Source organism: Microbispora sp. H13382, from assembly GCF_014161445.1.
Classification (GTDB): Bacteria; Actinomycetota; Actinomycetes; order Streptosporangiales; family Streptosporangiaceae; genus Microbispora.
On record NZ_JABBXA010000015.1, the window covers coordinates 115,344 to 170,581 of the forward strand.

At 72.4% G+C, this 55,238-nt stretch carries 58 protein-coding genes (2 of these 58 cut by a window edge); 21 read left to right on the forward strand and 37 right to left on the reverse strand.

Translation table 11 applies throughout. From position 1 onward, the window contains the following. On the forward strand, positions 1-987 hold the 3' portion of the coding sequence (locus HHX41_RS26670) for a cellulose binding domain-containing protein (RefSeq protein WP_182908200.1). Its footprint begins 117 nt before the window's first position; only the last 987 of its 1,104 coding nucleotides appear in the window; its start codon lies off the left edge, out of view; its stop codon occupies positions 985-987. 178 nt (positions 988-1,165) lie between these two features. On the opposite strand, the gene HHX41_RS26675 is transcribed toward HHX41_RS26670, so the two are convergent. Next, positions 1,166-2,080 carry an SDR family oxidoreductase gene (locus tag HHX41_RS26675; RefSeq protein WP_182908201.1) on the reverse strand — a complete coding sequence of 305 codons (915 nt, stop codon included), beginning with the start codon at positions 2,078-2,080 and terminating at the stop codon, positions 1,166-1,168. An 87-nt stretch (positions 2,081-2,167) separates the two neighbouring features. On the opposite strand from HHX41_RS26675, the gene HHX41_RS26680 reads away from it, so the two are divergent. Both HHX41_RS26680 and HHX41_RS26685 read left to right on the forward strand, forming a co-directional pair. Beyond that, entirely contained in the window at positions 2,168-2,401 is a 234-nt protein-coding gene (locus HHX41_RS26680) for an EF-hand domain-containing protein (protein ID WP_310742185.1), read from the forward strand. 37 nt (positions 2,402-2,438) lie between these two features. Next, positions 2,439-3,593, forward strand: coding sequence for a helix-turn-helix domain-containing protein (locus HHX41_RS26685; protein ID WP_310742186.1), 1,155 nt, complete (start codon positions 2,439-2,441; stop codon positions 3,591-3,593). 14 nt (positions 3,594-3,607) lie between these two features. On the opposite strand, the gene HHX41_RS26690 is transcribed toward HHX41_RS26685, so the two are convergent. Then, positions 3,608-4,732, reverse strand: a complete 1,125-nt coding sequence (locus HHX41_RS26690; RefSeq protein WP_182908202.1) for an FAD-binding oxidoreductase — start codon at positions 4,730-4,732, stop codon at positions 3,608-3,610. 94 nt (positions 4,733-4,826) lie between these two features. Here HHX41_RS26690 and HHX41_RS26695 point away from each other — a divergent pair, with 94 nt between their 5' ends. Next, on the forward strand, positions 4,827-5,480 hold the full coding sequence (locus tag HHX41_RS26695; protein ID WP_249350647.1) for a helix-turn-helix domain-containing protein: 654 nt from the start codon (positions 4,827-4,829) through the stop codon (positions 5,478-5,480). 3 nt (positions 5,481-5,483) lie between these two features. Here the strand turns inward: HHX41_RS26695 and HHX41_RS26700 are convergent, their stop codons facing one another. Continuing rightward, positions 5,484-6,203 carry a uridine kinase gene (locus tag HHX41_RS26700; RefSeq protein WP_182908203.1) on the reverse strand — a complete coding sequence of 240 codons (720 nt, stop codon included), beginning with the start codon at positions 6,201-6,203 and terminating at the stop codon, positions 5,484-5,486. A 91-nt stretch (positions 6,204-6,294) separates the two neighbouring features. Between HHX41_RS26700 and HHX41_RS26705 the strand changes: the two genes are divergently transcribed. From HHX41_RS26705 to HHX41_RS26730, 6 genes are all read left to right on the forward strand, one after another. Then, entirely contained in the window at positions 6,295-7,461 is a 1,167-nt protein-coding gene (locus HHX41_RS26705; protein WP_182908204.1) for a homogentisate 1,2-dioxygenase, read from the forward strand. Beyond that, positions 7,458-8,549 (forward strand): fumarylacetoacetase, encoded by a 1,092-nt coding sequence (gene fahA, locus HHX41_RS26710; protein ID WP_182908252.1) that lies wholly within the window; start codon positions 7,458-7,460, stop codon positions 8,547-8,549. The genes HHX41_RS26705 and fahA overlap by 4 nt, the downstream gene beginning before the upstream one ends. A gap of 38 nt (positions 8,550-8,587) precedes the next feature. Further along, positions 8,588-9,784, forward strand: coding sequence for an Ig-like domain-containing protein (locus HHX41_RS26715; RefSeq protein ID WP_310742187.1), 1,197 nt, complete (start codon positions 8,588-8,590; stop codon positions 9,782-9,784). Positions 9,785-9,830: 46 nt separating this feature from the next. Next, the gene (locus HHX41_RS26720; protein ID WP_169986457.1) at positions 9,831-10,277 is read left to right on the forward strand and encodes a VOC family protein; all 447 of its coding nucleotides are present in this window, start codon (positions 9,831-9,833) and stop codon (positions 10,275-10,277) included. 92 nt (positions 10,278-10,369) lie between these two features. Continuing rightward, a complete protein-coding gene (locus tag HHX41_RS26725; protein ID WP_169986459.1) occupies positions 10,370-10,801 on the forward strand; it encodes an NfeD family protein in 432 nt (143 codons plus the stop codon). Between the two features lie 2 nt (positions 10,802-10,803). Next, the gene (locus tag HHX41_RS26730; protein WP_182908206.1) at positions 10,804-11,898 is read left to right on the forward strand and encodes an SPFH domain-containing protein; all 1,095 of its coding nucleotides are present in this window, start codon (positions 10,804-10,806) and stop codon (positions 11,896-11,898) included. Between the two features lies 1 nt (position 11,899). On the opposite strand, the gene HHX41_RS39835 is transcribed toward HHX41_RS26730, so the two are convergent. The 10 genes from HHX41_RS39835 to HHX41_RS26780 form a co-directional block, all read right to left on the reverse strand. Next, entirely contained in the window at positions 11,900-12,388 is a 489-nt protein-coding gene (locus HHX41_RS39835) for an FAD-dependent oxidoreductase (RefSeq protein ID WP_220504445.1), read from the reverse strand. 68 nt (positions 12,389-12,456) lie between these two features. Continuing rightward, complete coding sequence (locus HHX41_RS26740; protein WP_182908207.1) at positions 12,457-14,169, reverse strand: YfjP family GTPase; 1,713 nt, start codon at positions 14,167-14,169, stop codon at positions 12,457-12,459. After that, the gene (locus HHX41_RS26745) at positions 14,166-15,893 is read right to left on the reverse strand and encodes an ABC transporter (protein WP_182908208.1); all 1,728 of its coding nucleotides are present in this window, start codon (positions 15,891-15,893) and stop codon (positions 14,166-14,168) included. The genes HHX41_RS26740 and HHX41_RS26745 overlap by 4 nt, the downstream gene beginning before the upstream one ends. Before the next feature lie 43 nt (positions 15,894-15,936). After that, positions 15,937-16,446 carry a hypothetical protein gene (locus tag HHX41_RS26750; protein ID WP_182908209.1) on the reverse strand — a complete coding sequence of 170 codons (510 nt, stop codon included), beginning with the start codon at positions 16,444-16,446 and terminating at the stop codon, positions 15,937-15,939. A 6-nt stretch (positions 16,447-16,452) separates the two neighbouring features. Then, positions 16,453-17,952: a HAMP domain-containing sensor histidine kinase gene (locus HHX41_RS26755; protein WP_310742188.1), complete on the reverse strand. Its 1,500-nt coding sequence runs from the start codon at positions 17,950-17,952 to the stop codon at positions 16,453-16,455. Then, positions 17,936-18,625 carry a response regulator transcription factor gene (locus tag HHX41_RS26760; protein WP_169986468.1) on the reverse strand — a complete coding sequence of 230 codons (690 nt, stop codon included), beginning with the start codon at positions 18,623-18,625 and terminating at the stop codon, positions 17,936-17,938. Before HHX41_RS26760 ends, HHX41_RS26755 begins: the two co-directional genes overlap by 17 nt. Next, positions 18,622-19,188, reverse strand: coding sequence for a hypothetical protein (locus tag HHX41_RS26765; RefSeq protein ID WP_182908211.1), 567 nt, complete (start codon positions 19,186-19,188; stop codon positions 18,622-18,624). Before HHX41_RS26765 ends, HHX41_RS26760 begins: the two co-directional genes overlap by 4 nt. A 28-nt stretch (positions 19,189-19,216) precedes the next feature. Next, positions 19,217-20,497, reverse strand: coding sequence for an ABC transporter permease (locus HHX41_RS26770; RefSeq protein ID WP_182908212.1), 1,281 nt, complete (start codon positions 20,495-20,497; stop codon positions 19,217-19,219). Then, positions 20,494-21,279 (reverse strand): ABC transporter ATP-binding protein, encoded by a 786-nt coding sequence (locus HHX41_RS26775; protein ID WP_220504446.1) that lies wholly within the window; start codon positions 21,277-21,279, stop codon positions 20,494-20,496. Before HHX41_RS26775 ends, HHX41_RS26770 begins: the two co-directional genes overlap by 4 nt. Beyond that, positions 21,276-22,457 (reverse strand): biotin/lipoyl-binding protein, encoded by a 1,182-nt coding sequence (locus HHX41_RS26780; RefSeq protein WP_182908213.1) that lies wholly within the window; start codon positions 22,455-22,457, stop codon positions 21,276-21,278. The genes HHX41_RS26775 and HHX41_RS26780 overlap by 4 nt, the downstream gene beginning before the upstream one ends. 163 nt (positions 22,458-22,620) lie before the next feature. On the opposite strand from HHX41_RS26780, the gene HHX41_RS26785 reads away from it, so the two are divergent. Then, complete coding sequence (locus tag HHX41_RS26785) at positions 22,621-24,405, forward strand: efflux RND transporter periplasmic adaptor subunit (protein WP_182908214.1); 1,785 nt, start codon at positions 22,621-22,623, stop codon at positions 24,403-24,405. 470 nt (positions 24,406-24,875) lie between these two features. Here the strand turns inward: HHX41_RS26785 and HHX41_RS26790 are convergent, their stop codons facing one another. The 6 genes from HHX41_RS26790 to lhgO all read right to left on the reverse strand — a co-directional run bounded on the left by HHX41_RS26790 (position 24,876) and on the right by lhgO (position 29,214). Continuing rightward, on the reverse strand, positions 24,876-25,175 hold the full coding sequence (locus tag HHX41_RS26790) for a helix-turn-helix domain-containing protein (RefSeq protein ID WP_182908215.1): 300 nt from the start codon (positions 25,173-25,175) through the stop codon (positions 24,876-24,878). Continuing rightward, on the reverse strand, positions 25,172-25,405 hold the full coding sequence (locus HHX41_RS26795; RefSeq protein WP_259401334.1) for a type II toxin-antitoxin system RelE/ParE family toxin: 234 nt from the start codon (positions 25,403-25,405) through the stop codon (positions 25,172-25,174). The genes HHX41_RS26790 and HHX41_RS26795 overlap by 4 nt, the downstream gene beginning before the upstream one ends. Positions 25,406-25,558: 153 nt before the next feature. After that, positions 25,559-25,741 carry a hypothetical protein gene (locus HHX41_RS26800; RefSeq protein ID WP_182908216.1) on the reverse strand — a complete coding sequence of 61 codons (183 nt, stop codon included), beginning with the start codon at positions 25,739-25,741 and terminating at the stop codon, positions 25,559-25,561. A 107-nt stretch (positions 25,742-25,848) separates the two neighbouring features. Next, positions 25,849-27,285 (reverse strand): HAMP domain-containing sensor histidine kinase, encoded by a 1,437-nt coding sequence (locus HHX41_RS26805; protein ID WP_310742189.1) that lies wholly within the window; start codon positions 27,283-27,285, stop codon positions 25,849-25,851. A 3-nt stretch (positions 27,286-27,288) separates the two neighbouring features. Next, positions 27,289-28,011, reverse strand: coding sequence for a response regulator transcription factor (locus tag HHX41_RS26810; RefSeq protein WP_169986478.1), 723 nt, complete (start codon positions 28,009-28,011; stop codon positions 27,289-27,291). Positions 28,012-28,029: 18 nt separating this feature from the next. Continuing rightward, positions 28,030-29,214, reverse strand: a complete 1,185-nt coding sequence (gene lhgO, locus HHX41_RS26815; RefSeq protein WP_182908217.1) for an L-2-hydroxyglutarate oxidase — start codon at positions 29,212-29,214, stop codon at positions 28,030-28,032. Positions 29,215-29,302: 88 nt separating this feature from the next. On the opposite strand from lhgO, the gene HHX41_RS26820 reads away from it, so the two are divergent. Together HHX41_RS26820 and HHX41_RS26825 are read left to right on the forward strand one after the other, a co-directional pair. Beyond that, positions 29,303-29,665 carry a hypothetical protein gene (locus HHX41_RS26820; RefSeq protein ID WP_169986482.1) on the forward strand — a complete coding sequence of 121 codons (363 nt, stop codon included), beginning with the start codon at positions 29,303-29,305 and terminating at the stop codon, positions 29,663-29,665. A gap of 63 nt (positions 29,666-29,728) precedes the next feature. After that, positions 29,729-30,163, forward strand: a complete 435-nt coding sequence (locus HHX41_RS26825; protein WP_169986484.1) for a CBS domain-containing protein — start codon at positions 29,729-29,731, stop codon at positions 30,161-30,163. Positions 30,164-30,373: 210 nt separating this feature from the next. Here the strand turns inward: HHX41_RS26825 and HHX41_RS26830 are convergent, their stop codons facing one another. Both HHX41_RS26830 and HHX41_RS26835 read right to left on the reverse strand, forming a co-directional pair. Beyond that, positions 30,374-31,414, reverse strand: a complete 1,041-nt coding sequence (locus HHX41_RS26830) for a hypothetical protein (protein ID WP_259401335.1) — start codon at positions 31,412-31,414, stop codon at positions 30,374-30,376. Positions 31,415-31,507: 93 nt separating this feature from the next. Further along, positions 31,508-32,617 (reverse strand): epoxide hydrolase family protein, encoded by a 1,110-nt coding sequence (locus HHX41_RS26835; RefSeq protein WP_182908218.1) that lies wholly within the window; start codon positions 32,615-32,617, stop codon positions 31,508-31,510. A 63-nt stretch (positions 32,618-32,680) separates the two neighbouring features. Between HHX41_RS26835 and HHX41_RS26840 the strand changes: the two genes are divergently transcribed. Continuing rightward, the gene (locus HHX41_RS26840) at positions 32,681-33,655 is read left to right on the forward strand and encodes a YafY family protein (RefSeq protein WP_182908219.1); all 975 of its coding nucleotides are present in this window, start codon (positions 32,681-32,683) and stop codon (positions 33,653-33,655) included. Here the strand turns inward: HHX41_RS26840 and HHX41_RS26845 are convergent. The 3 genes from HHX41_RS26845 to HHX41_RS26855 form a co-directional block, all read right to left on the reverse strand. After that, positions 33,647-34,399 carry an SDR family NAD(P)-dependent oxidoreductase gene (locus HHX41_RS26845; RefSeq protein WP_182908220.1) on the reverse strand — a complete coding sequence of 251 codons (753 nt, stop codon included), beginning with the start codon at positions 34,397-34,399 and terminating at the stop codon, positions 33,647-33,649. The two genes, HHX41_RS26840 and HHX41_RS26845, sit on opposite strands and share 9 nt — an antisense overlap. 108 nt (positions 34,400-34,507) lie before the next feature. Continuing rightward, on the reverse strand, positions 34,508-35,089 hold the full coding sequence (locus HHX41_RS26850; RefSeq protein WP_169986492.1) for a TetR/AcrR family transcriptional regulator: 582 nt from the start codon (positions 35,087-35,089) through the stop codon (positions 34,508-34,510). Between the two features lie 37 nt (positions 35,090-35,126). Further along, the gene (locus HHX41_RS26855) at positions 35,127-36,299 is read right to left on the reverse strand and encodes an NAD(P)/FAD-dependent oxidoreductase (protein WP_182908221.1); all 1,173 of its coding nucleotides are present in this window, start codon (positions 36,297-36,299) and stop codon (positions 35,127-35,129) included. A 55-nt stretch (positions 36,300-36,354) separates the two neighbouring features. Between HHX41_RS26855 and HHX41_RS26860 the strand changes: the two genes are divergently transcribed. Beyond that, entirely contained in the window at positions 36,355-36,924 is a 570-nt protein-coding gene (locus tag HHX41_RS26860) for a PadR family transcriptional regulator (protein WP_249350649.1), read from the forward strand. Between the two features lie 50 nt (positions 36,925-36,974). Next, positions 36,975-37,943: an aldo/keto reductase gene (locus HHX41_RS26865; RefSeq protein WP_182908222.1), complete on the forward strand. Its 969-nt coding sequence runs from the start codon at positions 36,975-36,977 to the stop codon at positions 37,941-37,943. A 311-nt stretch (positions 37,944-38,254) separates the two neighbouring features. Here HHX41_RS26865 and thpR read toward each other — a convergent pair whose 3' ends face one another. The 8 genes from thpR to HHX41_RS26905 all read right to left on the reverse strand — a co-directional run bounded on the left by thpR (position 38,255) and on the right by HHX41_RS26905 (position 44,206). Beyond that, a complete protein-coding gene (gene thpR, locus HHX41_RS26870) occupies positions 38,255-38,824 on the reverse strand; it encodes an RNA 2',3'-cyclic phosphodiesterase (protein ID WP_182908223.1) in 570 nt (189 codons plus the stop codon). Beyond that, entirely contained in the window at positions 38,787-40,040 is a 1,254-nt protein-coding gene (locus tag HHX41_RS26875; protein WP_182908224.1) for an MFS transporter, read from the reverse strand. The genes thpR and HHX41_RS26875 overlap by 38 nt, the downstream gene beginning before the upstream one ends. A gap of 5 nt (positions 40,041-40,045) precedes the next feature. Further along, positions 40,046-40,489, reverse strand: coding sequence for a MarR family winged helix-turn-helix transcriptional regulator (locus tag HHX41_RS26880; RefSeq protein WP_169986502.1), 444 nt, complete (start codon positions 40,487-40,489; stop codon positions 40,046-40,048). Between the two features lie 161 nt (positions 40,490-40,650). Further along, positions 40,651-41,079 (reverse strand): VOC family protein, encoded by a 429-nt coding sequence (locus tag HHX41_RS26885; RefSeq protein ID WP_169986504.1) that lies wholly within the window; start codon positions 41,077-41,079, stop codon positions 40,651-40,653. 10 nt (positions 41,080-41,089) lie between these two features. Further along, positions 41,090-41,581 (reverse strand): AraC family transcriptional regulator, encoded by a 492-nt coding sequence (locus HHX41_RS26890; protein WP_310742190.1) that lies wholly within the window; start codon positions 41,579-41,581, stop codon positions 41,090-41,092. Between the two features lie 9 nt (positions 41,582-41,590). After that, the gene (locus tag HHX41_RS26895) at positions 41,591-42,106 is read right to left on the reverse strand and encodes a DUF3995 domain-containing protein (RefSeq protein WP_310742191.1); all 516 of its coding nucleotides are present in this window, start codon (positions 42,104-42,106) and stop codon (positions 41,591-41,593) included. Continuing rightward, the gene (locus HHX41_RS26900) at positions 42,093-42,545 is read right to left on the reverse strand and encodes a hypothetical protein (protein WP_182908225.1); all 453 of its coding nucleotides are present in this window, start codon (positions 42,543-42,545) and stop codon (positions 42,093-42,095) included. The genes HHX41_RS26895 and HHX41_RS26900 overlap by 14 nt, the downstream gene beginning before the upstream one ends. Before the next feature lie 155 nt (positions 42,546-42,700). After that, on the reverse strand, positions 42,701-44,206 hold the full coding sequence (locus HHX41_RS26905; protein ID WP_182908226.1) for an NCS2 family permease: 1,506 nt from the start codon (positions 44,204-44,206) through the stop codon (positions 42,701-42,703). Positions 44,207-44,300: 94 nt separating this feature from the next. Here HHX41_RS26905 and HHX41_RS26910 point away from each other — a divergent pair, with 94 nt between their 5' ends. Then, the gene (locus HHX41_RS26910) at positions 44,301-44,561 is read left to right on the forward strand and encodes a DUF2530 domain-containing protein (protein ID WP_310742192.1); all 261 of its coding nucleotides are present in this window, start codon (positions 44,301-44,303) and stop codon (positions 44,559-44,561) included. Between the two features lie 14 nt (positions 44,562-44,575). Here the strand turns inward: HHX41_RS26910 and HHX41_RS41985 are convergent, their stop codons facing one another. Next, positions 44,576-45,550: a TetR/AcrR family transcriptional regulator C-terminal domain-containing protein gene (locus tag HHX41_RS41985; protein ID WP_169986512.1), complete on the reverse strand. Its 975-nt coding sequence runs from the start codon at positions 45,548-45,550 to the stop codon at positions 44,576-44,578. A 156-nt stretch (positions 45,551-45,706) separates the two neighbouring features. Between HHX41_RS41985 and HHX41_RS26920 the strand changes: the two genes are divergently transcribed. Further along, on the forward strand, positions 45,707-46,912 hold the full coding sequence (locus tag HHX41_RS26920) for an FAD-dependent monooxygenase (protein ID WP_182908227.1): 1,206 nt from the start codon (positions 45,707-45,709) through the stop codon (positions 46,910-46,912). Between the two features lie 40 nt (positions 46,913-46,952). Here the strand turns inward: HHX41_RS26920 and HHX41_RS26925 are convergent, their stop codons facing one another. Then, on the reverse strand, positions 46,953-47,354 hold the full coding sequence (locus HHX41_RS26925; RefSeq protein ID WP_259401336.1) for a nuclear transport factor 2 family protein: 402 nt from the start codon (positions 47,352-47,354) through the stop codon (positions 46,953-46,955). Between the two features lie 88 nt (positions 47,355-47,442). On the opposite strand from HHX41_RS26925, the gene HHX41_RS26930 reads away from it, so the two are divergent. Next, positions 47,443-48,237 carry a helix-turn-helix domain-containing protein gene (locus HHX41_RS26930; RefSeq protein ID WP_182908228.1) on the forward strand — a complete coding sequence of 265 codons (795 nt, stop codon included), beginning with the start codon at positions 47,443-47,445 and terminating at the stop codon, positions 48,235-48,237. Here the strand turns inward: HHX41_RS26930 and HHX41_RS26935 are convergent. Beyond that, on the reverse strand, positions 48,234-51,164 hold the full coding sequence (locus tag HHX41_RS26935) for a sacsin N-terminal ATP-binding-like domain-containing protein (RefSeq protein ID WP_182908229.1): 2,931 nt from the start codon (positions 51,162-51,164) through the stop codon (positions 48,234-48,236). The genes HHX41_RS26930 and HHX41_RS26935 overlap by 4 nt on opposite strands. Positions 51,165-51,166: 2 nt before the next feature. Beyond that, on the reverse strand, positions 51,167-51,964 hold the full coding sequence (locus HHX41_RS26940; RefSeq protein ID WP_169986520.1) for a DUF3027 domain-containing protein: 798 nt from the start codon (positions 51,962-51,964) through the stop codon (positions 51,167-51,169). 107 nt (positions 51,965-52,071) lie between these two features. Here HHX41_RS26940 and HHX41_RS26945 point away from each other — a divergent pair, with 107 nt between their 5' ends. Then, positions 52,072-53,331, forward strand: a complete 1,260-nt coding sequence (locus tag HHX41_RS26945) for an MFS transporter (protein WP_310742193.1) — start codon at positions 52,072-52,074, stop codon at positions 53,329-53,331. A gap of 99 nt (positions 53,332-53,430) precedes the next feature. On the opposite strand, the gene HHX41_RS26950 is transcribed toward HHX41_RS26945, so the two are convergent. Beyond that, complete coding sequence (locus HHX41_RS26950; RefSeq protein WP_169986524.1) at positions 53,431-53,829, reverse strand: cold-shock protein; 399 nt, start codon at positions 53,827-53,829, stop codon at positions 53,431-53,433. 197 nt (positions 53,830-54,026) lie between these two features. Between HHX41_RS26950 and HHX41_RS26955 the strand changes: the two genes are divergently transcribed. Further along, on the forward strand, positions 54,027-55,238 hold the 5' portion of the coding sequence (locus tag HHX41_RS26955) for a helicase-associated domain-containing protein (RefSeq protein WP_182908230.1). 1,164 nt of this gene lie beyond the right edge of the window; the window shows 1,212 of its 2,376 coding nt (coding positions 1-1,212); it begins with the start codon at positions 54,027-54,029; its stop codon lies beyond the right edge, outside the window.

A 55,238-nucleotide genomic window follows, 5' to 3' on the forward strand; every position in this document is an offset into this window, starting at 1 on the left:
TCGCCCGGCTGCTGGCGGGCCCTGCTGTGGAACAAGCTGCAGAACGGCGGCTTCACCAACGTCGACATGGTGGGAACGCTGCCCGCCCAGGGGTGCGGGGTGCCGTACGACGGCGACAACGAAGGCCACGGCGGCTTCCTCGTCACGAACGTCGCCGACCAGAACCAGCTCCCGGCCTGGCTCTCGGCGACCCGTCCCGACATCGTGATGATGCACTTCGGCACCAACGACGTGTGGAGCAACAGGCCCACCGCCACGATCCTCGCGGCGTACGGCAAGCTCGTGGACCAGATGCGGGCGAGCAACCCGAACATGAAGATCCTCGTCGCCCAGATCATCCCGATGAACCCGAGCACCTGCTCCGAGTGCGCCCAGCGGGCCGTCGCCCTGAACAGCGCGATTCCGGGCTGGGCCGCCTCGAAGACCACGGCGGCCTCCCCGATCGTGGTCGTCGACCAGTGGACCGGTTTCAGCACGAGCGCGGACACCTACGACGGCGTCCACCCCAACGCGAGTGGCGACCAGAAGATGGCGGACAAGTGGTATCCCGCCCTGTCGGCGCTGCTCGGCGGCGCGCAGCCGTCCCCGAGCCCCGGATCCCCCAGCCCCAGCCCCAGCGTGAGCCCCAGTGTGAGCCCCAGTGCCGGCCCGTCGGCGTCGCCCTCGGCACGGCCCAGTTCCTCCGGCTGCGCCGCGACCTACACGATCACCAACCAGTGGGGCGGCGGCTTCCAGGGTGAGGTCACGGTCAAGAACACGGGCACCGCTGCGATCAGCGGCTGGACCGTGACCTGGACCTTCGCCAACGGGCAGCAGGTCACCCAGGCGTGGGGCGGCAAGGCCACCCAGAGCGGGGCGAACGTGACCGTGAAGAACGAGAGCTGGAACGGCTCCCTCGGTGCCGGCGCGAGCACGACCTTCGGCTTCATCGCCTCCTGGAACACCGCAAACGCCACACTGGTGCCGGGCTGCGTGGCGTCCCTCTGACCTCGGCCGGGCGTGACCTGTGCTCGGCAGCGGGGAGAGGCCACAGACCGCACTGGGTGGCGGGCACGGCGGGCGGCACCGCGGCCGAGGTCCACGTCGAGTGGACCTCGGCACCGCCGCCCTCGGCACCCGTTGATCGGTACAGGCCACCTCGCGAAGCGCCGCGGCGGCTTCCGCGTCAGCGGTAACCGGTGACGTCGGCGGGGAGGCCGGGGTCCTGGACCTCCACCATGTATCGCCAGCAGTCCGGGCGGCTGCCGTCGACGTCGGTGAAGCCGTACACCTGCGCCAGTTGGCCGCTGGACAACGACTGCCCGTTCCAGCGGCTCACCTCCGGGTCGGCGGCCAGGGCCGCCACCGCGCGGCCCACGAAGGCCGGGGTCTCGGAGATCGCGAAGTGCGGCTGCTGGGCCAGCGCGTCGCGCCAGTTGGCCTCCGTCACCCCGTAGTGCCCCAGCATGATCTCCGAACGGAGCCAGCCCGGCGTGAGCGAGACCGCGGTCGCACCGTGCGGCGCCAGCTCTTTCGCCTGGCCGAACGCCATGCGGTTCACGGACGTCTTCGCGAGGTCGTAGAAGAACGAGACGCGGTAGTTGGCGGCGTTGTACTCCGCCGTGCCGTCGGTGATCTCGACCACCAGGCCGCCCGGCTTGCGGATCAGCAGCGGCAGCGCGTAGTGGCTGGTGATGATGTGCGTGTCAATCGCCAGCCGCAGTATGCGCAGGCCGTCGTCGAGTGAGTGCTCCCAGAGCCGGTCCTTCCAGCTGAACAGCAGCTCGCCGCCCCAGATGTCGTTGACCAGCACGTCGAGCGCGCCCTGCTCGGCGTCGATCCGCTCCACGAGGGCCCGCACCTGCTCGCGCTCCAGGTGGTCGACCGGCACGGCGATGCCCCGCCCGCCAGCGGCGGTGACCAGTTCGGCCGTCTCCTCGATCGTCTCCGGCCGGTTCATCTCCGAACGCCGCTCGCGGGTGCTGCGGCCGGTCACGTAGACCGTCGCCCCCGCGGCGCCCAGCTCGACCGCGATGCCGCGGCCCGCACCCCGGGTCGCCCCGGCGACCAGTGCGACCTTCCCCTCAAGGCTGCTCGTCATGACCGTCATGCTGGCAGACGCCACCGACAGAAACGGCTTCCGCCGGTTGGCCGCGATCTCTGGGGGCAGCGCGTGCTTTCAGCTAGTGTGCTGATCGCGATCCCGGAGGAGGACGGCATGAGCGAATATGCGGCGACTTTTCAACTTATCGACGCCGATGGGGACGGGCGAATCTCCGCCGAGGAGCTCGTACGCCTGATGGAGGTGCTCGGCCGGCCGCTCACGCCGGAAGGCGCGCAGAGCGCCATCGACAAGGTCGACGCCGACCGCGACGGCCTGATCGACCTGGAGGAGTTCGGCGCCTGGCTGAGCGGGCGCTGAGCGGACGCTGAAGGGCGACGACGAGTTCTGGGACGCGGTGCCCGCGGGCGTCGCGAGGCTGCTGCGTCCCCGCATGGGCGACGTCGCGGACCGGATGATCGCGGAGATCCAGCGGCGGGTGCCCGAATACGCCCGCCCGACGGACGAGGTCTACATCAAGGTCCTGCGGCTGTCGGTCAACCAGGCGCTGCGGGGGTTCCTCGAACGCATCGAGAACCCGCGGGCGCCGTGGGACCCCGAGGTCTTCCGGACGATCGGCAGGGGTGAGGCCGCCGAGGGGCGCGACCTGGAGCCCTTCCAGACCGCGATGCGGCTGGGCGCGCGGGTGGCGTGGCGGAGGCTCACCGAGCAGTCCGAGCAGCTGGGCCTCGACCCGCGGACGCTGTACGACCTCGGCGAGGCCATCTTCGTCTACCTCGACCAGCTCGCCGACGCCGCAGCGGAGGGCTTTGCCGCGGCGCGGGCGCACGCGGCCGGCGAGATGGAGCGCCGCCGCCGGCGGCTGCTCGACCTGCTGCTGACCCGGCCCGCGGCCCCGCCGGAGGCCGTCGCCGACCTGGCCAGGGCGGCCGGCTGGCGGCTCCCCCGCACGGTCGCGGGAGTGGCCCTGGAGGAACCCGACGACGGTTCTCCCCTGCCGGTGCTGCCGCCGGACGTGCTGGCCGGGCTCGACCGGAACTCCCCGTGTCTCGTGGTGCCGGACCCCGGCGGCCCCGGGCGGGTGCAGGCGCTGGAGAGCGCCCTGCGCGGCTGGCGGGCCGCGATAGGCCCCGCCGTGCCGCTCGCCGCGGCCGCGAACTCGCTCGGCTGGGCGAGGGAGGCCCTCGACCTCGGCACCCGGGGCGTCCTCCCCCGGCAGGGACTGCTGCGCTGTGCCGACCACATGGCGACGCTGGTCGTCTTCAAGGACGAGGACCTCGTGGCCGCGCTGGCGGAGGTGCGTCTCGCGCCCCTCGCCCACCTGCGCCAGACCCAGCAGGACCGCCTGGCCGAGACCCTGCTCGCCTGGCTGCGCCACGGCCGGGGCGTCGCCGAGGTCGCCGCGGCGCTCCACGTCCACCCGCAGACCGTGCGCTACCGGCTGCGCCAGATCGAGCAGCTGTACGGCGACGCGCTCGCCGATCCCGACGTCCGGTTCGAGCTGGAGATCGTCCTGCGCGCCCGGCAGGCCCGTCAGAACCCGCCCGGCTAGCCCTCTCTACGGCTCTACGGCGTGGTGCCGCCGCTGGTGCGCAGACCCCGGGCCGCCGGCCGCTCGTGCAGGCCGAACCGCGCGTCCGGCTCCCGCCGGCCGTCGAGGATCTCCGCGACGTAGCCGGCGAGGGCCGGGGCGTGCTTGAAGCCGTGCCCGGACTCGCCGCCGAGCAGCCAGACGCCGTCCTCGATCTCCGCGACGATCCACTCGGCGTCCCTGGTCAGCGCGTACTGGCAGACCTGGCTGAACACCACCGGCGCTCCCACCAGCGAGGGGAACCGCCTGGCCAGGTAGGAGCGCGCCTGCTCCTCGGTGTGCCGCAGCACCCGCCTGCCGCCGGTCTCCGGGTCGTACGGCTCGCCCTCGGCGTCGCCGGTGATCTTCATGCCCATGCCGTCCAGGTCGCCGTGCCCGTACGCCGCCAGGTCGTAGTCGCAGAAGGCGGGCAGCGGCGGCGTGGTCCAGTCTCTGGGCACGCCGAAGTGGAAGGTGTCCTGCCGCGTCACCTGGACGTGTCCCGCCTCGTGCGGGAACAGCCACGGCAGCCACGCGCCGCACGCCCACACCACCCGGTCCGCCGTCAGCACCTCGCCGTCCGCGACGACCCCTGTTTTCCGCGCGTACGGCACGGCCCGGGCACGGACCTGCCGGACACCGTTGGCGACGGCCAGGCGCGCGGTCACCTGTGTCGCCCGCCGGGCCCGCAGCAGTCCGGCGTTCGGCTCCCACAGCACGAAGGCGAGGTCGTCGACCCGCAGGCCGGGGAACCGCCGTGCCGCCTCGTCAGGATCGAGCAGCTCGCGAGGGATGTCCAGCCGCTCCAGAACCCCGGCGCTGCGCATCTCCCAGCCGTCAGGGTCACGGGCGAACCACATCAGCCCCGACTCGACGTACAGGTCCTCGCCGGTCCTGTCCTCCAGTCGCCGCCAGGCGTCGCGGGCCTGCCAGGCCAGCCGGGGGTACCAGTCGTCCGAGCCGTGCGCACAGCGCAGCAGGCGGGTCTCCCCGGCGCTGGCCTGACGCACGTGCCCGGGCGCGTACTGCTCGACGAGCGTCACCCGCCAGCCCTCGTCGGCCAGCCGCAGCGCCAGCGACGCCCCCCAGATCCCCGCCCCCACGACGATCGCCGATTTCATCCACCACTCCTTGATCGCGGGCCGAACCTCCGACGTAGGCTACGTCGGATGCGGGTTTCGCCTACAGGCGCACCGGGGCGGCGATAATCGGTACATGATGGCGGCCGAATCGGCGCAGACGCTCGAACGTGGCTTACGGCTGTTGCGGCTGCTCGCCGACGCGAACCGGGGCCGCACGCCGACCGAGCTCGCCCACGAGCTGGGCCTGAGCCGGCCGATCGTCTACCGGCTCCTGACGACCCTGCAGGCCGAGGGCTTCGCCCGGCGGGACGCGCAGGGCCGCGTGCATCTCGGTTTCGGGGTGCTCGTGCTGGCCCAGGCCGTGCATCCCCTGCTGCGGGCGGCGGCGCTGCCGGCGTTGCGCGCGCTCGCGGAGCAGGCGGGGGCGACCGCGCACCTGACCGTTGCCGAGGGCGACGAGGGGCTGGCCGTCGCGGTGGTGGAGCCGTCCTGGACCGACCTCCACGTCGCCTACCGCGAGGGCTCGCGTCATCCGCTGACGCGCGGCGCGGCCGGGCTGGCGCTGCTCGCGCTGCGCGACGGCCGTACGAATCCGGCGGTGCACACGAGCAGGGGGCACCTCCAGGAGGGCGCGCAGGGCATCGCCGCGCCGGTTCCGGGGCCGCCGTGGCTGGAGGCGTCCGTCGGCGTGGTCAGCTTCGCCGACCTCGACGCGGACAAGGTGGGCCCGCTGGTCCTGGAGGCCGCCGGCCGGCTCGCGACCGCCCTGTCCGAGCCCCCGGACTGACGGTCACCACTTCAGCAGCCGCGGCTCGGTGAACACCGTGTTGTCGACGACCACGTCGGCCCGCGCCAGCGGATCGGCCTCGGCGATGTAGATGCGCTCGGCGGGCAGATAACGGTGCAGGTGCAGCGCCTCGGCCTCGGATCCGGCCCAGTCCTGGTCGCGTTCCGCCCCGCGCCGCACCGAGGTCTCCGGCGTCACCTCCATCCAGACGCGCAGGTCCCAATACGCGTCGATCTCCGGGCGGAACGCGAACACCCCGTCCACGATCGTGATCGCGCCGGGCGCGGCGGTCGTCCGCACGGACGAGTGGTCCACCTGGGTGAGCGGGTCGATGGAGCACAGCGCGACGTCACCCGAGCCGCCCGGCCCCGCCGGTTCGAGCAGCAGGGCGATCGCCGCGTCGTAGTCGTAGGCGTTCCGGTAGTACCCCTCGCCCGACTCCCGGTCGTACAGGTGCCGGTCACGCCACGGCCGCTTGAAGTCGTCGAGGCTCGCCCGCAGCACGGGGCGCCCCGCTCGGGCGAGGTGCTCGGCGAGCTCGTGGCCGAAGCTCGTCTTCCCGGCCGCCGTGAGCCCGTCCACACCGACGCGCAGACGGCCCGTCCCGAGAGCCAGCACGCGCTCCGCCACCCGCCGGACCAATGCCGTACGCGCGGGGGACCCGGGCGCCGGCGTCGGCTGCCGCCAGGTCGAGACGGACAGGTGGATCTCCGCTGTACTCATGACGCACAGCTTGACATTCCCGGCGGCATGGCGAATCGTCGTACATATATAGGACGCCGGCGTCCGCTTAACGGACAAGCAGGGAGGTGTCATGCCGCACTACCGCATAGTCGGGGAGGTGCCGCGCAAGCGCCACGTGCAGTTCCGCGCTCCCGACGGCGGGCTGTACAAGGAGGAGCTCATGGGAGAGGAGGGCTTCTCCTCCGACTCCTCGCTGCTCTACCACCGCCACGCGCCCACGGCCATCGTCAAGGCCGAGGCCGTGGACGCGGGGGCCTCCGGGCTCACGCCCAACCTGCCGCTGTCCCCGCGCCATTTCCGCACCCAGGACCTGAGGCCGGAGGGCGACCTCGTCTCCGGGCGGATGCTGCTCGCGGGCAACTCCGACGTCCGCATCTCGTACGCCGCGACGGACGCGCCCAGCGAGCTGTACCGCGACTCCATGGGTGACGAGTGCGTCTACGTCGCGAGCGGCCGGGCCCGCTTCGAGTCGGCGTACGGCGCGCTGGACGTGGCCGAGGGCGACTACGTCGTGATCCCGACCGGGACGATCCACCGATGGGTGCCCGAGGGCCCGGTGACCGCGCTGGTGGTCGAGGCGGCCGGGCACATCAGGCCGCCGAAGCGCTACCTGTCCCAGTACGGCCAGTTCCTGGAGCACGCGCCGTACAGCGAGCGGGACCTGCGCGCGCCGGCCGAGCCGCTGCTCGCGGACGGCGCGGAGGTTCCGGTCCTGGTCAGGACGCGGGGCGGGCTGACCCGGCTGACCTACGCCCACCACCCGTTCGACGTCGTGGGCTGGGACGGCTGCCTCTACCCCTACGCGTTCAACATCCAGGACTTCGAGCCGATCGTGAAGCGCACCCACGCGCCGCCGCCGGTTCACCAGACGTTCGAGGGCCCGGGCTTCGTCATCTGCTCGTTCTGCCCCCGGCCGCTGGACTTCCACCCGGAGGCCGTGCCGATCCCGTACAACCACCACAACGTGGACTCCGACGAGTTCATGTTCTACGTGGGCGGGGACTACACGGCCAGGAAGGGGTCGGGCATCGACGTCGGCTCGATCTCGCTTCACCCGGCCGGTTTCACGCACGGCCCGCAGCCGGGCGCGGTGGAGGCCGCCGTCGAGGCCGTGCGGAAGGGCCACACCGAGACGACCGAGATGGCCGTCATGCTCGACACGTTCCGCCCGCTCGATCTCGGTCCGGCCGCCCTCGCGTGCGAGGACACCGACTACGCGTGGACGTGGGCGAGATGAGCTTCGGGCTCGGCAACCTGCCGTACGGCGTGTTCTCCCGGCCCGGGGAACCGCGCAGGGTCGGCGTGCGGGTCGGGGACCACGTCCTCGACCTGGCGGCCGCCCTCGGCGGGGACGTCTACGCGGCGCCCAGCCTCAACCCGCTGCTGGCCCTGGGCCGTGCGGCCTGGCAGGAGTCGCGGGCGCGGGCCCGCGAGGCGGCGGCCACGGGCGACCATATGGTCCCGCTGGCGGAGGTGACCCTGCACCTGCCGGTCGAGGTGGCCGATTATGTGGACTTCTACGCCTCGCTGGAGCACGCGTCGAACCTCGGGCGGATCTTCCGTCCGGACGACGAGCCGCTGAAGCCCAACTGGCGGCACCTGCCCGTCGGCTACCACGGGCGGGCGGGCACCGTCGTCGTCTCGGGGACGCCGGTCAGGCGGCCGTGCGGGCAGCGGCCGTCGTTCGGGCCTTCCCAGAGGCTCGACATCGAGGCGGAGGTCGGCTTCGTCGTCGGGGTGCCGACGGGGCTCGGCGAACGCGCCGGCGCGTTCGAGGACCACGTCTTCGGGGTCGCGCTCGTCAACGACTGGAGCGCCCGCGACATCCAGGCGTGGGAGTACGTCCCGCTGGGGCCGTTCCTCGGCAAGTCGTTCGCCACCTCGATGTCGGCGTGGATCACGCCGCTCGACGCCCTGGAGGAGGCCAGGGTCGAGGGCCGGTCGCAGGAGCCCGAGCCGCTGCCGTACCTCGCCAGGCAGGCACCCTGGGGGCTCGACCTCACGCTGCGCGTCGATCTGAACGGCGAGACGGTCTCGACGCCGTCGTTCCGCGACATGTACTGGACGCCCGACCAGATGCTCGCCCACATGACCGTCAACGGCGCCCGTCTGCGCACCGGCGACCTGTTCGCCAGCGGCACGGTCTCGTCGATCGGGCAGCCGGGCTCACTCATCGAGCTGACCTGGAACGGCGCGGACCCGGTCAAACTGCCCAACGAGACCCGGACCTTCCTGGAGGACGGCGACACCGTCACGATCACCGCGTGGACCTCGCACGGGATCAGCCTCGGTGAGGTCTCGGGAAGGATCCTTCCGGCGACTTAGCGTGTTTCTGTCGTCACCCCTCGCTATCTTGGGTGCCCGTGAAGCCACGCACCCCGCCTCCCGCCGCCCGCGCCCTGCTCGCGGTGCCGCTCGTGGTCGCCCCGGCGCTTGTCGCGGGCTGCGCCGTACGCGTGCCGCCCGCGCCGCGCATCGCGATCGCCCCGGCCTCCGGCGCGGCGGCGGTCCCGCCGGAGGCGGGCCTGGTCGTCAGCGCGAAGGGCGGCAGGCTGACCAGCGTGCTCGCGTTCGCGGGGCGCGACCCCGTGCCCGGCACGTTCGACCCGGCCCGCACGGTGTGGCGGTCGTCGTGGACGTTGCGTCCCGGCACGCAGTACGTCGTCAACGCCGTCGCGACCGGGCCCCAGGGCGTCACCGCCCAGGTCGCGGGCCGGTTCCGCACGCTCACCCCGCGCCGTGAGGTCGCCGTCGCCTCGATCGTCCCCTCCGACGGCGAGACCGTCGGGATCGGCATGCCGATCATCGTGACGTTCACCAGGCCGGTCGAGGACCGCGCGGCGGTCGAGCGGGCGCTGGTGGTCCGGGGCCCCGCCGAGGGCGCCTGGCACTGGGTGAGCTCCACCCAGGTCGTCTACCGGCCCCGGAAGATGTGGCCGTCCGGCGGCCACGTGCGCCTGACCGCCCATCTCGCCGGCGTCCGCGCCGCCCCCGGCACGTACGGCACCGCCGACAGGAGCGTGGCCTTCACCGTGGGACGGGCCATGGTCAGCACGGTCGACACCCGCACCCACGAGATGGTGGTGCGGCAGGACGGCAGGGTGGCCCAGCGCATGCCGATCAGCGCCGGCATGGCGACCACGAGGGAATACACGACCACGAGCGGGATCCACCTGACGATGGACAAGGGCAACCCCGTCCGCATGGTGTCCCCGGGCCGCCGCAAGGGCGACCCCGGCTTCTACGACAAGCTCATCGACTACGCCGTACGGATCTCCAACAGCGGCGAGTACGTCCACTCGCTGGACAACGTGTGGGCGCAGGGCCGGGCCAACGTCAGCCACGGCTGTCTGAACGCCCACCCCGACCAGGCGCGGTGGTTCTACGAGCACGCGCTGCGCGGCGACCCCGTCGTCGTCACCGGCACGACCCGCGAGCTGGAGTGGAACAACGGCTGGGGCTTCTGGCAGCTCTCCTGGCCTCGGTGGCTGGCGGGCAGCGCCCTGCGGCACGACGGCGCGCGGACCCCTTCCGCCGTGACCCCTTCCGCGCTCTCCTGACAGACACCGCCGCACTCCAGTCAGCGGTCTGCATTACGGTCGAGTCATGGCAGCAGTGACGATCGACCTGACTCTCTACTGTGAGAACGCGAGGCTCCTCGCCGAGTTCTGGAAGACGGCGCTCGGCTACGTCGACGAGATCCCGGCCTCCCGGTACGGCACCGCCGAGGAGTCGTTCGCGCGGCTCGACCTGCCCGCGGGCGGCGCCGACGACGACGGGGCCCTGCTCTGCGACCCCGAGGGGATCGGCCCCCGGCTCTCCATCTTCCGGGTCCCCGAGCGCGGGACGACGGACAACCGGCTCCACATCGACGTGCGCGTGCCCGGAGAAGGCTCGGCGGCCGATCGGTGGGAACGGATCAGAGCGGAGGCCGCCCGTCTGGTGCGCGCGGGCGGCACGATTTTGGAGGCCTTCGACGACCACATCATGATGGCCGACCCGGAGGGCAACGAGTTCCGCGTCACCGCGGCCCCGGTGTCCGTCTCAGCGTGAGACCCCGCGCCCTGGGATAGCGCGGCCGTACGCGTTAGGTTTGAGGAGGAACCAGACCCGAGCGGTGTTCGTTCATTGCTATGGAGGCGGCAATGGACTCCTGGATCGTATGGCTCATCCTGGCAGCGGTGCTGGGCGTCGCGGAGATCTTCACGCTGACCGCGGCGTTGGGACTGCTGTCTATCGCGGCCCTGCTCACGACCGTGGTCGCGGTCGTCGGGCTGCCGCCGGCGATCCAGCTCGCCGTGTTCGTCATCGCCTCCGTCGCCGGCCTCGCCGGGGTGCGCCCGATCGCGCTCCGGCACATCAAGCAGCCGCCACCGAAGCGCTTCGGCGTGCCCGCGCTCATCGGCAAGTCCGCGTACGTGACCAAGGAGGTCACGGGCAGGGACGGCCGGGTGCGCATCGGCGGGGAGGAGTGGTCGGCCCGAGCGTACGACGAAACGCTCGTGATCCCGCCAGGGGCCACGGTCGACGTCATAGAGATCGAGGGCGCCACCGCCCTCGTCTATCCCCGGGAGTGATCATGGACGGAGCACTGATCGCCGGAATCGTCATCGCGTTCGTCGCGATCCTGACGGTGCTGCGGGCGGTCCGGATCGTGCCCCAGGCCAGAGCCGGCAACGTCGAGCGCCTGGGCAGGTACTACCGCACGCTGGGCCCCGGCCTGAACTTCGTCATCCCGTACATCGACCGGGTCCGCCCGCTGCTGGACCTGCGCGAGCAGGTGGTGTCGTTCAAGCCCCAGCCGGTCATCACCGAGGACAACCTCGTCGTGGACATCGACACGGTGCTGTATTTCCAGGTCACCGATCCCCGGGCGGCGGAGTACGAGATCGCCAACTTCATCCAGGGCGTCGAGCAGCTCACCGTCACGACGCTGCGCAACGTGGTCGGCGGCATGGACCTGGAGAAGACGCTCACCTCGCGCGACATGATCAACAGTCAGCTGCGCGGCGTACTCGACGAGGCCACTGGAAAGTGGGGCATCCGGGTCAACCGGGTCGAGATCAAGGCGATCGACCCGCCGAAGACCATCAAGGACGCCATGGAGAAGCAGATGCGCGCCGAGCGGGACAAGCGCGCGGCGATCCTCACGGCCGAGGGCCAGCGGCAGTCGCAGATCCTCACGGCCGAGGGTGAGAAGCAGAGCGCGATCCTGCGCGCCGAGGGTGAGCGCACCTCGCAGATCCTCAAGGCCCAGGGTCAGTCGCAGGCGATCGACGAGGTGTTCCAGGCCGTCCACCGCAACGACCCCGACCCCAAGCTGCTCGCCTACCAGTACCTCCAGGTGCTGCCGCAGCTCGCCCAGGGCCAGGGCAACACGATGTGGGTGATCCCGAGCGAGGTCACCTCGGCGCTCAACACGTTGTCGAAGGCGTTCACCGAGTCGCTGCCCGCGAGCCGGGCCGCCGTGACGGACGGCAGGGAGCACGAGCGGAGGGTGGCGGGCGACGAGGCCGTCGCCGAGGCCGAGCGGGCCGCCGCGGAGGCGAGGGCGGCGGCCGAGGACAGCGAGCTGGGACCGCGCCAGATCGAGTCCCGCCGCGCCGATCTCGGCGCGGACGGCGTCCCGAGCCCCGACCCCGCCCACGCCGTACGCCCGGACGAGCGCTCGTAGCTCACACCATGGCCAGGTAGGCGGCGAGTTCCCCGGGCGAGGAGGTGGAGACCCCGGCGTACCCGTCCGGCCGGACGAGGGTGTACCGCTCGCCGCCGTAGGGCTCGGCGACCTCGTACGCGCGCACCCGCGGACCGGGTGCGACGTACGGGACGGGACCGGCGGACAGCAGGGTGAAGTGCGGGCCCCGCAGCAGGTCGACCATGCGGGCCCGCGTCCCGTCCGCCAGCGGGAGCGGGCCGTCGGGCACCCGGTCGCCCCCGCGCCGGGCGAGCGAGCCGCCCCGGTAGCTCAGCGAGAGCTGGTAGGAGAGCGCCACCATCCCCCTGCCCGGCGTGCGCGGCTGCAGGCCCTTGCCCTTGGAGCCGGCCGCGGGCTCGGGCGCCCGCTCGACGATCCGGCAGGCGACGCCCCGCCGGGCCAGGTCCACGGCGAGGGTGAGCCCGGTCGGGCCGGCTCCGGCGATCAGTACGTCGGTGTCTTCGCGCATGCCCCGACCATGCCGGGCCGCGCTGCCAGACCGCTGTCACGCGCCTGCCGCCTCATGGCAGGCCCGAATCACGAGGCGGCGAGCGACACGCGGTCGGCGAATCTGGCGTAGCGGGCGAGTTCGTCCCTGGTGGGTGCGACGATCAGCGCCCCGGCGACCTGTTCGATGCCGGCGCGCAACGCCTTCGCGGCTCTGCGCGCCCTGCGCCGTCCGCCGATCCAGGCGAACACCCGGCACAGCAGCGCGATCAGCACTCCCGCCAGCGCGCCGCCCAGCAGGAGCACGGTCGGCCACGGTGCCCGGCCGAGCGTGGGGGTGGGGAGCTCGGGCAGCATGAGGTAGTTCAGCGCGAAGCGCACGAGCAGCCAGATCGCGCCCGCGGCCATCGCGGCGACGGTCAGCCACTGCGCCGTTCCCGCCACGCGCCACCATCGAGGGGCTTTGGAGACGCCGCCCGAGGTGGCCGCGGCGACCGTGCGGTCCAGGGCGTCGGTCAGCTCCTCCGACCGCGACCGCGCCGCGTGCCGTACGGCCGTCGCCCACGGCTCGGGCACCGCCTCCGACGCGGCGGCCCCGACGTCCCGCAGGGCGGTGTCCAGGGCCGAGACCTCGACGGCGGTGGCCGCGGGCAGCGAGGAGCGGGCTCCCCCGGTCAGGTGCAGACGGCGCAGCGGATCGGGCCGCAGCCTGCGCAGCCAGCGCGTCACCGGCCAGCCCGTCGCGGCGACCGAGCGGTGCCGGTGCGACTTCGCGACCGCCTCGACCGCGACGGGCGCCCCGGCCGCCTGCGCCAGCGCCCGCGTCAGCGCCCCGCCGACGGCGACCTCCGGCACCGCCACCCGCCCCGGCGGGGGCGGGGCCTCGGCCGTCACGCGCGATGGGGCAGGAGGCGGCGACGCGGCGACGGCCGCCGCCCTCGCCTCCCGCGTGCCTGCCGGGAGCGCCACGGCGCCCGGTTCCGGTTCCCGGGCGGCCGGGGGCCGGGTGGCCGCCCAGAGCCCGGCGGCGGCCGAGGCCACGTCGGCGGCGAGCCGCGACGACCAGGCGCGGCGGCGGGAGATCTCACGGTCGAGCAGCGCCCGCAGTTCGGGGACGCCCTCGCCGGTGCGGGCGGAGACGCCCAGCACCATAACCCCCTCGAGCCCGTCCGCCGCCAGCAGGCCGCGCAGGTCGTCGAGACAGCGCTTGACCGAGCGTTCGGGCAGCCGGTCCACCTGGTTGAGCACGACGACCATGACGTCCCGGTGCCGGGCGAGCGGGCGCAGGTAGCGCTCGTGCACGGCCGCGTCGGCGTACTTCTGCGGGTCGAGCACCCAGACCAGCAGGTCCACCACGCCGACCAGGCGGTCGACCTCCCTGCGGTGGGCCAGCTCGATGGAGTCGTGATCGGGCAGGTCCAGCAGGATCAGCCCCGACGCGTCGCCCTCGACGGTGTGGCGCAGGGGGACGTCGAGCCAGTCGAGCAGCGGCCCCGCGCCGCCGGTGCCCCACAGGGCCGCCTGCGCCTTGGCGGTCGTCGGCCGGGTCACCCCCACCGTCGCGAGGTCGGTCCCGGAAAGGGCGTTGAACAGCGACGACTTACCGCTCCCCGTCGCCCCGGCGAGGGCGACCGCGGTGTGGTCCACCGACAGGCCGCGCCGTACCCCGGCGCGGGCGACGACGGCGCGCGCGTGGTCCACGGCCTCCTGGCCGAGCCGGCCCTCCGCCAGGTCGGCGGCCTCCGCGAGCGCCTCCAGGCGGTCGTCCAGCGACACCTCCGCCTTCCTGCGCGGGAGCTTCACAGGACGCCCCTCTCCTGTACGGCCTTGGCGGCCTCCCGCAGCCGGGCGGACGTCTCCGGCGCCGGGCCCAGCCCCTCCACCAGGGAGGTGAAGCGGGCGCGTTCCTCGTCGAGCAGCGCGCGGACGCGCCGCCGCAGGTCCTCCCGGGCCTCCTGCGTCAGCGTGCGTACGGCCTGGTCGCCGAAGACGGCTTCGAGCAGCTTCTGACTGAGCACGCCGGTGCCGCCGGCGATGCCCAGCTCGATGCCGGTGATTCCGCCGGTCGTGGAGAACACGGCCAGCATGATCAGCACACCGAGGCTGTTCACGCCGAACGACGCCGCCCTGGCGAGCGTGCGCCGGTCGGCGCCCTCCGAGCGGACGAGGTCGAGCACGTGCCCCTGCCAGGCGCGTACGGCCTCGCCGGCCCGGCGGGGCAGATCCGGCGAGGCGCGGCCGAGCCGCCCGGAGACGGTGACGCCGGACTTGTCCAGCAGGTCGCGCCCGGCGGGCAGGGCCAGCCACGCCTCGACGGCCCGCTCGGCGGCACCGTCCGCGGTGGCGCGGATCAGCGACTCCACCCCGCTCTCCAGCGCCACCCGCAGTTCCCTGTCCGGCGCCGGGCGGCCCCGGAACGCGGCGGCGAGGCGGTCGCGCAGCCAGCCGATCCGCGACTCCAGCGAGCGCATCAGGTCGCCGGTGCCGACGAAGTCCTGCCAGCGGGCCAGCACCTCGCCGCGCAGCAGCCTGCCGTCGCGCATCCCGTCGTCGAAGGCCGACATCGCCACGTCGTACGCCCTGCTCGCGATGTCGCGCAGCTCGGTGATGCCCGCCCGCTGGCGCTCCACCCGGTCGGCCAGGTCGGGCACCCGGGTGCCCAGGCTGTCCAGGGCCCCGGTCAGGGTCCGCCGTACGACCTCCGCCCGGGCCTTGGCGTCCACCGAAAGGTCGGCGAGCCAGGTCGCGATCGGCTGCACGACGTGGGCGGGCAGCCGGGCCCGCTCCGACGGCAGCTCCAGCTCCGGGACGGTGAACAACGGCGTGCCGCCCAGGCCGTTGTCCCGCAGCAGCCGGGTCAGGTCGGCGGCCACGGGTTCACACGCCTCGGCCGGGACCCGCTGGAGGATCACCGCGAGCGCCGTGCTCCGCTCCCTGGCCAGGCGCAGGAAGCTCCACGGCACCTCGTCGGCGTACCGCGCGGCGGTCGTGACGAACAACCACAGGTCGGCCGCGGCGAGCAGTTGGGCGGCCAGCTCGCGGTTGGCCGTGACGATCGAGTCGATGTCGGGGGCGTCGAGCAGCGCCAGCCCGGGAGGCAGTCCCTTCACGGGGGCGATCCGCAGGGTGCCCGGCTCGCCGCGTCCCCCGCCGGCCGCCCCTCCCGTCACCCTGGCCAGCCCGGGCAGGACCGTGGTGGAGGTGAACCAGGCGGCGTCGGCGGGGTTGCACACCAGAGTCGGGGCGAGCGTGGTGGGCCGCAGCACCCCGGGCTCGGTCACGATCACCCCGGCCAGCGAGTTGACCAGGGTGGACTTGCCCGCCCCTGTGGAGCCGCCGACCACGGCGAGCAGCGGCGCGTCGATCGCCGCAAGACGGGGCAGCAGGTAGTCGTCGAGCTGCCCGCGCAACTCCACCAGGACGCGCCGGTCGGTCGCGGCGTCCCCGATCTCCAGGGGAAACAGGTCCTGATCGAGGTGACGCCGCAGGCTATCCAGGGTGGCCCGCAGCCTGTCGTTCCCCGCCATAACTCCCGACCTTCCCCGAGGAGGGCCCGCGAATCAGCCGCCCTCAGGCACCGGGCGTGGCAGTGGGAGTGGGCAGCAGGACCTTGCACTTGTCGTAGGCCTTGGCCACCTTCGGGTCCGAGGTGGCCAGACCGCGCACGCGCCCACCGTCGGGGAACTCGGCGCCGTTGTCCTTCATGCAGGTGCGGAACGCCTGCAGGGCCTGCGGATCGACGCCGCGCCGGCCGCCGAACCCGCCCTGACCGCCTTGCGGCATGAGGGAGCGGCACGCCTCGAAGGCCTTGCTCGTCGCGGGATCCATCGACCGGAACCCGCCGAAGCCCCCGCTCGGTCTGCCGCTGGGCCGCACGCTCGGCATGCCCGAAGGACGCCCGCTGGGGAGTGTGACGCCGTTCTCGCGCAGGCACTCGGTGAACGCCGCCCGGGGGTCGGCGCTCGAACCGCCGCCCGCGGCCCGCGTGGTGGTCGTGGCGGCGGTGTCGTCACCGCCGCCGCAGCCGGTCACCGTGACCGCCAGAGCCGCTGCGGCAACCGCGATGGACAGGTATCGCAAGGGAGATCACCCTAGCCTTTCTTCGGGCGGGCACGCGGGGAGGCGGACGCGGAACACCGCGCCGCGGCCGGGCTCGCCGTCGGCCGTGATGGTGCCGCCGTGGGCCTGGACGAGGGCGGCGGCGATGGACAGCCCGAGTCCCGTGCCGCCGGAGTCCGACCGGCTGCGCGCGGGATCGGCGCGGTAGAACCTCTCGAAGACGCACTCGGCGTCGCCGGAGGCCAGGCCCGGGCCGTCGTCGGCCACCTCGATCAGCGCCTGCGATCCGGGCACGAGGCCCACGCCCACGCGGAAGGCGGTGCCCGCGGGAGTGTGCCGCAGGGCGTTGCCGACGAGGTTGCCGACGACCTGGCGCAGCCGCGCCTCGTCGCCGAGCACCCGCACCGGCTCCTCCGAGTCGTCCAGCCGCAGCAGGTCGATCTCCCGGTCCGGCGCGAGCGTCTGCGCGTCGAGCACCACCCCCGCCGCGAGGCTGAGCACGTCGACCGGGCGGCGTTCGAGGGGGCGCTGCTGGTCGAGCCTGGCGAGCAGCAGCAGGTCGTCCACGAGCAGGCCCATGCGTACGGCCTGGTCCTCGATGCGGCGCAGCAGCACGACGGGGTCCTGCGAACTCTGCTGGCGGTACAGCTCGGCGAAGCCGCGGATCGAGGTGAGCGGGGTGCGCAGCTCGTGGGAGGCGTCGGCCATGAACCGGCGCATCCGCTCCTGCGACGCCTCCCGCTCGCGGAACGCCGTCTCGATCTGGGTGAGCATGCCGTTGATGGACCGGCCGAGACGGCCCATCTCCGTGCGCCGGTGCCGGAGCGGGACGCGCCGCGACAGGTCGCCGGCCGCGATCGCCTCCGCCGTCCTCTCGATCTCCCCCAGCGGACGCAGGCTGCGCCGTACGAGCCAGTAACAGGCGACCCCGAGCGCGACGAGCACGGCGAGGCCGACCCCGACGACGATCGCCTCCAGCTGGGAGACCGTGCCGTCGATGTCGGCCAGGCTGATGGCGGCGACGCGGAACCGGGTGCCGTCCTGTTCGCGTACGGCGATCGCCCGCCACAGCACCCCCGAACGGGACTCCACCGTGAACAGCCACCGTCCCCGGTCCTGGCGTGGCCTGGGCAGCGCGGGCGGCGGGTCGGCGTTCGGCGGCTCCTGGACGGTGCGGACCACGGTGCCGTACTGGTCGAGCACGACGATGTAGAACGACCCGAACTGCCTCGGCGGCCGGGACACGGCATTGGCGGCCTGGGCGGGAGGCGGCTCGGCCGGGCGCCGGCCGATGGCCGTGAGCTGCGTGTCGACCCGCTGCACCAGGTAGCCCCGCAGGAGCTGGACGGCGAAACCGCCGGTCAGCGCGATCGCGAGCGTCACCAGCAGCAGCGTCCCCGCGACGAGCCGCAGCCAGAGCGGGGTCCGCGCGACCCGCCGCCGCAGCTCACCGCCGCTCAGCGGGCGCGGCACCCGGCGGACGCCGGCCGCTCCGCCGGAACGGAGCAGGTCAGTGACGCGGCGCACGGAGGACATAGCCGACGCCGCGGAGCGTGTGGATCAGCTTGGGCTCGGTGGTGTCGACCTTGCGCCGGAGATAGGAGACGTACGACTCGACCACGTTGTGGTCGCCGCCGAAGTCGTAGTGCCAGACGTGGTCGAGGATCTGCGCCTTCGACAGCACCCGGCCCTGGTTGGCCATGAAGTAGTGCAGCAGCTTGAACTCGGTGGGCGACAGCCGTACGAGGGCGCCGCCGCGCCAGACCTGGTGGGAGTCCTCGTCGAGCTCCAGGTCGGCGACGCGCAGCCGGGCGGGAGCGGCGTCCCCGCCGCGCGTGCGGCGCAGCACGGCCCGGATGCGCGCGAGCACCTCCTCCAGGCTGAACGGCTTGGTGACGTAGTCGTCGCCGCAGCCCAGCCCGGCGATCTTGTCCTCGGTCGCGTCCCTGGCGGTGAGGAACAGCACCGGGACCCGCCGCCCGGAGGCCTGCAGCCGGTCGGAGACGGCGAAGCCGTCCAGGTCCGGCAGCATGACGTCGAGCACGATCAGATCGGGGCGCACCTTGGCGGCGATCTGGACCGCCTCCCGGCCGGTGCCCGCGGTGATCACCTCGAACCCGGCGTACCGCAGGCTCGCCGACAGCAGTTCCCTGATGTCGGGCTCGTCGTCGACGACCAGCAGACGGCCCTCCGTGGTCACGATCCCGCCCTCCTGCCCATGGGCGAGCCCTGCGTGACCGCCGTCGCCGCCACCTGGCCCTGGGCGTCGGCGGCGCCCGCGACGGTGACGAAGCTGCCCGGCTTGAGGTCGGAGACCTTCCCCGCCCGGCTGACCTGGACCTTGGTCTCGCCCGAGGTGGTCACCGTGACCACGCCGCCGTTCGGGGTCTGGACGTAGATCTTGTCGCCGTCGACGAGCTTGACCGTCCCGAAGGTCATGCCACCGGACCCTGCCCCTGCGCCCGCGCCGCCGAAGCCACCGCCCGCGCCTCGTGCGTACCCACCGCCCGCGGGGGCCTGACCTGCGCCGGCATACGCCCCCGGGCCGGCCGCACGGGACGGCACCCGGCCCGGTGCGGAGCCGCCCAGGAGCTTCTGCACCTGGATGCCGAGGAGCAGCCCGGCCACCAGCAGGACGCCCCCGGCCAGGGCGAGCGTCAGCTTCGACCCGCCCGCCCGCGCGGGACGCGCCGTCAGCACCTCCTGGAGGTCGTCGTCGAACGGCGAGGTCTCCAGAAGCTCCTCGGTGTCGTTCCTGCTCACATCAATCTCCCTTCCACGGGTCCGGCCGTCACTCGAAGCGCAGGGCTTCGATCGGCCGCAGCCCGGCGGCGCGGTTGGCGGGATAGCTGCCGAAGAACAGGCCGATCACGACCGAGACGCCGAGCGCCAGCGCGATCGACGCCGGGACGATCACCGGCCGCACGCCCGCGATCGTGAACTGGGCGCCGATCACGGCGATCAGCACGCCCAGGAGGCCGCCGACGAGGCTGAGCATCGTCGCCTCGGCGAGGAACTGGCCGAGGATCGCGCCCTTCGGCGCGCCGATCGCCTTGCGGATGCCGATCTCCCTGGTCCGCTCGGTGACCGTGACGAGCATGATGTTCGTGATGCCGATACCGCCGACGAGCAGGCTGATCGCGGCCACCGCGCCGAGCAGGACCGTGAACGTCCCGGTCGCCGCGCTGACCGTCTCCTGCAGGGCGGCCTGGTTGAGGATGCGGTAGTCGGCGCTCGCCGAGCCGGTGATTCCGTGCCGCTGGTTGAGCACCTCGGTGACCTCGCTCTGCGCGGCGTCGACCGCCTCGGCGCTCTTGGCCTGCACGAGGATCTGCCCCAGCGGCCCGAACCCGGTCAGGCTCTGCTGTACGGCGGGCAGCGGGGCGATCGCCACGTCGTCGGCGTCCTGGAACCCGGACGAGCCGGCCTCCTTCAGCACGCCGACGACGGTGAACGGCACGCCCGACACCGTGATCTGCCTGCCGAGGGGGTCGACCGTGCCGAACAGGTTCTCGGCCACCGTCTGCCCGATCACCACGACCTTGCGCGCGGCGAGCACGTCGTCGTTGTAGAAGTAGGAGCCCTTGACCACCGGCTTGTTCGACGCCTCGAAGTAGCTCGGGTAGGTGCCCACGAGCTGGCCGATCGAGTGGCTCGCCCCATCGTAGGCGGCGCTCTGGGACTGCGCCGTCACGACCGGCGAGACGCTCTTGACCGAGGGGGCGTTCGCCGGGTCGGCCAGCGCCCGTGCGTCGTCGACGGTGAGGTCCTTGGCCTGGGTGCGCGGGCCGGTGTTCTGCCGCCCGGCCTGGCCGCCCCCTCCCCCGCCGGCGCCGCGGGCGAAACCGCCGGGGCCACCCCCGCCACCCGAGGTGGAGGGCGTGACGGTCAGCGAGTTGGCCCCGAGCCGCTGGATGTTCTGCTGGATCTGCCGGGACGACCCCTCGCCGATCGCGACCAGCAGGATCACCGCGGCGACGCCGATCAGGATGCCGAGCATGGTCAGCGCGCTGCGCATCTTGTTCGCGGCCAGGCCGCGCAGCGCGAACCGCAGGACCTCCGCGGCGTTCACGAGGCCACCTCCGCGAGCCGCGGGGGCGGGCCGCCGACCGGCGTGGTGCGCACGTCCTCCACGATCCGGCCGTCCATGAGGCGGACGACCCGTTTGGCGTGCGCGGCGACCTCCTCCTCGTGCGTGATGACGACCAGGGTCCGGCCGCTCGCGCTGAGACGGTCGAAGATGTTCATGACGTCCTCGCTGGACTTGCTGTCGAGAGCGCCCGTGGGCTCGTCGGCCAGCAGCAGGGTCGGCGCGGTGACGAGCGCGCGGGCCACCGCCACCCGCTGCTGCTGGCCGCCGGACAGCTCGTTGGGCTGGTGGTGGACGCGCTCGGAGAGCCCGACCCGGTCGAGCGCGGCCAGCGCCCTGCGGCGCCGCTCCGCGGCCCCGACCCCGCCGTACGCCAGGGGAAGCTCGACGTTGGCGAGCGCGCTCATCCGGGGGATGAGGTTGAACGACTGGAACACGAAGCCGAGTTTGCGGTTGCGGACGATCGCGAGCCGCCGCTCGTCGAGCCCGCCCACGTCGGTGCCGTCGAGGTGGTAGGTCCCGCCGGAGGGGACGTCGAGGCAGCCGATGATGTTCATCAGCGTGGACTTGCCGGAGCCGGAGGCGCCCATGATCGCGACATAGTCGCCGCGCTCCACCCTGAGCGACACGCCGCGCAGCGCGCGCACCGCGGTCTCGCCCTCGCCGTACACCTTGGTGACGTGGCCCAGATCGAGCACAGGGGGGTCGAGCGCAGGGGGGTTGAGCACAGGGGGGTCGAGCGCCGGCGGCGGCCCGGGCCTCATCGGTTGCCTCCGCCGCCACCGCCACCGCCGCCGAAGCCGCGGCCGAACCCGCCTCCGCCGCCGGGGAACTGGATGCCCCCGCCTCCGCCGGTCGTCGACGCCTGGGGCCGCACCACCTGGTCGCCCTCCTGGAGCCCCGACTTGATCTCGGTGGTGGTGTCGCCCTTGAGACCGGCCTCCACCCTCTTCACGACCTGCCTGCCGTTCTCCAGCACCGTCACGGTGGTCTGGCCGCCCGCCGTGGTGACCGCCGAGGAGGCCACCGTGAGCACGTCGGCCGCCTCGCCCACGGTCACCCGTGCGGTGGCCGTCTGCCCGAGCCGTACGGTGGAGGGCACGTCGGTCAGCGAGATCGTCACGGCGTACTGGACGACGTTGTTGTTGGTCTGCGGCTGCGGGTCGACCACCGTCACCTTGCCGGCGGCGGTGACCCCGGCGAGGGCGTCGAAGCTCACCGTCGCCGCCTGGCCGACCTCGATCCTGCTGACGTCGGCCTCGGTGAAGTTCCCCACGATCCGCAGGCGGGCGGGGTCGGTGATCTCGACGAAGCCGCCGGAGCCGGCGGACCCGGAGGACCCCGCGGAGCCTGTGGACCCTGTGGACCCTGTGGACCCTGTGGACCCGTTCTGCGACTGCGCCTGGCCGCCCTGCGAGGACCCGCCCGACGCGCCGGACGAGCCGCCGACGGCCCCGTTGACCGCCGTGACGACCCCCGCGAACGGCGCCTTGATCACCGTGCCCGCCACCGCCCGCTTCGCCGACCGGTAGGCGTTTCGCGCGTTGATGTACTGCGAGTAGCCCGAGGCCGTCGAGGTGTCGGCCTCCTCCGCGGCGTCCAGGCTCGCCCGGGCCGCCTCCAGGCTCTCCCGGGCAGCGGTGTCGTCGATGCGCGCGAGCACCTGTCCCTTCTTGACCCGGTCGCCGGTCTCGACCAGTACGGCCTCGACGGTGCCGTTGGTGCCGAAAGCGAGGGCGCGCGTCCGGGCGCTCTCGACGGAACCGGAGGCCGATACCGAGGCGAGCACGGTCCCGCGGGTCACCCGGGTCGTCAGCGGCGCGGCGCCGTCTCCGGAGGTGTCGCCCCCCACGGACGCCCAGGCCGCCGCGATCCCGCCGAGCAGCAGTACCACCAGGACGCCGTTGATGATCAGCGTCCTGCGCTTCGTCGACAGCTTCACGACGTCGAACCATGGCAAACTCCGCTGCGGGCAACCTAGGCTGATGCTGAGGGTTTGCTGACAGTCCGCGTCCGGGTCCGCGTCCGCGTCCGGGTCCGCATCCACAGACAACTCTCAGGTACGGCCAAGCCACCGGTCACGTGGCGTCAGCAGGATGGCCGCCATGAGATCGAGCACTCCACTCCGCGTCGGAGGGCTCGCGCTGGCGGGGATCGTCATCGCGAGCGTCGCCGTGATCTCCGCCAGTGGCGGCGACACCTCCGTGGCCGATCGGATCGCGCTCGCGTCTGTCAGGCGGGGCACGGTCACGTCGTACGTCTCGGCCGCCGGCAACACCGTCGACACCGGCGTGCGCGATCTCGCGTTCGGAGCGGAGGGCACGGTCGAGAAGGTCTACGTCAAGGTGGGCGAGAAGGTCCGCCGGGGCAAGGTCCTCGCCCGGGTCGACGACACCATCGCCAGGGAGAACTACGCGGCCGCCAAGGCCGCCCTCGCCGCCGCCCAGGAGACCCTCGACGACGTCAAGAACGGCACCGCCACCGGAGGCGGCGTCTCCGGCGGCGGAACGGGCACGGGAGCCGCCGCGCCCGGGGCCGGCGGCGCGGGAGCCGGGACGTCCGGCGGCGGAACCGGTGCGGGAGGCGCGGGCGGAGCCGGCACCTCCGGCGCGACTGGCTCCGGAGCGGGACCGGGGAACGCGGGCGGCTCAGGGAGCGGCGGCCCGGTCGTGTGTCCGACATCCTCCGCGCGTCCCACCGCACAGCCTTCGGGGCGGACTTCGGGGCAGCCGTCTCCGCGTCCCACCGCACAGCCTTCGGGGCAGCCGACCTCCCGGCCATCGAGCCGGCCGACCGGCCGTACGGGCGACAAGAAGACGACCGCGGCGAGCGTGGCCCTCGTGGCGTACCGGGGCGGTGACCACGGAGGTGACCACGGCGGCCCGAAGCCCGAGCCCAGTCCCGTCCCCGCACACACGCCGCGTCCGCACGCGAAACCGTCCGCGACGCACCGTCCGGCCCCCGCGGACGGCGGAGCTGCCACGCCGAATCCCGGGGTGAGCGTGTCGATCCTGCCCACGGCACCGGCACAGCAGCCCTCCGCCAAGCCGATCCCCTCCCCCAGCGGTTCCTCCTCCACGTGTGCGCCCGGCCGGGGCGGCCAGGGACAGGGCTCACAGGAGCAGGGCGCACAGGGGCGGAGCCGGCAGGGGCAGGGTGGCGGCACGCAGGGTCGTGCGGGCTTCGGCGGCGGCCAGAGCGCTCCGGGCGGTCAGGCGGGCCAGGGCGGCGGCGCCCGGCTGACCGAGGCACAGGCCGAGGCGCAGGTCAGCCAGGCGACAACCGAACTGGCCGAGGCCAAGAAGGCCCTCGCCGGCGTGCGTATCAAGGCCCCGGCGGATGGCACGATCCTGTCGATCGCGGGAACCACCGGCTCCCGCTACACCTCGGGCGCCTTCATCACCCTCGGCGACCTCGACGCTCTTCAGGTGCAGGCGATGTTCACCGAGTCGGACCTCCGCTTCCTGAAGGCCGGTCAGGCGGCCACGGTCACGCTGTCCACGCAGCCGGGACGGGAGTACGCCGGAACGGTCGCCCATATCGACCCGACCGCGACCACCTCCAACCGGCTGGTCCGTTACGGCGTGACGATCGACCTGGCGAACCGCCCCGCCCGGCCGCTGCTGGGGCAGAGCGCCACCGTGCGGGTGACGACCGGCGAGGCGGCCGACGCGCTCTACGTCCCCTCACAGGCCGTACGCCTCCAGGACGACGGCACGGCCGTGGTCACGGTGACCAACGACGGAACCCAGACACGGCGGACGGTCAAGGTCGGCGTACGCGGCGACAGCCACGCGGAGATCACCGACGGCCTCGCCGAGGGCGACCAGGTCGTCCTGCCCGGCGCCTCCACCGCCTTCCCCGACGAAGGCTTCCCCACCGCCCGCTGACACATCGGCAGACCACTCGCCGTCCAGCACGGTCACCGCGCAACGCCCGAGCAAAAGCGAGGTCACATGATTTCCCTGCGAGTTGACGCTGTCCTCGCTACGCTCCGTGAAGAAAGACACTGCTCCCCGCCGTCCGGGCATCGCCCCGACTGGCGGGGATTATTCATTGCGGGGCAGTCCGCACCGGTTGGATCGATGACCGTACGGCCAGCAGTCGCACGTCGGGCTACCTGCGGGTGAAGGGGAGTGACGAGGATATGCACGCTCCGGTGGACAGGCCGCGGTCCGAGCAGGTCCGCGATCTGGGTGCGGTCGCGCTCCGACCGGTCGAGGCCGACGAAAGCCCGGACAGGCCGGATGCCGAGCAAGAGGGCCGACGACGGTTGTCGTTCATCAGAGCGATGAAATCGGGAGTCGGCGATCTGGCGGAACGCCATGAAGAGGTCCTCCGAGAGGGCCGACAGCGGACGTCACGCGGCGGGGGCCCGGGGTGTCAGGCGGACCTCTACTTCCGCATCCAGAGCGCTCGCCAAGCGCTCGATGACCGGCAGGGTGGGAACCGTACCTCCGGCCTCGAACCGCGCCACCGCTGACTGGGTCATGCCGGCGACACGAGCCAGATCGCTCTGGCTCCAGCCCCGCGTCTCCCGCATCGCCCGAATCGTCTTTCCCAGTTCATACGCGAGGCGTGCGGCCTCATGGGCCGCAACCGCGCCGGGCTCACTCATCCGGCGATCCCGGAGCTCCCGCCAGCTCTCCTGCTCGCTCATACCGCTTCTTCTGCCTCATCCACGGTGTGCGCCGCCTCGATACAGCGACGTAGGGCCCGACGAGCCCGCTCTATCTCACGCTCCTCGCGTGGCCTGGTCTTGCGAAACACCGTCAAGAGCACGATTCTGCGCCCGGGTGCGATCCAATAGGTGATGCGCACCGCGATGTCGTCGAGATAGAACCGCAGCTCGCGTAACTTGCCGTCGAGTTGCTTGCTGAAGGCCTTCAAGCCACTGCCGAACCTCTGGTTCCAGCTCGACTGTACCCCAACCCATAGCATCGATGCTATACCCAACGAGGACGCTGCGCGTCGTCATCGCTACTTTGAGTGGCCAGTGAATCCGGCAACGTTTCACTCGATTCGATCGAGTCCAACAGCTAGTCACCGGCGGGCGAAGGGGACCTCGTAGGCGGGTGGCCCGCCCAGCATCTCTGCCAGCTCATCCTCGGTGACGTCGAGGTCGAAGGCAGGGCCCGCCTGGTGAGGATCCCAGCCTCGGCCCAGAGCCATCCGTATGGCCGCCGCCACGAGCGCCGGCCGTACGGCCATCGTTCGCTCTCCCACCCAGACGTCCGGCCGGGAGAAGGGAAGCGAAACCAGGAGCACCCGCCCGGGCCCTCCCGCCCCTCAACCTGCGTTCCCGAGGACGCGTAGGTCAAGGGAATCAACGGTCAGGGGCGGGCTTCGGGGGCGAGAGGGAGGGTGACGCGGAAGGCGGCGCCGGCGCCGGGGGCGGTCTCCACGCCGACGTCGCCGCCGTGAGCCTCGACGAGGGACTGCACGATCGCGAGACCCAGGCCGCTGCCCCCGGACGGCCGCGTACGGGAGGGGTCGGCGCGGTAGAACCGCTCGAAGACGCGGGCGGCCTGCTCGGGGGTGAGGCCGGGCCCCTTGTCCGCCACCTCGATGTACGCCGTGCCGTCCCGGCTTCCGACGCGTACGGTGATCGGCGTTCCCTCGGGCGTGTGGGTCCTGGCGTTGCTCATCAGGTTGCCCACGACCTGCCGCAGCCGCACCTCGTCACCCGAGACGATCAGCGCCGCGTCCCCCTCGACCACGAGCGAGACGCCGCGGTCGGGGCAGAGGGTCCTGGCGTCGTGAACCGCGTCGGCCGCCAGGGCCAGCAGGTCCACGGGCTGCATGCGCAGCGGGCGCTGCTGGTCGAGCCGGGCGAGCAGCAGCAGGTCGTCCACCAGCAGGCCCATGCGGGCGGCCTCGCTCTCGATGCGCGACATCAGCCGGGTGACGTCGGCGTCCGGCACCTGCCGGTGGAACTCGGCGAATCCCCTGATCGAGGTGAGCGGCGTGCGCAGTTCGTGCGAGGCGTCGGCCACGAAGCGGCGCATGCGCGCCTCCGACTCCCGCGCCTTGACCTCGGACTCCCGCGCCTTGGCCTCGGACTCCCTGGCCGCCGTCTCGGAGGCCGCCCGGGCCTGGAACGCCGCCTCGATCTGGGCGAGCATGCCGTTCAGCGCGCGGGCGAGCCGCCCGACCTCGGTGCGCGGGTCGCGGTCGGGGATCCGGCTGCCGAGCTTTCCCCGGGCGATGGCGTCGGCGGTCGCCTCGATCTCCGCAAGGGGCCGCAGGCTGCGCCCTACGATCACGACGCCGACGACGGCGAGCACGACCATCAGGGCGCCGCCGACCAGCGCCTCGATGAGGGTGAGCCGCGCGGTGATCTGCCCGACCGAGGCCATGTCCACCGCGACGACCACCGTGCCCAGGCCGTCGATGGGCACCACCCGGGCCCGCCACCGGCCGTCGCCCGACACCGCCGGAACCGTCACCGGGCTCTGGGAGGTCACGGCGCCGGGACCCGGCAGGTCCTCCACGCCCATGCCCGCCTGCGCGAGCACCGTCCCGCCGCCGGTGTCGCGGATCTCCACCCGTCCCTCGGGCGGCAGCCTGAGCCGTGCGAACGCGGCGGGGCCGCGGCCGAGCCGGATCTCGGTCTCGTGCGCCAGCATGCCGACCTGCATGTCGACCCGGCTGACCAGGTAGTCGCGCAGCACCGAGACGCTGCCCACACCGACGACCGCGAGGGCGACCGCGACCAGCGCGAGCATGGCCGCGCTGAGCCGGATCCGCAGCGGCGTACGCCCCGGCACGGCTCAGGCGCCGGCGGGCGGTGTCCGCATGACGTAGCCGACGCCGCGCAGCGTGTGGATGAGCCGGGACTGGGCCCGGGAATGGTCGGTGTCGAGCTTGCGGCGCAGCACCGACACGTACGACTCGACGATCCCGGCGTCGCCGCGGAAGTCGTAGTCCCACACGTGATCGAGGATCTGGGCCTTGGACAGCACCCGGCCGGTGTTGCACATGAAGTAACGCAGCAGCTTGAACTCCGTCGGCGACAGGGAGACGGCCCGGCCGCCGCGCCAGACCTCGTGGGACTCCTCGTCCAGCTCGATGTCGGCGAAGGTCAGCCGCGGCGGGGCGACCAGCGGGTCCCCGGCGGTGCGGCGCAGCACGGCCCGGATGCGGGCGACGACCTCCTCCAGACTGAACGGCTTGGTCACGTAGTCGTCGCCGCCGAGCGTCAGGCCCCGGATCTTGTCCTCGGTGGCGTCCCGCGCCGTGAGGAAGACCACAGGGGTGTGGCTGCCGCCGCCGCGCAGCCTGCGCACGATGTCGAACCCGTCCATGTCGGGCAGCATGACGTCGAGGACGATCAGGTCCGGGCGGTGCCGCCGGGCCGCGGCGACCGCCTCGCCGCCGTTGGACGCGGCGTGGACCTCGAATCCGGCGTACCTGAGACTGGCCGCGAGCAGTTCGAGGATGTTCGGCTCGTCCTCGACGATCAGCAGCCGGGCTTCGGGAGATTCAGCGACCATGGCGCCAGCACTCTAGACCTAGGTTGTTAAGGGAACCGTTAAAGCGATGTGCCTGGCGATGGCGAGGCTGCTCGTCGCCGCGGGTGAGGGCGCGTTGCGCACCAGCACGATCCGCCCGCGCACGTCGATGACGAAGTCGTCGAGCAGCCCGCCGTCCCGCGACACGGCCTGTGCCCGCACGCCGCCCTCGGTGCGTACGAGGTCGGGCGAGGACAGGGTGGGTACGTACCGCCGGGCGGCGGACACGAAGGCGTGTTTGGCCAGCGAGCCGTACACCTCGCGCAGGCCGGTCCGCCAGTGCTCGGCCGCCAGGCGCCGGGTGCCCGGCCAGGACAGGATGCCGCGCAGGTCGCGGGCCGAGGCCCGGCGCCACGAGTAGCCCTCCAGGGCGAGCGCCGGCACGGCGTTGGGCCCCACCAGGACCTCCCCGTCGATCCGGCGGGTCAGGTGGACGCCGAGGAAGGGGTAGCGGGGGTCGGGCACGGGATAGATGAGCCCCTTCACCAGGTCACGCGCCGAGCCGGCGAGCCGGTAGTACTCCCCGCGGAACGGGACGATCCGCACGTCTCCGCCCACCCCCGCCAGGTCCGCCACACGGTCGGAGCCGAGACCGGCGCAGGAGATCAGTCGGTCGAAGGTGAGCCTCTCCGGCCCGGCCGCCACCGCGACGCCGTCCGCGGTCTGCCTGATCGCGCGTACGGGGCGCGAGAGCCGTACGGACCCGCCGGCCTCGGCCACGTCGGCGGCGAGGCGGCGCGCGACCGCGGAGAAGTCGGTGATCGCGGTGTGCGGCGAGTGGACGGCGGCGACCCCGACCGCGTACGGTTCCACCTCCCGCAGGCCGATCGCGTCGAGCTCGGCGATGCCGGGCACGCCGTTCTCCCTGGCCCGCTCGGCGATGCGGCGCAGCCCCGGCAGTTCGGCCCGGGTGGAGGCCACGACGAGCTTGCCCACCTCGTCGTACGGCAGGCCGTGCTCGGCGCAGTACTCGCGCAGCATGGCCACGCCCTCCCGGCAGAGGGTCGCCTTGAGCGAGCCGGGCTGGTAGTAGATCCCGGCGTGCACGACTCCGCTGTTGTGCCCGGTCTGGTGGGCGGCGACGCGGGGCTCCTTCTCCAGGACGGTCACCTCGGCGCCCGCCCGTGCCATCTGCCGGGCCACGGCCAGACCGAGGATCCCGGCGCCGACGATCCCGATCCTCATGTCCGTACCGTTGTCGACAGCATGCCGGCCATTGTCTCAGCCGGAGCCGCTCCGCGGTGATCGAACCTGTGTTCGGTACGATGGCGGAGTGTACGTGCCACCCGGCTGGCCGCCGGAGGTGCGCCCTCCGGGCAGCCCCGAATGGGAGGTCTCGGCCGTGTCGTGGCTGCTCGACGCGGTACCCCCGGACTACCGCGCGTACGGCGTGCTACGCCGTCACCCTCTCGCGCTCGCCCGGATGGCCCGTCAGCAGGCGGCGGCCTCGATCCAGGCGGCCAGGGAGGGGTATCGCGGAGCGGCGGTGGAGTTGAAGGAGCACCTGCCTCCGCACGCGGTCGAGGCGGTCCTGGACGCCTACCGCCAGGAGGGCCCCCGGCTCGTACGGCTGGCCGAGTCGATCGCGCTCGTGGAGCGCGCCCTGCGCGGCGAGCACTTCCTCCCCCGGCTGTGAATCCGCTCTTATTTCCGGACAGAGGGGGCATAACCGCCCAAAAGAGGAAATCGGGGGTTAGCCATGACCACAGAGGGAGTGACCAAGACCGCCGGCCAGGTCATGCACCAGGGCGCCGAGTGCATCGGCGAGCACGACAGCCTTCGCAGGGCCGCCGAGATGATGCGCGACCTGAACGTCGGCGCCCTGCCCATCTGCGGGGAGGACGACCGGCTGAAGGGCATCATCACCGACCGCGACATCGTGATCAAGTGCTGCGCCGAGGGCAAGGACCTCGACCAGACCACGGCGAGCGAGCTCGCCCGCGGCCTCGTCTGGGTCGACGCAGGCGCCAGCGTCGAGGACGCCCTGGCGAAGATGGAGGAGCATCAGATCAAGCGCATGCCGGTGATCGACAACCACCGGATCGTCGGGATGATCACCGAGGCCGACCTGGCCAAGGAGCTGCCCGACAGCAAGCTCGCGGAGTTCGTGCACCGCATCTACGCGCGGAGCTGACTCTCGCGACGCTCTCCGGGGCCGGGCACCATGGGGGCCCGGCCCTTCCGCGCGCCGCCGCGCACGACCACTGCACCGCGCACGACCACTGCACCGCGCACGACCGCTGGACCGCCACAGCCACTGCACCACGCACGGCCACCACACCGCGCACAGCCACCCGCCGGGCCGAGCCGCCCCGCCGCGCCGCGCGCGGCCGGTGCGCCTCGTTCAGCGGCCCGTGCGGTAGGCGACGAACGCGATGATCCCGATCGCCCCGAGGGCGACCGCCACCCATAACACCGGCATCGGCACGCCGGGCAGGCCGCCGCCTTCGGCGGCCGCCTCGCTCGACGGCGTGACCGCCCTCGGCCGGACGGAGGTCCGGGCCGGGCGGGGAGAGGGACTCGGGCGGGCGGAGGCCGGCAGTGGCACCCGGTAGACCGGGCTGTCTTCCCCCTCGCTGCCGGTGAGCAGGGCCGTCCCGTCCCGGGTGTACGCGATCGACTCGGCCTGCTTGAGCGGCGGCATCGTGACGTGCGCGATCAGTTTGCCGGGTGATCGGTAGACGGACGCGGAGAAGTACGTGCGGATGACGAAACTCGACCCGTCGGGGGCGTACGCCGCGTCGGTCGCCATGATGGGCGCCGGCCCCACCCGCCGCAGGACGTTCACCTTGTCGGCGCGGAGCTTCGCCGGCGCGGCGTAGACGCCGCCGGAGAACTCCTTGCTGACGATGTACAGCCGGCCCGAACGGGGATCGACCATCACCCCCTCGGCGTTGCGGGGGCCGTCGGCGTACCGGAAGCGATACCGGGTCGCCCGCAGCGTCGCGTCCTCCATCGTCCGGGGCTCGACGACCTTGTAGACGGACACGTCCGGCCAGGCGCCGTCCATGTTGTCCCCGATGTCGGCGATCCACAGCACGCCGCGGCCGGTCGCGCGGTCGGTGGAGGCCGCGATGCCCTCCCAGTCCCTGGCCTCGGCGTTCCCGATCGTGAACGTCGCCCGCGTGCGGCCGTCCGGGCCGATCGCGTAGATCTGCGGTCCGTGACCGCTGTCGTTGTGGGTGTAGACGATGCCCTTGTGCGTGGGCGAGACGGCCAGTCCGCTCGACTCGCTGACGCGCTCGTCCCTGATCAGGAACTGCGGCCGGTCTCCGTCGTCGGCCCGCGCGGCCGTACCCGGAACGGCCGCTCCCGCGGCCGCGAGGAGAGCCAGGACGGCCCGCGGAATCCGTCTCGTCCGAGTCCGCCCCGTTGCGCGCCCCATGCGGCCATCATTCCCGATGTCCGCTGCACGTGCGGCGGCCGACATGCCCCCGGCCGTCCCGGATTCGGTCAGGGGCGGGCAAGTGGCGGGCGATCAGCGCAGGGCGGCGTAGAAGTCGCGCAGGTCGGCGGCGAGCACGTCCGGCCGCAGATGGGCGGCGTAGTGGCCGCCCCCACCGTAGGACCGCCAGTGGACGATGTTCTTGTGGTCGCGCTCGGCGAAGGTGCGCATCGACACGAAGTCGCCCTCGAACATCGCCAGGCCGAGCGGGACCGTCGTCGGCTCCTTGGGGTGCTCGGCGTGCGCGTCCTCGTAGTAGAACCGCGTCGCCGACGTGGCGGTGCCGGTCACCCAGTAGAGCATCGTGTTGGTCAGGATGAAGTCGTCGTCGACGTCCTCGCCGAACAACTGGGCGTTCCAGCCGAGCAGCCCGGCCGGCGAGTCGAAGATCCCGTACGACAGTGTCTGCGGCTGCTGGGAGTGGACCATGTTGAACGACATCTTGTTCTCGTAGAACCACTGCAGCACCTCAAGGCCCTTGCGCTCCTCGTCGGTGAGGTTCGCCATCTCCGCCGGGTCGCCGGAGGGGAAGGAGTAGATCTGCGTGACGTGGACGCCGACGACGTGCCCGGGGTCCACCCGGCCGACCTCGGGCGAGACGAACGAGCCGCCGTCGTTGCCCACCGCGCCGTACCGGTCGTAGCCGAGCCTGCGCATGAGCTCCGCCCAGGCCCGGGCCGTACGGAACCTGTTCCAGCCCCGCTCCCGCGTCGGGCCGGAGAAGCCGAAGCCGGGCAGCGACGGGATCACCAGATGGAACGCCTGCGCCGGGTCGTCGGGCTTCGTCAACGACTCGACGACCTTGAGGTACTCCACCACCGAACCCGGCCAGCCGTGGGTCAGGATCAGCGGGAGCGCGTCCTCGTGCGGCGACCGTACGTGCAGGAAGTGGATGTTCTGTCCGTCGATTTCGGTCATGAACTGGGGATACCGGTTGATCTCGGCCTCGTGGGCGCGCCAGTCGTACCCGTCGCGCCAGTACGCGGCCAGCCGCTTCACGTACTCGACCGGCACGCCGTAGTCCCATCCCCCGCCCGGGATCTCGTCGGGCCACCGGGTGCGGCCGAGGCGGTCCTTCAGGTCGTCGAGGTCGATCTGCGGGACGTCGATCCGGAACGGCGTGATCTGCGTGTTCTCGCTCATGACGCCGACACTAGAGACCCTTCCGGACAGGGTCTGTCCTGAAGTGCCGCCAGACTTGAACCCATGCTGGAAACCTCGGCGCGGCTGCTGCGCCTGCTGTCGTTGCTCCAGGCCAGGCGCGACTGGCCCGGCGCGATCCTGGCCGGACGGCTCGGCGTGAGCGAGCGGACCGTCCGCCGCGACGTCGATCGGCTGCGCGAACTCGGCTATCCGGTGGAGTCCACCCGGGGCACCGACGGCGGCTACCGGCTGGTCGCCGGGACCGCGATGCCGCCCCTGCTCCTCGACGACGAGGAGGCGGTGGCCGTGGCGATCGGGCTGCGGGCCGCCGGCGGCGTGGCGGGCGTCGAGGAGGCGGCCGAGCGCGCCGCCGCCAAGCTCGAGCAGGTGCTGCCGTCGCGCCTGCGCCGCAGGGTGGGCGCCCTGCAGGCGTACACCGAGCCGGTGCCGCCCGACCGGCCGGGTCCGGCGATCGATCCGGCCGTCCTGAACGCGCTGGCCGCCGCCTGCCGCGACCGCGAACGGCTGCGGTTCGACTACCGGGGCCACGACGGCTCCTCGGGCGTACGGGTGACGGAGCCGTACCGGCTCGTGTCCTGGGGCCGCCGCTGGTATCTGGTGGCCTGGGACGTCGACCGCGACGACTGGCGCACGTTCCGGGTGGACCGGATCGCGCCGCGTACGCCCACCGGCCCGCGGTTCCCGCCCCGCGACCCGCCCCAGGGCGGGGCGGCGGCGTACGTCGCCCGGGGCGTGTCGGCGGCGGCCTGGCGGCACCACGCCCGGGTGCTCGTCCACGCCCCGGCCGAGGAGGTCGCCGCGCGGATCAACCCCGCCGTCGGCGTCGTGGAGGACGTCGACGACCGCACCTGCGTGCTCGTGACCGGCGCCGACACCCTGAACGCGCTCGCCGTCCACCTCGGCCTGCTCGATCTCGACTTCGAGATCACCGGTCCGCCGGACCTGGTGGAGCACCTGCGCGCACTCACCGCCCGCTACGCCCGCGCGACCGCCGCCGCGCCGGAGGGGTCAGGCTGAGGCACCGCCGTCGAGCGCCAGGTCGAGCCCCACCGCGAAGCCGGCGTCGTCCGAGGCGAGCCAGAGCACGGTGCCGGTGATCTCGTCGAGGGCGCCGACGCGGCCGATCGGCAACTGGTCCCGGAGCCGGGCGGCCCGGTCGTCCTCGGTCTCACCGGGCCGCTTGGACATCTCCGTGTCCAGCGGGCCCGGGCTGACCGCGTTGATCCTGACGCCGGCCCGGATGTTCTCCAGCGCCGCCGTACGGGTAAGCGCGCTGACCGCGGCCTTGGACGCGGCGTAGGCGCCCAGCCCGGGGACCCTCTTGTGGGCCCCGATGTTCGAGGCGATGTTGACGATCACGCCGTAGCCCTGCGCACGCATCGCGGCGATCTCGTGCTTCATCGCGAGGAAGGTCCCGGTGGCGTTCACCTGCATGACCCGCGCCCAGTCGTCCTCCGGCATGTCCGCGACCGTGCCCCCGGCGAAGACCCCGGCGTTGTTGACCGCGACGTCGAGGCGGCCGAACCGGGTGAGGATCTCCTGAACGAGCCGGGCCACACCGGCCGAGTCGGTCACGTCGACTGCGAGCGCGACGGCCCGGCCTCCCTCGGTCTCGATCAGCTTGACGGTCTGCTCCAGCGCCTCGGGACTCCGGGACGCCACCACCACGATGGCGCCCTCCCGGGCGAACCCCCGGGCGACCGCCCGGCCGACGCCGGAACCCGCTCCGGTGACCAGAACCACAGTGTCCGTGAACCTCATCGTCACTCCTCGAATCGGGGGAGCCGAGCACGGCGAATGCCGCGCATTTCTAGATCGATCAGTCCAAAATGGAGGTACGGAAAAGCGCATTCCTCTTCGAAGGGGCGATCAGCGGAGGAGCGCGAGAGCCTGGGCGGCGGCGTCGCGGATGCGGGCGGGATCGCCGCGGCCCTTCCCCATCACCCGCAGCCCCTGCAGGAAGACGAGCACGAATCGCGCCAGCGCCCGGGGGTCGGCCTCGGCCGAGATCTCCCCTTGGGCGCGGGCGCGGATAAGCGCGGAGGTGAGCGCCGTCTCCAGACCCGTCCAGCTGGTCTCGACGAACCGGGCCACCGGCTCGTCGTCCGGCAGGAGTTCGGCCGCCGCGTTCACGATCATGCACCCTCGCCGGTCACGGTCGTGGATCGAGTCCTCGGCGTACAGCTCGACCACGGCCCGTACGGCCGGCAGGGCGGGACCGGGCTGCGACAGCAGCTCCACGAGGTTCGGGTCGCGCGTCTGGACGTAGCGATCCAGCGCCTTCAGGTAGAGGTCGTGCTTGCCACCGAAGGTGGCGTACAGGCTGGCGCGCCCGATACCGAGGTGCTCGACCAGGTCGGCCATCGACGTGGCCTCGTATCCGCGCCGCCAGAACAGGTCCAGGGCCCGCTCCAGCACGACGTCGGGGTCGAACTCCTTGGTCCTCGCCATGGCCTCGACCCTAGACCATACAAGAACGATTGGTCAATTAAGCCGCGACGTGGTCGTCCCACGTGATCCGGTGGTCGTACATCCAGGCCAGCGCGTTCCGCTTCTCCACCTGTCGCATGATCACGGGAAGGATCAGGTCGCGAACGAAGGCCCCGCCGACGCCCGGCGCCTTGCCGTCGCCGTTGCGCTTGCCCTGCGCGACGACCCGTTCGACCCGCCGGCGCCGCAGCCGCTCGAAGGCGGCGAACGCGTCCGCGGTGCCGGGCACGTCGCGCAGGCACTTCCCCAGCACCACGGCGTCCTCGATGGCCATCGACGCGCCCTGACCGGAGGACGGCGAGGTGGCGTGGGCCGCGTCTCCGACGATGACCATGCGCTCGCCGGACCACTTGGGCACGGTCGGGAAGTCGTAGGTGTTCCAGCCGGGCAGGATGTGCGGGGTCGCGGCGATGATCTCCCGCATCGGCCCCGCGTCGCCCTCGAACAGGTCCATGAGCCTGGCCCGCCACTGCTCGGGGGTGATCGCCGCGAGTTCCTCAGGGCTCATCTCCCTGCGGCTCGGCGGGTTGGCGAACCACCACACCTGCCCCTCGGGGTGGACCATGTAGCCGAAGAAGCACCGCCTGCCGAAGACGAAGTAGCAGACCCCCGGCCTGCCCGGCGACCGCACACCTTCGGCGTAGCCGCCCGTGTTCAGCAGCCCGACGTACCGGGCGCGGGGGGCGCCGGGGTCGATGAGGGTGCGGGTGCGCGAGCGCAGCCCGTCGGCGCCCACCAGCAGGTCGCCCTCGGCCTCGCTCCCGTCCGCGAAGACCGCCCGCACCCCCTGCGGGGTGGCCGAGGCGTCGACGAGCCGCCTGCCGTAGTGGATCGGCACGCCCCGCCGTACGGCCTCGTCGCGCAGCGCCTGGTAGAGGTCGGCGCGCCGGAGTGTGCGGCTCGGCTGGCTCGTGGTCGCCAGCGGCCTGCCGCGCGCGTTGCGGATCTCCATGACCGGCGTGTCCATGCCGAGGCCGCCGACGACGTCGTCCAGGCCGAGCAGCCGCAGGGCCTCCAGTCCGTTGCGCGCGACCGTGAGGAAGGCGCCGACCCCCTCGGCGCCCCGGTCGTACGCCTCGAAGACCTCGCTGTCGACTCCGGCGCGCCGCAGCGCCATGGCCGTGACGGGACCCGCGATCCCGCCGCCGATGATCAGAGCTTTCTTGGTCATGCTCTGACTATACATATTATGACTATTTGCGGACAAGGCCCCTATGATGGGCGCCATGTCGACGCGGCGCTCTCCCCTGGCCACGGCGGTGCTCGCCCTGGTCTGCGAGTCGCCGATGCACGCCTACCGCATGCAGCAGCTGATCAAGGAGCGCCATCAGGACGACGTGGTCAACGTCGCGCAGCGCAACAGCGTGTACCAGACCATCGACCGCCTGCTCCGCGACGGGCTGCTGGCGGTCCGCGAGACCACCCGCGAGGAGAACCGGCCGGAGCGCACGGTCTACGAGGCCACCCAACTGGGCCGGGAGACGCTCAAGCAGTGGATGCGCACCATGCTGTCCACCCCGGCCCGGGAGTTTCCCGAGTTCCCCGCCGCGCTCGCCTTCCTGCCCGTGCTGCCGCCGGACGAGGCGCTGGCCGCGCTGCGGCAGCGGATCGCCGCGCTGGAGACGCGACTGGCCGCGCTCGACGCCGAGCTGGCCGAGAGCCTGACCTTCGTGGCCCGCCTCTTCCTCGTGGAGTCCGAATACCAGCGGGGGCAGGTCGCCACCGAGCTGGAGTTCGTCCGCGGCCTCGCCGACGACCTCGCCGAAGGCCGCCTCACCTGGGACTTCCGCCTCTGAGGCGCGCCGGGCTCGCCTGGAGTCCACTCCAGGTACCTAGGGTGGGGGGCATGGAATACGGACACCTTGGCCGCACCGGCCTGCTGGTCAGCAAGCTCTGCCTGGGGACCATGAACTTCGGTCCGCAGACCACGGAAGAGGACTCTTTCGCGATCATGGATCGCGCCCATGAGCTCGGGATCAACTTCTTCGACACGGCCAACGTGTACGGCTGGGTCAAGGGCGAGGGGATCACCGAGAACATCATCGGCCGCTGGTTCGCGCAGGGCGGGGGCCGCCGCGAGCGTACGGTCATCGCCACCAAGCTGTACGGCTCGATGGGCGACTGGCCGAACGAGGAGAAGCTGTCGGCGCTGCACATCCGGCGGGCGGCGGAGGCCTCGCTGCGCCGCATGCAGACCGACTACATCGACGTCTACCAGGCCCACCACATCGACCGGGACACCCCGTTCGAGGAGTTCTGGGAGGCCATGGACATCCTCAAGCAGCAGGGCAAGATCCTGTACGTCGGCTCGTCGAACTTCGCCGGCTGGCACATCGCCAAGGCCCAGGAGTCGGCCCGGCGCCGGGGCACCGTCGGCCTGGTCAGCGAGCAGTCCCACTACAACCTGCTCGTCCGCGCGCCCGAGCTGGAGGTCATCCCTGCCTGTGAGGACTACGGCCTCGGCCTGATCCCGTGGAGCCCGCTCGCGGGCGGCCTGCTCGGCGGCGTCCTCCGGAAGATCGACAAGGGCCGCTCCGCGGCCGACCACATCGTCGCCCAGCTCGACAAGCACCGCGACAAGATCGAGCGCTACGAGGCGTTCTGCGACGAGCTCGGCGAGGACCCGGCCAACGTCGGGCTGGCGTGGCTGCTGCACCAGCGGGCGGTCACCGCGCCGATCATCGGCCCCCGTACGGTCGAGCAGCTCGACGGTACGCTCCGGGCGCTGGAGATCGAGCTGAACGACAAGGCGCTCGCCCGGCTCGACGAGATCTTCCCCGGCTTCAAGACCGCCCCGGAGGAGTACGCCTGGTGATCAGGCGGTGTTGAGGAGTGCCTGACAAATGCTGCCCGTCGCGAGCGTGGATCCAGGTGGATGCATCGCAAGGCGGAGGAGGAGCCGATAACAGCGTTATCGGCGACGACGACCCCGGGCCCCGCGGAAATTCCGAGCCTGCGAGGAATTTTCGTGGGTGGGGCAACGCAGCGAGGCGCCGCCTGGGCCACGCGCAGCAGGGCTTGATTTGTCAGGGACGACCTAGGAGCGCGCCGACGATCACGATGAGCACGAGCAGCGCGAGCACCGTGGGCAGCAGCCAGCGTCGAGGACGATCCACGTCATGGAGCCTAGTCGCGGACTGCCAATGGGTACGCCTCGACCTGCTCGTAGCGCACGCTCGCCCCGATGTGGCTGCGTACGAGGTGCACCGACGACACCTCCCAGCGCCGCCCGCCGAAGGCGCTCAGGGCGCCGACCAGGGGGCGCAGGTCGTCGCCGTGGCGTGACCGGGTCCTGGAGCGGGCCAGGGTGAGATGGGGATGGAACCGCTTGCGGTCGGTCTCCGCCGCCCCGGCCCGCCGGGCCCCGGCCGCCACCGAGCCGGCGAGCCGCGTCAGCGCCGGTCCGGCGTCCAGACCGACCCAGAAGATCCGTCCCCGGGAGGCGGAGGGGAAGGCGCCGGCGCCGCCGAACGCCACCGTCTCAGGGGAATGCCGGGCGGCCGCCCGGGCCAGCCGTACGCGTAGCTCGGGCAGGACGTCGTCGGGCACCTCGCCGAGGAAGGCCACGGTGACGTGCCACAGCGCGGGATCGACCCAGCGCAGCTGCGACCACTCGGCGCGTACGGGGTCGACCGCCGTGGCGATCTCCGCCAGCGCCTCAGGCGGCGGCAGCAGCGCCACGAACAATCTGCTCACGTGCCGATTCTTCCTTGCCAGCCACGCGTGCCGCGACCATCCGGGTCACCAGCACCGCCAGGAAGACGCCACACATGCTCAGCACGCCGGCGGCCACGACCGAGACCCGGGGGCCGGCCAGCTCGGCGAGCCAGCCCACCAGCGGCGACCCGATCGGGGCTCCCCCGGTGAAGACCAGCACGTAGATCCCCATCACCCGACCGCGCATCTCGGGCGAGGCGCCGAGCTGCACGATCGTGTTCGCGGTCGTGTTGACCGTGATCATCGCCATGCCCGCGGGGACGAGCATCAGCAGGAAGGCCGGGTATCCGGGAGCGAGCCCGGCGGCGACCTGGAACAGCCCGAAGCACAGCGCCCCGGCGATCAGGAACCGGCGGCTCGGCTTGACCCGGCGCGCGGCGAGCAGCGCCCCGCCGAACGCCCCGACGGCGAACGCGCTGGACGCGACGCCGAAGGAGGACGCGCCCGCGCCGAACGCCTGCTTGGCCATCAACGCGATGCTGGTCGAGAAGCTCTGCGCGAAGATCGCCATGAACGCCACGAGCAGTAGCGGAAGAAGCAGGTCCGGCCGGTTGCCGACGTAGCGCAGGCCCTCCCGCAGCTGGCCCTTGCCCCGCGGCACGGGCTCGGGCGAGCGCAGCTCGGACACCCGCATGAGCGCGAGACCGGTGATCACCGCGGCGAACGACGCGGCGTTCAGCACGAAGATCGGGCCGGTGCCCATCCAGGAGATCAGCAGGCCGGCCACCGCCGGGCCGACGACCCGGGCGAGGTTGAAGGTCGAGCTGTTCAGCGCGATGGCGTTCGGCAGGTCCCGCCGGCCCACCATCTCCACCACGAACGACTGCCGTGTGGGCACCTCGACGCACGACACCAGGCCGAGCGTGAACGCCATCGCGTACACGTGCCAGACCTGGGCCGTGCCGGTGAGCACCAGCACGCCCATGGTCAGCGCCAGCAGCCCCATGAGCGTCTGGGCCACCATGAGGATCCGGCGCTTGGGGTAGCGGTCCGCGATGACCCCGCCGAACATGCCGAACAGCATCGTCGGCAGGAACTGCAGCGCCACGGTGACGCCGAGCGCCGAGCCGCGGCCGTGCGAGAGGTCGAGGACCAGCCAGTCCTGGGCGGTGCGCTGCATCCAGGTGCCGACGTTGGAGACGACGCCCCCGGCGGCGAACAGACGGTAGTTGTGGTTCCGCAGCGAGCGGAACATGCCGCCTACATCGTCGACAGCTTCTCCAGGATCGGCGCCGCCGCTCGCAGTGTCGCCCTCTCCTCCGGCGTCAGATCCCTGAGCCGCTGCGCCAGCCAGGCTTCCTTGGTGCGGCGCTCCTCCTTCAGCAGCTCCGCTCCCTGCGGCGTCACGCTGACCGTCACCTGCCGCCGGTCGGTCGGATGCGGACTGCGTGCCAGCAGACCCCGCTCCTCCAGCTTGGCGATCACGCGGGTCATCGAGGGTGGCTGCACCTTCTCGTGCTCCGCGAGCTCGCCGGGAGTCATTGCGGTGTGGCGCTCGACGGCGACGAGCGTCGCGAGCTGTGTGGGCGTCAGTGAGTGGTGCGCGGCCTGCCTGCGCATCCGTCGCGTCAGCCGGGCGAGGGACACGCGCAAGGCGGACGCGAGAGCGGCGTCGCTGCGTAAGTTCTGGGCGTTCGTTAGCATAAGTCATTACCTTTGCTAACTATATGGTGCATGTCCGCATTCCTCCAAACCGTCCTGCTCTGCACGGTGATCGCGACACACCGTACCGGCGAGTCACCGGGCCCGCGGACGACGAAGGCCCGGCCCCCATGGGGACCGGGCCTTCCGGACGCGCACCGGCGTCAGGCGAAGTCCTCCGGCGTGAACTCCCTCGGCTCGACCAGGACGAGCCAGTTGCCCTGGTTGTCGCGGACGACCGCCTCCACCCCGTACGGCCGCTCCTCGGGCTCCTGCAGGACCGTGACGCCCTTGGCGGTGAGTTCCTCGCAGGTCTTGCGGCAGTCGTCGACCCGCAGGCCGAGGCCGCCCATCTGCCCCTTCTCTAGCTGACGGCGGTAGAAGCCGGCGGTCTCGGGGTCCTGCGGCGGTCCCGGCTTCATGAGCGTGAGCTCGAGCTCCGGGTGGTCGGGGTGGCAGACGGTGACCCAGCGGAAGTCCTCGCCCATGCTGATGTCGGTGCGCGGGACGAAGCCGAGCACGTCGACGTAGAAGTCCCGCGCCGCGTCCTGGTCGAGGCAGTACACGGTCGTCAGGGAGACATTCTTAATCATGCCGAGGACGCTACTGCGACCCCTCTGACCTGGGCTTCTCCAAAATTGCACAATCCGGGGGCCCCTTCCGCGGCCCGGCCGTGCCCGTGAGGTCGAGCACTCCGCGCATGAACAGCCAGCACCCCGGGACATGCGGCCCGCCGCGCGCCGCCCACCGGTCGCGGTAACCGCTCGGGCTCTCCCCGACGAGCTGACGGAACTTGGCCGAGAACGACCCGAGGCTGGTGAACCCCACCGCCATGCAGATCTCGGTGACCGTGAGGTTGGCCCCGCGCAGCAGGTCCTGGGCCCGCTCGATGCGGCGCCGGGTCAGGTAGCGCATCGGCGTCTCGCCGTACGCCGCCTCGAAGCAGCGGACGAAGTAGAACTTGGAGATCCCGGCCACGGCCGCGAGCGCTTCGAGATCGAGCTCGCCGCGGTAATCGCGGTCGATGCGGTCCCTGGCCAGGCGCAGCCGCGGCAGCAACTCCACCGGCACCCGTCGCTGTCCCCTCACGGCCACGTCACGACACTAGCGCCCGGCCCCGACAGATCGTATCGGCCGCCACGCGGCCGCCGTCCAGCACGCGCCCCAGAGCAGGAAGAACGGCGACCACAGCAGCAGGTCCCACCGCGCCAGGTCGTGGGCGAGCGCGGCGTGCTCGGCGGGCACCGAGGAGACCCCGGCCAGCACCAGTGCGTCGCCGACGAACCCGAACCCCAGCGCTCCGGCCGACCGGGCGATCATCAAGATTCCCAGTGTCCAGGCGATCGCCGGCAGCAGCCGGCGCGGAAATGCCGCTTCCCGGGGACGGACGGTGGCCAGCGCCACGACGACACCGACAGCCGCGGCGCCGGCGAGCACCCAATGACTCGTCACGAACAGCGGATCGCGCGCGAGCAGCCGCTCGCGCAGCCCCGGCGGCAGGGGGTCCTTGTCGGCCAGCGCCCCGGCTCCCAGCGCCTGAGCGAGCTTCATCGATCCGTAGGCCGCGCAGCAGACCGCCGCGCCGTAGCCGCCCACCCGCGTCCAGTCAGCCCGCGACACGTCTCGTCGCTTTCGCGTATGACCGGAACATCTCAGCGAACAGCCCGATCACGACGATGCCGAGCACGCCGTGATACCACTTCCAGCCCACACCCATGCCGATGAACCCGTCCAGGATCATGATGCCCGCGCCGCCTCCGACAGCCGCCAGCATCACGGCCAGCACGAGCAGCATCAGCGTCCTCGGCGCCGTGCGCCCGAGCGGCGTGACCGTGGCGAGGGCGACACACGCGCCCACGATTCCGGAGGCGGTCGCGAGCCACTGCGCGGTGGCCGCGTCCATGAGGTACCCCTGCGTCTCGGCGGCCGACACGGGCGGGCCGCCCGGGAAGCCGAGCCGGTCCTGCAGGGCGAAGGCGGCCTTCCCCGCGGCGTAGCCGAGGAACAACACGGCCAGCGCGTACGCCGGCCAACGTCGTGGGTGAGCGGAATCGAGCATGACTCGACCGTAGAAACGACGTGCCCGGCAGCACTCCCGTGTGCGGGGGAAACGCCTCCCCCCTGTGGGGGAGCGGCTCGCGGAGGGCACTCGGTCGGCGCGCAGAAGGCCGCCGCGGCGACGATCGCCACGGCGGCCTCCCGGTGAAACGCGGATCAGCCCAGGCCGAGCAGGGTCTTGATGGGCTCGAGGGCGAAGTACACGACGAACAGCGCGCCGACCAGCCACATCAGGAAGTGCAGCTCGCGCGCCTTGCCGCGGAACACCTTGATGGCGATGTAGCTCACGAAGCCCGCGCCGATGCCGGCGGTGATCGAGTACGTGAACGGCATGAGCACGATGGTCAGGAACGCGGGGATCGCGGTCTCGAAGTCACTGAAGTCGATCTCCTTGACCTGCGTCATCATCAGGAAACCGACGACCACGAGGGCCGGGGTCGCCGCCTCGAACGGCACGATCTCCGTCAGCGGGGCGAAGAACATGGCCAGCAGGAACAGCACACCGGTGACGACGCTCGCCAGACCGGTGCGTGCGCCCTCGCCGACGCCCGCCGCCGACTCGATGTAGGTCGTGTTGGACGAGACACTGGCCGCGCCGCCGGCCGCCGCCGCGAGCGAGTCGACCAGCAGGATCTCCTTGGTGCGCTCGACGGTCCCGTCCTCCTGGACCAGGTTCGCCTGGCGGCCCACGCCGACGATGGTGCCCATCGTGTCGAAGAAGTCGGCGAGCATGAGCGTGAAGACGAACATCACGGCCGCCAGGCCGCCGATCTTGGCGAAGCTGCCGAACAGGCTGAACTGGCCGAGCAGCGACAGGTCGGGCAGCTCGATGAAGTTCTTCGGCCACTCGGGCACGTTGAGCGACCACCCGTTGGGGTTGCTGCCGTCGGGGACCTGCGCCCCGATCTTGCCGACCGCCTCGACGATCATGGCGAGCACTGTGGTGCCGACGATCCCGATCAGGATGGCGCCCTTGACCCTGCGGGCGACGAGGAAGGCCGTCACGAGCAGGCCGACGACGAAGACGAGGGTGGGCCAACCGGTCAGCGAGCCGTTGCCCAACGCGCCGAGCTTCACCGGAACCGTGGTGTTGCTCGCGTCCGGCATGCGCCGGACGAACCCGGCGTCGACGAACCCGATCAGCGCGATGAACAGGCCGATGCCGACGCTGATCGCGGTCTTGAGCTGTGCCGGGATCGCGTGGAACACCGCCACCCGGAAGCCCGTCACCACGAGGATCGCGATGACGATGCCCTCCAGCACCACCAGGCCCATCGCGTCCTCCCACGACATCTGGCTGGCGATGCCGAAGGCGAGGAAGGCGTTCAGGCCGAGACCGGTCGCCAGGGCGAACGGCACCCGGCCGAAGACGCCCATGATGATCGTGAGGATGCCCGCCACGAACGCGGTGGCCGCGGCGACCAGCGCGATGTTGGGGTTCTCCCCGTCGCCGAGGAACTGGCCCGTCTTGTCCGCGACGGTGCCGATGATGAGCGGGTTGAGCACCACGATGTAGGCCATCGTGAAGAAGGTGGCGAAACCGCCGCGGACCTCCTGTCCGACGGTGGATCCACGGGCTGAGATGGAGAAGTATCGATCGAGAAAATTAGGGGTGTTCATGGGGTTCGCATTCACGCGCGCAGAGTCGCAGGCCCTTACCATCGGCGGAAAGAGCCAGGGGAGCAGCGTTGTCCTTTCGTGACTGGTTTGTCATGAAGATACCGGCTCACCTGCGCGACCTTCTAAGCTGGCTGGCGTGAGCGAGCGCCACCCGGACCCCATGCCTCTCAGGACGAGGGACACCATCACGATCCTGACCGGAACGGTGTTGTGGGCGATCGCCCTCGCCGTCGTGCTGCTGGTGGTCAGACCGGCCGATCATCGCCCCGCCTGGGTCTGCGTCGTCGGCATCGGCCTCGGCCTGTTCGGGCTCTGGTACGTCCGCCGCCGCGACGCCCGGCTGGGTGAGGCCGCCCCCGTCGACGAGGTCACCGGATCGGAGCCCCGCCGCCCCTGACCGCGGCCTCCCGCTCAGCGTGTCCCGTCGAGGAGCACCGCGATGCCGTCGAGAAGCCGCTGCAGGCCGAACTCGAACAGGGCGTCCATGTCGAGGTCGAATCCGCCGTCCGCGCTGAGCCGCTCGAACAGCGGCAGATCACCACCCGCCGTGATCGCCTCGAACGCCGATTGGTGGGCGTCCATCCACTCGTCGGCGTCCAGCCCGGTGAGCGCCTCGGCCTCCGCCTCGAACTCCAGGTTGATCGCGGTGCCGCGGATGTGGTTGAACACGGTGATGTAGGCGGTGAACATCGTCACCGGGTCGAGACCGTGACCGTCGAGAGCGCCGAGCACCCATTTCATGAACGGCAGCGCGCTGGGAATGACCTGCGGCCGTGTCACCGACATGGCCGATGCGAGCCACGGATGCCGCCGGAACGTCGCCCACAGCATCCGGGAGGCCAGCTCGATCCTGCTGCGCCAGTGCCGGGGCGGCTCTTCGGGAAACCGCATCCGCCCGAAGATCGTGTCCATCATCTGGAGCAGCAGGGCGTCCTTGTCCGCGACGTGCCGGTACAGCGACATGGTCGCCACCCCGAGCTCGGCCGCCACGCGGCGCATCGAGACCGCCGCGAGCCCTTCGGCGTCGGCGACCGCGATGGCCGTCGTGGTGATCCGCTCGGGCGTGAGCACTCCGTCCGGGATGCTCCGCCGCGTTACCCGGGCGGGCGCCCCCGCCGGGGCCGCCGCGCCGTAGCCGCCCGCGGGCGGCGGCGCCGGACGATCACCTGTGCCGACGACCGTGCCGACGCCCGGTACGGCGCGGACGAGCCCCTCGCGGCGCAGCTCGGTGAGGACCTTCGTCGCGGTCGCCATCGCGACGCCCCACTCCCGGACGATCTCCCGGGTCGACGGCACGCGGTCGCCCGCCCGGAGCTCGCCCGCCTCGATCCGCCTGCGTATCTCGGCGGCGATCTCCTGGTAACGCCCTGCTCCCGGACCGGTCACCACACCTCCCCCGCACTAGTGCACCACTGTAGCCGCGCACGCTGCGGCGACACCGCGCACCACCCGCCCACAGGTGGTTAGTGCACTAGTGCTTCAGGTTCATTCTCCCAGGACAACGGCTTGTGCGCTGTATGTGTACGCCGTACAGTGTGCACTATGCCGAACAACGACATCCTCGTATCCGGCGGCGGAATCGCCGGACCCGTGCTGGCGTACTGGCTGAGCAGGGCCGGCTTCGCCGTCACGATCGTCGAGCGCGCGCCCGCTCCCCGCCCGGGCGGTCAGACCGTGGACCTGCGCGGCGCGGGCCGTACGGTGGTCGCCCGGATGGGCCTGCTGGACCAGGCGCGGGCGATCGCCGTCGAGCAGCGTGGCATCGCCGCCGTCGACAAGAAGGGCCGTATCACGGCCCGCCTCCCGGCCGACAGCTTCGGCGGCGAGGGCATCGTCTCCGAGATCGAGATCCTGCGGGGTGACCTCGCCCGTCTCTTCTACGAGGCGTCGCTTCCGCACACCGAGTACGTGTTCGACGACACCGTCACCGGACTGGAGCAGGACGACGACGGGGTGAACGTCACCTTCGAGAAGTCCGCGCCGCGCCGGTTCTCGCTGGTCGTCGGCGCGGACGGGCTGCATTCGGCCGTACGCGCGCTGGCCTTCGGCCCGCACGCGCGCCACATCCACCCGCTGGGTCTCTACATCTCGTGGTTCACGGCGCACGACGAGCTGGACCTCGGCGGCTGGTACCAGATGTACAACGCCCCGGGCGGCCTCGTCGCCTCGGCGCGGCCCGGACGCCTGCCCGGCGAGGTCAAGGTCAGCTTCGGCTTCCGCTCCGGGCCGATCGCCTACGACCGCCGGGACGTCGCCGCACAGAAAGCGATCATCGCCGGCCGCTTCGCGGGCGCCGGGTGGGAGACGCCGCGGCTGCTGTCCGCGATGGCCGGCGCGTCCGACTTCTTCCTCGAGTCCGTGGGGCAGGTGCGTCTCGACCGATGGTCGCGCGGCCGGGTGGTGCTCCTCGGCGACGCCGGTTACTGCCCGACGCCGCTGACCGGTCTGGGCACCAGCCTCGCCCTGGTCGGCGCGTACGTCCTGGCCGGCGAACTCGCCGCCACCGGCGACCACCGCGTGGCGCTGCGCAACTACGACCGGATCATGCGCCCCTACGTCGGCGAGGCGCAGAAGCTGCCGCCCGGCGGCGTGAACGGCTTCGCGCCGTCCACCGCGCTCGCGATCCGGATGCGGACCGCCTCCATGCGCGCGATGACGCGCTGGCCGATGCGGAACCTGATCGCCTCGCAGTTCGCGAAGGCCTCGAGCATCGACCTGCCCGACTACGACCTGCCGGCCCTGCGCTGAAGCCCGACAGATGCAGCCGCCGGGCGACGACCTGACCCGGTCAGTAGGCGGGTTCCCACCACGTCAGGTGGCCGGTCGCCTCGGCCACCGGCTCGATGATCTCCCATGCCTCGGCGATCAGCCCGTCGTCGAGCCGCCAGATGTCGACGACCGCGATCTCCGGCCCGGCACCGGGCAGCCTGCGCCGCGAGTGCAGCACAACGTGATCGCCGTCGGCCACCACGTGCCGGATCTCCACCTGCATGCCGGCGAGCGGCCCGAGCGCGGTGCGGACGGCGGCGAGCCATTCCGCCTTGGTCCTCGATGTCGCATCCGGCCGGTGGTGGACGAAGTCGTCGCTCAGCGACCGCGCGAGCGCGTCGACGTCACCCGTCGCGACCAGCGCCGCCAGCGCCCGTCGCACGATGCTCTTGTTGTCTGTGGTCATGTCCTTGGCAGGCATGGACGGCAGTGTTTCCGCCTCGGCGTGGATTGTCGATGAAGTGGCATTTCATCGGCGTACGGCTCGCGCGGGAGTAGCATCGGCGGCCATGCACACGGTCGGGGAACTGCTGCGGCAGTGGCGTCACCATCGGCGGATCAGCCAGCTGGATCTCGCGATCGCCGCCGACGTCTCGGCTCGTCACATCAGCCTGGTGGAAACCGGCAAGTCCAACCCGAGCGCCGACATGATCGTGCGGCTCGCCGAACGGCTCGACGTGCCCTTGCGCGAGCGCAACCGGTTGTTGCTCGCCGCCGGCTTCGCACCCCGCTACGCCGAACGGCCGCTCGACGGGGATACGCTGTCCGCGGCCCGGGGTGCGATCGGGAGGGTCCTGCGCGCGCACGAGCCGTATCCCGCGCTGGTCGTCGATCACCGGTGGAACATCGTGATGACCAACGACGCCCTCGGCCCGTTCCTCGCACACGTCGCGCCCGATCTGCTGCGGCCGCCGATCAACATGGTGCGGCTCGGGCTGGACCCGCGCGGGCTCGCTCCGCACATCGTCAACCTGGCCGAGGTGCGTGCGCTGCTGCGGATCCGCATCCGGCGTCAGCTCGCCGTCGCCCCCGGCGACGAGCTGGCCGCGCTCTACGAGGAGTTGCTGGCACCCGGCGCGGGCCCCGGCTGTGCGGACGTGAGTCATCCGATGGAGTCCGAGGTCGCAGTTCCGATGATCTTCCGCTTCGGCGGACGCGAACTACGGCTGTTCTCGACCACCACCACGTTCGGCACCCCGATGGACATCACCCTGGACGAGGTCGCGATCGAGTCGTACTACCCGGCGGACGCGGAGACCGCCGCGTACTTCACCGCGTCCGGCCGGGTCTCCTACGACGCTTAGATCGAGGCCGTGGGGTCGAGGTCGGCCTCGGCGAGCAGCAGGGGGACCCGGGCGGGGTCGCGCAGCAGCGCCGCCACGGCGAGGCGGTCGCCCCACTGGCCGGACGCCCAGGCGAGGCCCCTGGCCAGGCCGTCGACGCCGGTGGCGTGCACCACGCCCTCGAAGAACCGCCACGGCACCGGCCGGCCGTCCACGAGCAGTTCGTCGTGCTCGACGTACGTCGAGGGCGCCCCGGGCAGCAGCGAGCGCACCTCGGACGGCACGGGCTTCCCGGCGCCGGTCGAGGTGACCGCCCCGGCGACCTCCTCCCCGGCGAGCGGCAGGTCGAGCACCTCCGACAGCGCCTCGGCGAGGTCGAACGGCGCGAGCACGAGCGGCCGGTCCTCGACCAAGGGGAGCAGGTCGGGCGCCTCCACCACGACCGGGCCGTCCTCGACGTCCGCGACCGTGACCGTGCCCTTCAGCACGGCGCGTACGGCCTCGGGCGGGCTCACCCGGGTGGGATCGACGGCCGCCAGCGCGATCCACAGGGACCGCAGCTGGGCCCGGTCGACCTCCAGGGACGAGTCGGCCAGCAGGTCGAGCAGCTCCTCCGGGCCGCCGTGCGAGTCGAGCAGCTCGGCGAGGGTGGACCGGACGCCGATCATCTTCAGGGCGTCCGCGTCGATCCCCGCCGGCGCCTCGCCGTACAGGCCGAACAGCAGCGGATCGCCCGCCGGGAGCCGCAGCTCGGTCGGCTTGCGCCCGCCGAGCACCGGGTGCCGCGACAACCACCAGGCGGTGTACGACGGCACCTCGACGGTCTCCCCCGCCGCGAGCACCCGCATGGGCCGCAGGGCGGCGCGCAGCGGGGGCCGCGACAGCAGCGCGAGCGCGCTCGGCCAGTCCGCGACGTACTCCAGGTCGCGTACGGCGGTGAACTCCCGGACCACCGGCGGCACGTCGAGGTCAGGCAGCAGGTCGAGCACGGCCTCCAGCCACTCGTCCTCGAGGTCGAGGTCGTGGTCGCACTCGGCCGGGTCGAGCAGCACGTCGGAGTCGTTGACCACGGCGAAGCCGTCGAGCACCCCGGCCGCCGCCAGCACGTGCGGCCCGAACCTCTCCACCAGGTCGGGGGCGGCGACGCCGAACGGCACCTCGGGGTCGATCAGGCCGGCCAGCGACCCCTCGGCCAGCAGCAGCTCGCCCGCCGCGTACAGCTCGCCGTCGGCGCCGCGCAGCGCCAGCTCGGCCAGCCACGGCGCCTCCCCCGCGGTCAGGCCCGCCGCGTCGACCAGCGCCAGCACGGCCTGGGCCACCGGCTCGGGCTCGGCGTTGTTCAGCGACTCGGACACGGCCGCGTGGGTGAGCGGATCCTCCAGCACCGTACGCGGGGTCGCCTCGGCCGCGCCCAGCCGCAGCAGCAGCGGGTGAGCGGCGCCGGGGTGGACGATCCGCAGCCCGAGCGGCGCCAGCAGGGAGGGGTCCACGGAGCTTTCCCCGGTGAGCACGAGCGTGCCACGCGGGCCGCGCACCAGGCGGCCGTCGGCCAGCGGCACGGCGATCGCGCCGACCGCCTCCAGGTCGTCGGCGGGCAGCACCTCGTAGAGCGACCGCCACCAGGACGGGTCCTTGTCCTCCACGGCCTCGCCGGACAGCATGTCCACGACGTCGGCCAGGTCGACCCGGCGCACGCCGAGCGTGGTCAGGGCCGGGTGCCGGGAGGCCCAGCCCGCGGGCAGCAGCCCGGGGACGATGCCGGCGATCAGCGCCAGGAACTCGGCCGACCCCTCGACCGCCCGCGCCTGGTTGCCCGGCACTACCCCGTCGGAGAGCGACGGCAGCAGCGGCGTGTCCGGCAGCGCCGTGACGATCTCCCGCCTGACCGCGGCGTCGAGCGCGCCCTTGCCCATCAGGCCGGGCACGAGGTCGAGCAGGTCCGGGGTCGCCGGGAGCTCCCGCAGCAGCCGGACGTACGCCTCGGCGGCCCGGGCGACGAGGAAGTCGGTGAGCGGCCCGGGGGCGACGTGCCGCCGGTCGGTGGTCATCGGGAAGGACGCGATCAGCAGCGCGGGCAGGTCGAGCGGCTCGTCGCTCGGCGTCGGCGCGTGCACCACCTTGGGGACGTCGCTTCGGCGGCCGGCGGGGACGGCCCAGCGGACCTCCCAGTAGGGCCGGGCCCGCTCCTCTGTCGGCCGGTCGGCGAACAGCTCGGCCACCTGCTCGGGGGTGAACGTCCCGGACTCGGCGACGACGTGCCAGCCGTCGGCCGAGATCGTGCGGGTCCGCCCGTCCAGCTCGATCTCGACGGTCTCCAGCGCCGGCATCGACAGCGGCAGCGCGGGCCCCGCCTCCTCCAGCATGCGCCGTACGGCCTGCTCGGCGGCCTGGTCGCGCAGCGGGAGCCGGACGATCGTGTCGTAGCCCTCGGGGACGCCGAGGGAGTCGTCGGAGAACGGCAGCCGCAACAGCGGCACGTGCCCCTCGCGTCCCTCCAGCTCGGCGGCGAGCTCCGGCCGGGCGGCGACCAGCGCGGCGGTCTCCTCGCGCGACCAGCGGACGCCACCGGTGGCGCGGGAGGCGATCGAGGGCGTGTCGGTCGCCGACACGACGGCGGCGAAGCCGACGCCGAAGCGTCCGGCCGCTCCCGCCTCGCCCTTCTTGCCGGAGACGCGCAGGGTGCTCAGGCCCTCGACGCCCGTCTCGTCGAGCGGGGCGCCGACGTTGGCGGCCAGCAGCACGCCGTCGGCGAGCGTCAGCCGCAGCCGGCCCGGCACGCCGGCCCGCAGCGCGGCGTCGGCGGCGTTCTGGGCGAGCTCCACGACCAGCCGGTCGCGGTAACCGCCGAGGGCGAAGTCCTCTTCGGCGTTGGCGTCCTCCCGGAAGCGGGCGGGCGAGGCCGTCCAGGCCGCGAGAACGGTGTCACGCAGGCGCGCGGTGTCGAACATGATCAGGCGTGACCCAGAGGTTCGGAGTCGGCCTCGTCGACGGAGCCCGACTCGATGATGTCGTATCCCATGTCGTCCAGGATCGGGGGCGCCGGGTCCATGACCATCGAGGGCACGGTGGTCGCCTCGGAGTGCGCCCCGCAGCCGTGGTCGGCGGACACCACGCGGCCGTCGTCCGGCGCGTACTCGTTGGCGCAGACCCCGAAGCCGAGGCCCAGCGCTCCGGCGAGCTGCCAGTAGAAGCCGCAGGTGGAGCACTGCGCGGGGGCGGCGTGCGCGATCGGGGTGTGCGGACCGGCCTCACCGGCCCGCCAGCGCCGTGCGGCGAGGTCCCGGCCGATCGCCGACAGGACGCGGGCGCGTCCCAAGCCCAGCTCGAAGACCATCTGCTTGTCGATGTCCTCGTCGTCGGAGGCGAACCCCGGCACGAGCCGGTCGTCGTCGGCCTCGACCGGCAGCAGGTCGCCCACGCCGAGATCCCCCGGGCGCAGCCGCTCGTTCCACGGCACCCAGCGGGGAGCGAGCAGCGCGCCCGAGCCGGGCAGCAGCACGGTCTCGCTCACTGTCACGATGCGCGCGCGGGAGGCCCGTGTCACGGTGACCGCCCAGCGCCAGCCGCGGTAGGCGCGGTCGAGGCACTCGAAGTAGTGGGTGACGAGCCGGTCGCCTTCGCTGTCGAAGCCCAGGTGCTCTCCCACCTCTCCCGGGCGCGCGATGTCCTCCGCGGCCCGGCGGGCGAGGTCGACCGCCGCCGCACAGGCCTGGTCGACTGGAGTGCTACGGATTCGGGTACGACTCACACTCCATTTTCACCCACGCCGCGAGCGGACCGCACCGGCTGGATGGGTAAATCATGGAAGGACCCTCGGTGCCTATGGTGAAGATTTGGGCGAACGTCACGCGTGTTGTGAGATCACCGGCGCGGGCGGCGCGCCGGCTCACGCACGCGCAGGGAGCCGGGCGCACCGGTCTCGGCCGCCTGATCGAGTTGACGGCCGCGCACTCGGCCGGGGACGCGCTGGTCACGGTGGCCCTCGCCGGGGCGCTGTTGTTCGGGCTGCCGGTCGGCCAGGCCCGCGGCCAGGTCGCGGCGTACCTGCTGATCACCATGCTGCCGTTCGCGGTCGTCGCGCCCTTCGTCGGGCCGGTGCTCGACCGGCTCCGCTCGGGCCGCCGCTACATCATGGCCGGCACCCTGCTCGCGCGGGGGCTGCTGTGCTGGGGGATGGCCGGGGCCGTGCACACCTCCGACGCCGTCACACTGTTCCCTTCGGCCCTCGCCGTACTGGTCCTGTCGAAGGCGTACAACGTGTCCCGTGCGGCGATCATGCCGAGCGTGCTGCCCGCCGACATCCCGCTGGTGACCGCCAACGCCAGGGTCGCGTTGTTCGCGCTGGTCTCGGCCGGCGTGGGCGCGGGCCTGGCGACCGGCCTGTCGGCCGTCGCCGGGCCCGACTGGGTGCTGCGCGGCGCGGTGCCGCTGTTCCTGCTGTCCGGGGTGTTCGCCGTACGGCTGCCGCGGCACGTGGACGCGCCCGACCTGGAGGAGGACGAGCCGCGGCCCCGATGGCGCACCGTGCTCAACCTGGGCCCGGTGGTGGGCGAGGCCATGGGCGCCAACGCCGCGATCCGGGTCCAGTCGGGGTTCCTCGTGTTCTTCCTGCTGTTCCTCGTCCAGGACGGCCACCTGCGCGGCGTGGACCCCAAGGTCGCGCTGGCGCTGCTGGCCGCCGCCGCGGGCGCGGGCGGCCTGGCCGGGGCCGCAGCCGGCTCCTGGTCCCGCTCCCGCTCCCCGCACCTGACCGTCATGGCCACGCTCGCGCTGGCCACGGTGGCCACGGTCGCGGCGGCATTCTTCTTCACCGTGTGGACCGCGGCCGTCGTCGCCCTTGTGGGCGCGTTCGCCCAGGGCCTCGGCAAGCTCGCGTTCGACGCCATCGTGCAACGCGAGATCGGCGAGGAGGTGCGCTCCTCGGCGTTCGGCGTCGCCGAGACGCTGCTCCAGATCGCCTGGGTGCTGGGCGGCCTGCTGGGCCTGGTGATGTCGCTGTTCGTGGCCGGTCCCGCCGGTCTCGGCGTGATGTCCGCGGCTCTCGCGCTCTCCTTCGGCCGCCTCGTCGTGCTCCGCCGCCGCAGGCTCGCCGCCCGCACCGCCCCGGCGACCTGAACCCGCCGCGACGCCCGCCGCCCCGAACGCGGAAAACCCGCGTGGACAGCCGGGGCTGCGGGCGTCGGGTTCTACGCGTCGGGTTCTACACGTCGGGTTCTACACGTCGAGGTCGTCGGCGACGGCCCGGAGCACGGTCGCGATCTTCTTGGCGTGCGCCGCGTCCGGGTGCTTGCCCCGCTGGTAGGAGTTCGAGATGTCGTCGAGCAGCTTGATCAGATCCTCGACGATCACGACCATCTCGTCGGGCTTCTTCCGCTTCGCCTTGCCCTTGACGGTCTTGGCCAGCGTCGGGGGCTGGTCGATCACCCGCACCGAGAGCGCCTGCTGGCCGCGGCGGCTCTCGGCGACACCGAACTCGACCTTCTGCCCGGGCTTGAGCGCCTCGACGCCCTTGGGCAGGGCGGAGGAATGCACGAAGACCTCACCGCCGTCGTCGCGGGTGAGGAAGCCGAAACCCTTGTCGGCGTCGTACCACTTGACCTTGCCACTCGGCACAGGGGTGACCTCGTTCAGACTGTCGTGAAGGTGACTGTAGGTAGGTTATGCCCAGAGACAGGCCCCGCGGACCCACTCGGAGGCCAATGAAGCATCCCGTGACGACATTCTTGTGGATCTTTCCGGCGAGTGCGCGAAACCCCTGCCGTACGGGCGCTCCGGCGGCCGGATGAAGGTCGAGCCCTACCATGGAGAAGATGACGGGCACGGACTTCAGCGAGTGGCTGCGCGGCCGTTCCGACGAGCGGTTGCGGGCGCTCGTGGCGGCGCGGCCCGAACTCGTAACGCCCGTCCCGGCCCACATCGACGGTCTCGCCGCCCGGGCCTGCAGCCCCTCGGCGATCGGCCGGGCGCTCGACCGGCTCAACCGGTTCTCGCTCTCCGTGCTGGAGACGCTGGCCCTGCGGCCCGGCCCCGCCGACCGTGAGACGTTGCTGACCCTGCTCGGCCGCGCCGTGCCGGACGGGCCCGGTCAGGAGGCCCTCGGGCCCGCCCTCGACGCCGCGCTCGACCTGCTGACCACGCGCGCCCTGATCTACGGGCCCGAAGACGCGCTGCTGCCCGCGCCGGGGGTGGCCGACGCGCTCGAACCCCCGGCCGCCCTGGGGCCGCCGGTCGCCGAGGTCTTCCGTCACCACCCGCCCGAACGGCTCGACGTGCTCCTGCGGGACATCGACCCGGCGTACGAGGGCGGCGGCGGGCACACCGACGGCGGACGGCCCGCCAGGGAGCGTCTCGCGGCGCTGCTCGCCGACCCCGCGACGGTCGGCCGCCTCGTCGGCGAGGTCTCCCCGCAGGCGAGGGCCGCTCTGGACGAGCTGGTGTGGGGCCCGGCGAGCGGACGGCTACCGAACGCCCGCCGCGACGTGGACACGGCGGGGGCGCAGTCGCCCATCGAGCAGTTGCTCGCCCGCGGCCTGCTGGGCGCAACCGGAGAGGAGACGGTCGCACTCCCCCGGGAGGTCGCCCTCGTGCTGCGCGACGGCTGCGTGCACCGCGACCTGTCCCCCGGCCCGCCGGCCCTGGAGGGGCCCGTACGCGACCAGGATCTGGCCGACCGCACGGCCGCCGGGCAGGCGTTCACGTTCGTGCGCACGGTCGAGGAGCTGTGCGAGGTGTGGAGCGTGGACCCTCCGGGGGTGCTGCGCGCGGGCGGCCTCGCCGTACGGGACCTGAGGCGGACGGCGCAGCTGCTCGACCTGCCGGAATGGGCGGCGGGCCTGGTCGTCGAGGTCGCGCACGCGGCCGGGCTGGTCGCCGCGGGCGAGGGGGAGTGGCTGCCGACCGGCGGCTACGACGCCTGGCGGATCAAGGCCACCGAGGACCGGTGGGCCGTGCTCGCCGACGCGTGGGCCGCGATGGAACGCGCCCCCGGGCTGATCGGCGAGCGCGACGACCGGGACCGCCCG

What these genes read in the sequence shown, in the direction of transcription:
- HHX41_RS26675 (WP_182908201.1), bottom strand. Translation starts at nt 2,080, where the DNA reads ATGACGAGCAGCCTTGAGGGGAAGGTCGCACTGGTCGCCGGGGCGACC.
- HHX41_RS26690 (WP_182908202.1), bottom strand. Translation starts at nt 4,732, where the DNA reads ATGAAATCGGCGATCGTCGTGGGGGCGGGGATCTGGGGGGCGTCGCTG.
- HHX41_RS26695 (WP_249350647.1), top strand. Translation starts at nt 4,827, where the DNA reads ATGATGGCGGCCGAATCGGCGCAGACGCTCGAACGTGGCTTACGGCTG.
- HHX41_RS26700 (WP_182908203.1), bottom strand. Translation starts at nt 6,203, where the DNA reads ATGAGTACAGCGGAGATCCACCTGTCCGTCTCGACCTGGCGGCAGCCG.
- HHX41_RS26705 (WP_182908204.1), top strand. Translation starts at nt 6,295, where the DNA reads ATGCCGCACTACCGCATAGTCGGGGAGGTGCCGCGCAAGCGCCACGTG.
- fahA (WP_182908252.1), top strand. Translation starts at nt 7,458, where the DNA reads ATGAGCTTCGGGCTCGGCAACCTGCCGTACGGCGTGTTCTCCCGGCCC.
- HHX41_RS26720 (WP_169986457.1), top strand. Translation starts at nt 9,831, where the DNA reads ATGGCAGCAGTGACGATCGACCTGACTCTCTACTGTGAGAACGCGAGG.
- HHX41_RS26725 (WP_169986459.1), top strand. Translation starts at nt 10,370, where the DNA reads ATGGACTCCTGGATCGTATGGCTCATCCTGGCAGCGGTGCTGGGCGTC.
- HHX41_RS26730 (WP_182908206.1), top strand. Translation starts at nt 10,804, where the DNA reads ATGGACGGAGCACTGATCGCCGGAATCGTCATCGCGTTCGTCGCGATC.
- HHX41_RS39835 (WP_220504445.1), bottom strand. Translation starts at nt 12,388, where the DNA reads ATGCGCGAAGACACCGACGTACTGATCGCCGGAGCCGGCCCGACCGGG.
- HHX41_RS26745 (WP_182908208.1), bottom strand. Translation starts at nt 15,893, where the DNA reads ATGGCGGGGAACGACAGGCTGCGGGCCACCCTGGATAGCCTGCGGCGT.
- HHX41_RS26775 (WP_220504446.1), bottom strand. Translation starts at nt 21,279, where the DNA reads ATGAGGCCCGGGCCGCCGCCGGCGCTCGACCCCCCTGTGCTCAACCCC.
- HHX41_RS26785 (WP_182908214.1), top strand. Translation starts at nt 22,621, where the DNA reads ATGAGATCGAGCACTCCACTCCGCGTCGGAGGGCTCGCGCTGGCGGGG.
- HHX41_RS26790 (WP_182908215.1), bottom strand. Translation starts at nt 25,175, where the DNA reads ATGAGCGAGCAGGAGAGCTGGCGGGAGCTCCGGGATCGCCGGATGAGT.
- HHX41_RS26810 (WP_169986478.1), bottom strand. Translation starts at nt 28,011, where the DNA reads ATGGTCGCTGAATCTCCCGAAGCCCGGCTGCTGATCGTCGAGGACGAG.
- lhgO (WP_182908217.1), bottom strand. Translation starts at nt 29,214, where the DNA reads ATGAGGATCGGGATCGTCGGCGCCGGGATCCTCGGTCTGGCCGTGGCC.
- HHX41_RS26825 (WP_169986484.1), top strand. Translation starts at nt 29,729, where the DNA reads ATGACCACAGAGGGAGTGACCAAGACCGCCGGCCAGGTCATGCACCAG.
- HHX41_RS26830 (WP_259401335.1), bottom strand. Translation starts at nt 31,414, where the DNA reads ATGGGGCGCGCAACGGGGCGGACTCGGACGAGACGGATTCCGCGGGCC.
- HHX41_RS26835 (WP_182908218.1), bottom strand. Translation starts at nt 32,617, where the DNA reads ATGAGCGAGAACACGCAGATCACGCCGTTCCGGATCGACGTCCCGCAG.
- HHX41_RS26840 (WP_182908219.1), top strand. Translation starts at nt 32,681, where the DNA reads ATGCTGGAAACCTCGGCGCGGCTGCTGCGCCTGCTGTCGTTGCTCCAG.
- HHX41_RS26845 (WP_182908220.1), bottom strand. Translation starts at nt 34,399, where the DNA reads ATGAGGTTCACGGACACTGTGGTTCTGGTCACCGGAGCGGGTTCCGGC.
- HHX41_RS26850 (WP_169986492.1), bottom strand. Translation starts at nt 35,089, where the DNA reads ATGGCGAGGACCAAGGAGTTCGACCCCGACGTCGTGCTGGAGCGGGCC.
- HHX41_RS26855 (WP_182908221.1), bottom strand. Translation starts at nt 36,299, where the DNA reads ATGACCAAGAAAGCTCTGATCATCGGCGGCGGGATCGCGGGTCCCGTC.
- HHX41_RS26860 (WP_249350649.1), top strand. Translation starts at nt 36,355, where the DNA reads ATGTCGACGCGGCGCTCTCCCCTGGCCACGGCGGTGCTCGCCCTGGTC.
- HHX41_RS26865 (WP_182908222.1), top strand. Translation starts at nt 36,975, where the DNA reads ATGGAATACGGACACCTTGGCCGCACCGGCCTGCTGGTCAGCAAGCTC.
- HHX41_RS26875 (WP_182908224.1), bottom strand. Translation starts at nt 40,040, where the DNA reads ATGTTCCGCTCGCTGCGGAACCACAACTACCGTCTGTTCGCCGCCGGG.
- HHX41_RS26880 (WP_169986502.1), bottom strand. Translation starts at nt 40,489, where the DNA reads ATGCTAACGAACGCCCAGAACTTACGCAGCGACGCCGCTCTCGCGTCC.
- HHX41_RS26885 (WP_169986504.1), bottom strand. Translation starts at nt 41,079, where the DNA reads ATGATTAAGAATGTCTCCCTGACGACCGTGTACTGCCTCGACCAGGAC.
- HHX41_RS26900 (WP_182908225.1), bottom strand. Translation starts at nt 42,545, where the DNA reads ATGCTCGATTCCGCTCACCCACGACGTTGGCCGGCGTACGCGCTGGCC.
- HHX41_RS26905 (WP_182908226.1), bottom strand. Translation starts at nt 44,206, where the DNA reads ATGGTAAGGGCCTGCGACTCTGCGCGCGTGAATGCGAACCCCATGAAC.
- HHX41_RS26920 (WP_182908227.1), top strand. Translation starts at nt 45,707, where the DNA reads ATGCCGAACAACGACATCCTCGTATCCGGCGGCGGAATCGCCGGACCC.
- HHX41_RS26925 (WP_259401336.1), bottom strand. Translation starts at nt 47,354, where the DNA reads ATGCCTGCCAAGGACATGACCACAGACAACAAGAGCATCGTGCGACGG.
- HHX41_RS26930 (WP_182908228.1), top strand. Translation starts at nt 47,443, where the DNA reads ATGCACACGGTCGGGGAACTGCTGCGGCAGTGGCGTCACCATCGGCGG.
- HHX41_RS26935 (WP_182908229.1), bottom strand. Translation starts at nt 51,164, where the DNA reads ATGTTCGACACCGCGCGCCTGCGTGACACCGTTCTCGCGGCCTGGACG.